At 47.6% G+C, this 57,671-nt stretch carries 43 protein-coding genes and 2 tRNA genes (2 of these 45 cut by a window edge); 24 read left to right on the top strand and 21 right to left on the bottom strand.

Going from position 1 to position 57,671, the window contains the following annotated elements; genetic code table 11:
- The 3 genes from IE117_RS20545 to IE117_RS20535 all read right to left on the bottom strand — a co-directional run.
- On the bottom strand, nucleotides 1-17 hold the beginning of the coding sequence (locus tag IE117_RS20545) for a glycoside hydrolase family 65 protein (RefSeq protein ID WP_189566631.1). The gene continues 2,311 nt to the left of window position 1, outside the view; only the first 17 of its 2,328 coding nucleotides appear in the window; it begins with the start codon at nucleotides 15-17; the stop codon falls past the left edge of the window.
- 63 nt (nucleotides 18-80) lie between these two features.
- Nucleotides 81-740, bottom strand: a complete 660-nt coding sequence (pgmB, locus tag IE117_RS20540; protein WP_189566629.1) for a beta-phosphoglucomutase — start codon at nucleotides 738-740, stop codon at nucleotides 81-83.
- Between the two features lie 132 nt (nucleotides 741-872).
- Complete coding sequence (locus tag IE117_RS20535) at nucleotides 873-2,711, bottom strand: glycoside hydrolase family 13 protein (protein ID WP_229581212.1); 1,839 nt, start codon at nucleotides 2,709-2,711, stop codon at nucleotides 873-875.
- Between the two features lie 392 nt (nucleotides 2,712-3,103).
- Between IE117_RS20535 and IE117_RS20530 the strand changes: the two genes are divergently transcribed.
- The 5 genes from IE117_RS20530 to IE117_RS20510 all read left to right on the top strand — a co-directional run bounded on the left by IE117_RS20530 (nucleotide 3,104) and on the right by IE117_RS20510 (nucleotide 10,772).
- Complete coding sequence (locus tag IE117_RS20530; RefSeq protein WP_189566624.1) at nucleotides 3,104-4,846, top strand: alpha-amylase family protein; 1,743 nt, start codon at nucleotides 3,104-3,106, stop codon at nucleotides 4,844-4,846.
- Between the two features lie 27 nt (nucleotides 4,847-4,873).
- A complete protein-coding gene (locus IE117_RS20525) occupies nucleotides 4,874-6,442 on the top strand; it encodes an MFS transporter (protein WP_189566622.1) in 1,569 nt (522 codons plus the stop codon).
- 124 nt (nucleotides 6,443-6,566) lie between these two features.
- On the top strand, nucleotides 6,567-8,789 hold the full coding sequence (locus tag IE117_RS20520) for a bifunctional alpha,alpha-trehalose-phosphate synthase (UDP-forming)/trehalose-phosphatase (protein ID WP_189566620.1): 2,223 nt from the start codon (nucleotides 6,567-6,569) through the stop codon (nucleotides 8,787-8,789).
- A gap of 186 nt (nucleotides 8,790-8,975) precedes the next feature.
- A complete protein-coding gene (locus IE117_RS20515) occupies nucleotides 8,976-9,668 on the top strand; it encodes an N-acetylmuramoyl-L-alanine amidase-like domain-containing protein (protein ID WP_189566618.1) in 693 nt (230 codons plus the stop codon).
- A gap of 69 nt (nucleotides 9,669-9,737) precedes the next feature.
- Nucleotides 9,738-10,772 (top strand): mechanosensitive ion channel family protein, encoded by a 1,035-nt coding sequence (locus IE117_RS20510; protein WP_189566617.1) that lies wholly within the window; start codon nucleotides 9,738-9,740, stop codon nucleotides 10,770-10,772.
- A 508-nt stretch (nucleotides 10,773-11,280) separates the two neighbouring features.
- On the opposite strand, the gene IE117_RS20505 is transcribed toward IE117_RS20510, so the two are convergent.
- From IE117_RS20505 to IE117_RS20495, 3 genes are all read right to left on the bottom strand, one after another.
- Nucleotides 11,281-12,660, bottom strand: a complete 1,380-nt coding sequence (locus IE117_RS20505) for a sensor histidine kinase (protein WP_189566615.1) — start codon at nucleotides 12,658-12,660, stop codon at nucleotides 11,281-11,283.
- On the bottom strand, nucleotides 12,657-13,334 hold the full coding sequence (locus IE117_RS20500; protein WP_189566613.1) for a response regulator: 678 nt from the start codon (nucleotides 13,332-13,334) through the stop codon (nucleotides 12,657-12,659). Before IE117_RS20500 ends, IE117_RS20505 begins: the two co-directional genes overlap by 4 nt.
- Before the next feature lie 204 nt (nucleotides 13,335-13,538).
- Entirely contained in the window at nucleotides 13,539-14,090 is a 552-nt protein-coding gene (locus IE117_RS20495; protein ID WP_189566611.1) for a DinB family protein, read from the bottom strand.
- Between the two features lie 166 nt (nucleotides 14,091-14,256).
- On the opposite strand from IE117_RS20495, the gene IE117_RS20490 reads away from it, so the two are divergent.
- Both IE117_RS20490 and IE117_RS20485 read left to right on the top strand, forming a co-directional pair.
- Nucleotides 14,257-17,493 carry a VPS10 domain-containing protein gene (locus IE117_RS20490; RefSeq protein ID WP_189566609.1) on the top strand — a complete coding sequence of 1,079 codons (3,237 nt, stop codon included), beginning with the start codon at nucleotides 14,257-14,259 and terminating at the stop codon, nucleotides 17,491-17,493.
- A gap of 144 nt (nucleotides 17,494-17,637) precedes the next feature.
- The gene (locus tag IE117_RS20485; RefSeq protein ID WP_189566607.1) at nucleotides 17,638-18,186 is read left to right on the top strand and encodes a DUF6580 family putative transport protein; all 549 of its coding nucleotides are present in this window, start codon (nucleotides 17,638-17,640) and stop codon (nucleotides 18,184-18,186) included.
- 13 nt (nucleotides 18,187-18,199) lie between these two features.
- Here IE117_RS20485 and IE117_RS20480 read toward each other — a convergent pair whose 3' ends face one another.
- From IE117_RS20480 to IE117_RS20470, 3 genes are all read right to left on the bottom strand, one after another.
- On the bottom strand, nucleotides 18,200-18,604 hold the full coding sequence (locus tag IE117_RS20480) for a PPC domain-containing DNA-binding protein (protein WP_189567009.1): 405 nt from the start codon (nucleotides 18,602-18,604) through the stop codon (nucleotides 18,200-18,202).
- A gap of 80 nt (nucleotides 18,605-18,684) precedes the next feature.
- Nucleotides 18,685-19,056, bottom strand: a complete 372-nt coding sequence (locus tag IE117_RS20475) for a hypothetical protein (protein ID WP_189566605.1) — start codon at nucleotides 19,054-19,056, stop codon at nucleotides 18,685-18,687.
- 62 nt (nucleotides 19,057-19,118) lie between these two features.
- The gene (locus IE117_RS20470) at nucleotides 19,119-20,021 is read right to left on the bottom strand and encodes a histone deacetylase family protein (RefSeq protein ID WP_189566603.1); all 903 of its coding nucleotides are present in this window, start codon (nucleotides 20,019-20,021) and stop codon (nucleotides 19,119-19,121) included.
- A 239-nt stretch (nucleotides 20,022-20,260) separates the two neighbouring features.
- Here IE117_RS20470 and IE117_RS20465 point away from each other — a divergent pair, with 239 nt between their 5' ends.
- From IE117_RS20465 to IE117_RS20455, 3 genes are read left to right on the top strand one after another with little or no spacing between them, the layout of a single operon-like run.
- On the top strand, nucleotides 20,261-20,890 hold the full coding sequence (locus tag IE117_RS20465; RefSeq protein WP_189566601.1) for a DUF4136 domain-containing protein: 630 nt from the start codon (nucleotides 20,261-20,263) through the stop codon (nucleotides 20,888-20,890).
- Between the two features lie 49 nt (nucleotides 20,891-20,939).
- Entirely contained in the window at nucleotides 20,940-21,596 is a 657-nt protein-coding gene (locus tag IE117_RS20460; RefSeq protein ID WP_189566599.1) for a porin family protein, read from the top strand.
- A gap of 24 nt (nucleotides 21,597-21,620) precedes the next feature.
- Entirely contained in the window at nucleotides 21,621-23,795 is a 2,175-nt protein-coding gene (locus IE117_RS20455; RefSeq protein ID WP_229581210.1) for a hypothetical protein, read from the top strand.
- Nucleotides 23,796-23,906: 111 nt separating this feature from the next.
- Here the strand turns inward: IE117_RS20455 and IE117_RS20450 are convergent, their stop codons facing one another.
- The 4 genes from IE117_RS20450 to IE117_RS20435 all read right to left on the bottom strand — a co-directional run bounded on the left by IE117_RS20450 (nucleotide 23,907) and on the right by IE117_RS20435 (nucleotide 29,292).
- Nucleotides 23,907-24,239 (bottom strand): hypothetical protein, encoded by a 333-nt coding sequence (locus IE117_RS20450; protein WP_189566597.1) that lies wholly within the window; start codon nucleotides 24,237-24,239, stop codon nucleotides 23,907-23,909.
- Between the two features lie 503 nt (nucleotides 24,240-24,742).
- Nucleotides 24,743-26,101 (bottom strand): DNA cytosine methyltransferase, encoded by a 1,359-nt coding sequence (locus tag IE117_RS20445; RefSeq protein ID WP_189566595.1) that lies wholly within the window; start codon nucleotides 26,099-26,101, stop codon nucleotides 24,743-24,745.
- Nucleotides 26,102-26,107: 6 nt separating this feature from the next.
- Complete coding sequence (locus tag IE117_RS20440) at nucleotides 26,108-28,573, bottom strand: ATP-binding protein (protein ID WP_189566593.1); 2,466 nt, start codon at nucleotides 28,571-28,573, stop codon at nucleotides 26,108-26,110.
- A 380-nt stretch (nucleotides 28,574-28,953) separates the two neighbouring features.
- Entirely contained in the window at nucleotides 28,954-29,292 is a 339-nt protein-coding gene (locus IE117_RS20435; RefSeq protein ID WP_189566591.1) for a hypothetical protein, read from the bottom strand.
- A gap of 48 nt (nucleotides 29,293-29,340) precedes the next feature.
- Here IE117_RS20435 and IE117_RS26280 point away from each other — a divergent pair, with 48 nt between their 5' ends.
- The gene (locus IE117_RS26280; RefSeq protein ID WP_229581207.1) at nucleotides 29,341-29,481 is read left to right on the top strand and encodes a hypothetical protein; all 141 of its coding nucleotides are present in this window, start codon (nucleotides 29,341-29,343) and stop codon (nucleotides 29,479-29,481) included.
- Nucleotides 29,482-29,697: 216 nt separating this feature from the next.
- On the opposite strand, the gene IE117_RS20430 is transcribed toward IE117_RS26280, so the two are convergent.
- Nucleotides 29,698-29,769, bottom strand: a tRNA-Glu gene (locus IE117_RS20430).
- 268 nt (nucleotides 29,770-30,037) lie between these two features.
- On the opposite strand from IE117_RS20430, the gene IE117_RS20425 reads away from it, so the two are divergent.
- Entirely contained in the window at nucleotides 30,038-32,536 is a 2,499-nt protein-coding gene (locus IE117_RS20425; protein ID WP_189566589.1) for a M14 family metallopeptidase, read from the top strand.
- An 80-nt stretch (nucleotides 32,537-32,616) separates the two neighbouring features.
- Here IE117_RS20425 and dapA read toward each other — a convergent pair whose 3' ends face one another.
- Together dapA and ligA are read right to left on the bottom strand one after the other, a co-directional pair.
- Nucleotides 32,617-33,498, bottom strand: a complete 882-nt coding sequence (dapA, locus tag IE117_RS20420) for a 4-hydroxy-tetrahydrodipicolinate synthase (protein ID WP_189566587.1) — start codon at nucleotides 33,496-33,498, stop codon at nucleotides 32,617-32,619.
- Nucleotides 33,499-33,585: 87 nt separating this feature from the next.
- Complete coding sequence (gene ligA / locus IE117_RS20415; RefSeq protein ID WP_189566585.1) at nucleotides 33,586-35,685, bottom strand: NAD-dependent DNA ligase LigA; 2,100 nt, start codon at nucleotides 35,683-35,685, stop codon at nucleotides 33,586-33,588.
- Nucleotides 35,686-35,786: 101 nt separating this feature from the next.
- On the opposite strand from ligA, the gene rpe reads away from it, so the two are divergent.
- The 3 genes from rpe (at nucleotide 35,787) to IE117_RS20400 (ending at nucleotide 41,309) form a co-directional block, all read left to right on the top strand.
- Nucleotides 35,787-36,443 carry a ribulose-phosphate 3-epimerase gene (rpe, locus tag IE117_RS20410; protein WP_189566583.1) on the top strand — a complete coding sequence of 219 codons (657 nt, stop codon included), beginning with the start codon at nucleotides 35,787-35,789 and terminating at the stop codon, nucleotides 36,441-36,443.
- Nucleotides 36,444-36,517: 74 nt separating this feature from the next.
- Nucleotides 36,518-39,097, top strand: a complete 2,580-nt coding sequence (locus tag IE117_RS20405) for a M14 family metallopeptidase (protein WP_189566581.1) — start codon at nucleotides 36,518-36,520, stop codon at nucleotides 39,095-39,097.
- A 160-nt stretch (nucleotides 39,098-39,257) separates the two neighbouring features.
- The gene (locus IE117_RS20400; RefSeq protein WP_189566579.1) at nucleotides 39,258-41,309 is read left to right on the top strand and encodes an OmpA family protein; all 2,052 of its coding nucleotides are present in this window, start codon (nucleotides 39,258-39,260) and stop codon (nucleotides 41,307-41,309) included.
- A 35-nt stretch (nucleotides 41,310-41,344) separates the two neighbouring features.
- Here IE117_RS20400 and IE117_RS20395 read toward each other — a convergent pair whose 3' ends face one another.
- From IE117_RS20395 to IE117_RS20385, 3 genes are all read right to left on the bottom strand, one after another.
- Nucleotides 41,345-43,465 (bottom strand): xanthine dehydrogenase family protein molybdopterin-binding subunit, encoded by a 2,121-nt coding sequence (locus IE117_RS20395; protein WP_189566578.1) that lies wholly within the window; start codon nucleotides 43,463-43,465, stop codon nucleotides 41,345-41,347.
- A 20-nt stretch (nucleotides 43,466-43,485) separates the two neighbouring features.
- Nucleotides 43,486-44,496, bottom strand: a complete 1,011-nt coding sequence (locus IE117_RS20390; protein WP_189566576.1) for an FAD binding domain-containing protein — start codon at nucleotides 44,494-44,496, stop codon at nucleotides 43,486-43,488.
- A 64-nt stretch (nucleotides 44,497-44,560) separates the two neighbouring features.
- Nucleotides 44,561-45,358 carry a 2Fe-2S iron-sulfur cluster-binding protein gene (locus IE117_RS20385; RefSeq protein WP_229581205.1) on the bottom strand — a complete coding sequence of 266 codons (798 nt, stop codon included), beginning with the start codon at nucleotides 45,356-45,358 and terminating at the stop codon, nucleotides 44,561-44,563.
- Nucleotides 45,359-45,581: 223 nt separating this feature from the next.
- Between IE117_RS20385 and IE117_RS20380 the strand changes: the two genes are divergently transcribed.
- The 9 genes from IE117_RS20380 (at nucleotide 45,582) to IE117_RS20340 (ending at nucleotide 57,295) form a co-directional block, all read left to right on the top strand.
- Nucleotides 45,582-46,415, top strand: a complete 834-nt coding sequence (locus IE117_RS20380) for a transketolase (RefSeq protein WP_189566574.1) — start codon at nucleotides 45,582-45,584, stop codon at nucleotides 46,413-46,415.
- Nucleotides 46,408-48,405, top strand: coding sequence for an NAD-dependent epimerase/dehydratase family protein (locus IE117_RS20375; RefSeq protein ID WP_189566572.1), 1,998 nt, complete (start codon nucleotides 46,408-46,410; stop codon nucleotides 48,403-48,405). The genes IE117_RS20380 and IE117_RS20375 overlap by 8 nt, the downstream gene beginning before the upstream one ends.
- Complete coding sequence (locus IE117_RS20370; protein WP_189566570.1) at nucleotides 48,402-49,322, top strand: transketolase family protein; 921 nt, start codon at nucleotides 48,402-48,404, stop codon at nucleotides 49,320-49,322. Before IE117_RS20375 ends, IE117_RS20370 begins: the two co-directional genes overlap by 4 nt.
- A complete protein-coding gene (locus IE117_RS20365; RefSeq protein WP_189566568.1) occupies nucleotides 49,319-51,013 on the top strand; it encodes a hypothetical protein in 1,695 nt (564 codons plus the stop codon). The genes IE117_RS20370 and IE117_RS20365 overlap by 4 nt, the downstream gene beginning before the upstream one ends.
- Complete coding sequence (locus tag IE117_RS20360; protein WP_229581203.1) at nucleotides 51,010-52,122, top strand: acyltransferase family protein; 1,113 nt, start codon at nucleotides 51,010-51,012, stop codon at nucleotides 52,120-52,122. The genes IE117_RS20365 and IE117_RS20360 overlap by 4 nt, the downstream gene beginning before the upstream one ends.
- 186 nt (nucleotides 52,123-52,308) lie before the next feature.
- Nucleotides 52,309-53,028: a glycosyltransferase family 2 protein gene (locus tag IE117_RS20355; RefSeq protein WP_189567001.1), complete on the top strand. Its 720-nt coding sequence runs from the start codon at nucleotides 52,309-52,311 to the stop codon at nucleotides 53,026-53,028.
- A gap of 33 nt (nucleotides 53,029-53,061) precedes the next feature.
- A complete protein-coding gene (locus IE117_RS20350; protein ID WP_229581201.1) occupies nucleotides 53,062-55,728 on the top strand; it encodes a hypothetical protein in 2,667 nt (888 codons plus the stop codon).
- Between the two features lie 3 nt (nucleotides 55,729-55,731).
- On the top strand, nucleotides 55,732-56,742 hold the full coding sequence (locus IE117_RS20345; RefSeq protein WP_189566566.1) for a hypothetical protein: 1,011 nt from the start codon (nucleotides 55,732-55,734) through the stop codon (nucleotides 56,740-56,742).
- A 52-nt stretch (nucleotides 56,743-56,794) separates the two neighbouring features.
- Nucleotides 56,795-57,295, top strand: coding sequence for a hypothetical protein (locus IE117_RS20340; protein WP_189566564.1), 501 nt, complete (start codon nucleotides 56,795-56,797; stop codon nucleotides 57,293-57,295).
- Nucleotides 57,296-57,337: 42 nt separating this feature from the next.
- Here IE117_RS20340 and IE117_RS20335 read toward each other — a convergent pair.
- Nucleotides 57,338-57,412 (bottom strand) — tRNA-Val (locus IE117_RS20335).
- Between the two features lie 19 nt (nucleotides 57,413-57,431).
- Nucleotides 57,432-57,671, bottom strand: the 3' portion of a protein-coding gene (locus tag IE117_RS20330; protein WP_262893116.1) for an MFS transporter. 1,077 nt of this gene lie beyond the right edge of the window; the window shows 240 of its 1,317 coding nt (coding positions 1,078-1,317); the start codon falls outside the window, past its right edge; its stop codon occupies nucleotides 57,432-57,434.

The raw sequence follows: 57,671 nt of genomic DNA, 5'->3' as shown, positions 1-57,671 counted from the left end.
GTAATGTATTGCTTCATTCAATATCATTTAAGAAAAACGGAGACGAGTGAGACTACCACTAAAACGCCACCATTTTCAAATTAAAACAAGTGTTTTATTGTGTTTACATCAATGTCCTGGAAGCCGGGAATGACCAAATCGGCATTGGCAGCATTGAGTTCAGCAGAACTACCTATACCTACCGCCACCATGCCCCCGGCCTTTGCTGCTTGAATCCCCGCCACAGCATCCTCGAAAACGATGCAATTCTGAGGATTTACATCCAGATCCTCCGCACCCAACAAAAAAGTCTCTGGATCTGGCTTTCCTTTGTTGATACGATTTCCGTCCACGATCGTTGCGAAGTAGTGCGTCAGGCCAATGTAGTCAAGAATCAGCCGCGCATTTTTGCTGGCCGAACCAAGCCCGATTTTTATTTTTTCCTGAATCAGGGAATCCAGAAAAACCTGCACACCTGGCAAAATATCATCAGGTGTCATTTTTTGGCAAAGTTCCAGGTAGCGGTCGTTTTTGGTGGCAGCCAGCTTTGCTTTGGTTTCGGGATCGAGGTTAACGTTGCCGATTTTGAGTATAATTTCCAATGACTCTACCCGACTGACGCCTTTCAATTTTTCATTCTGTTTTTCTGTCAGGTCGAATCCGAGTCCGTTGGCGAGTTCGCGCCAAGCGATGTAATGGAATTTTGCGGTGTCGACGATTACCCCGTCAAGATCAAAAAGGCAAGCATTTAACTCGGACATTTATTCGGCGTTTAAATATTATGGTTTATCTGTATACCCCGGACGGTCATTTGCTTCACAAGAAGATCTCTCCCTCCCTGATTCTCACATCTTGCCGAGTGCACCCGATCAGTTGACTATTCCAATGGAGAATCAGTTGCCCAATTCGAGCACATACGCAGTTCGGGCCTCAAGATTTATGGGTTTATCGAGTGGGTGGACAAGCCCGGAAAGTACGTCAACGGCCCTGGCAAAGGTACCAAGCCTTTCCTGAAAACGACCTGTTTCGAGGGAAAATGACTTATCATTGGAATTCATCACGACCATTATGGTCTTTTCTTCATCGTATCGGAAATAAACATACACTCCATCGGCCGGTACGAATTGCATGAGTTTTCCGCTGTGTAAGGCGGGGGTATTTTTCCGGTAGTTTGCCAGTTTTTTTACAAAGTCGAAGGCCTCATTCTCAGCGCCATTTCTACCTGTTTCTATAAATTTATTAACCTTATCGTCCGGAAAACCACCCGGAAAATCACGGCGTACTTCAGCATCTGAGGGATTTTTAAAATTCTTCATCAGAATTTCGGTCCCATAGTAGAGTTGAGGAATTCCCCGTGTGGTTAGCAGCCAGATCAATCCCATTCGGTAGTTGTTCATGTTCTCGCCTACCACCGATAGGAAGCGGTCCGTATCATGGTTGTCCAGAAAGACCACGTTTTTCATCGGGTCCCGATACAGGTAGTCTAGCCCAAGCGTTTGATAGATTCGGTTGACCCCTTCATCCCAGCCGAATTTCTGATTCAGCGCGTCATTGATAGCATAATACGTCTGAAAATCACAGGCACCCGGCAAATTACTTTTGAAGGGTACCTGTAGGTTGTTTTCCTGAAAATAGGCCTGATTGGGGACGCTTTTCGTCCAATTTTCACCAAAAATATGGAGGTCGGGATACTCTGCAAGCAGTGCTGAGTTGACCCGGTTCATATAGTCAAGGTCATTGTACATATACGTGTCAACCCGCCAGGCATCTATTCCGAAATACTCCACTGTCCAGAGTGCATGCTGCAACAGGTAGTTGGCCACGTAAGGATTTCCCTGATTCCAGTCGGGCAGGAAAGGCACAAACCAGCCATCAGACGTTACCTTACGGTCTAGGTCGGAGCCATGAGGGTCTGGAATAGGTTGTTCTTTGTACGATGTATTGGTGTACGTGGGCCATTGGTGTAGCCAGTTTTTGTCTGGCATATCCCGCAACAGCCAGTGGTTTATTCCAGCGTGGTTGTAAACCGCATCCTGAATGATTTTCAAACCATTGGCGTGCGCTGCATCCACTAATTTTTTGTATGCTTCATTTCCCCCGAGTCGTTTGTCGACCTGGTAATGGTCCGTGAATCCATACCCATGGTAAGCACTGCGTAACTCGCCGCCTTCGTCGGTGAGGGGCTGATCGTTTTCAATGACCGGGTTGAGCCAAAGGGCGGTAACTCCCAATTCTTTGAAATAATCAAGATGGTCAATGACCCCCTGCAGATCACCACCGTGCCGCAGAAAAGGGTTGGTACGATCGACCTTTGAATCAGCCAAGCCGACAAAGCGGTCGTTTGAAGGGTCACCGTTCGCAAAACGATCGGGCAGTAAAAGGTACACCAGATCAGAGGCGTCTGCACCTTGCGCTTTCACAAAGTCAGAGCGGGAACGGAGTTCGTAAGGAATAGCCTGCGAGAATTTTTTCAAACTACTACGGCGTCCATTTCCGGTGTTGGTTTCGCCACTCAAAGTAATATGGAAAGTACCCGCCCGGCATTCGGGCGAAATCTTCAGATCCAGAATGAGGTAGTTGGGATTCTCAACCTTATGAACATTCTCCAGTGCAATACCAGGGTATTCTATAGAAACATCTGCGGAGGCAATGTTCTCAGCGTGAACGATAACCTGCAGGCGAGGGTCTTTCATACCCACCCACCAGTTGAGTGGGGCAAGGTGTTTTATCACGAAAGGCTGAGCTGTGGAATTTTGACAAATTCCAATCAGAAGGAAAAGTAGAAGTGAAGTAGTTTTTGAAACTAATCTTGGCATTGTCCATCTATTCGTGATGGGCTAATTTAACATCTTTTGATTTTCTTTCCCCAATAATCCTCTTTTCAATTTTTCATAGCGCATTGTTTGTACGAGATTTCCTCGCCTTCGAAATTGGATATCAGAGCCACTAATTATGATGAACGCCAATCTTTAATTTGCCCAAATAAACATTTTTTCTAAAAATTATCCTGCTTAGATTTGGAAGGAAGCTATCCCTTCTCATATTGAGAAAGGGTGTAATTGCGTTTCTTCCAATTATTATCGCTTTTTTGTCGGTTTATTTAAGCAATTCCGCCAATCGATCCATGCAACTTTCAAATCCGAAACACGACAAACTGGTAGTTTACCAGATATTTACCCGGCTTTTTGGCAACCAGAATCTTACCAATAATTACTACGGCTCACTGAAGACAAACGGCGTTGGGAAATTCAACGATATAACGGCTGTTGCGCTGCAGGCACTCAAAGACTTTGGCATCTCACATGTCTGGTATACGGGAGTTATCGAACACGCCACGATGACCGATTATTCGGATTTTGGCATAAAACCTGACAATCCACTCATCGTTAAAGGAATGGCCGGGTCTCCTTACGCGATTAAAGATTATTACGACGTTGACCCGGATCTGGCTGTTGACGTCGACAAACGCATGGACGAGTTCGAGGCCTTACTGATTCGCACTCACGAAGCTAATTTAAAAGTCATTATCGATTTTGTCCCCAACCACGTTGCCAGGCAGTATTCTTCGGACGCCAAGCCAGCCGGTGTTCGTGATTTCGGGGAGGGGGATCGGACAGATGTGGTATTCGACCCACAAAATAATTTTTATTATCTGCCAAATGAGCCCTTCCACTCCCCGGAGGAAATTATCTCTCCCGTAGACTCTGAACATGTTTATAATGAAGTGCCAGCCAAGGCTACTGGCAACGATGTTTTTAATGCCAGGCCCAGCATCTACGATTGGTACGAAACCATTAAGCTAAATTACGGTGTGGACTACCTGAACGGTCACGCCAGGTACTTTGATCCCATACCAGCCACCTGGCTCCAGATGCGGGATATTTTGCTTTATTGGACTCAAAAAGGTGTAGACGGCTTTCGCTGCGATATGGCCGAAATGGTACCTGTTGAGTTTTGGGGCTGGGTGATCCCCGAAATTCAGGCGATGAATCCTGACATTATTTTTATTGCCGAAATCTATAATCCCAGCGAATACCACAATTATATTTTCAAAGGCAAATTCGACTACCTCTACGATAAGGTGGGGCTTTACAACTATCTGCGCCCCATTATGGAGGGCAACGGCACTGTCGAATACATAACCCGGTTATGGCAAAATGAGTCAGGCGATATTGCCCACCATATGCTACGTTTTTTGGAAAACCACGACGAACAGCGCATCGCCTCGCGCTTTTTTGCACACGATCCGTGGGTGGCCATTCCAGCCATGACGCTAAGCGCCACGCTACATACCGGGCCAATGATGATCTACTTTGGACAGGAAGTTGGCGTCAACCCAACCGAATCGGAGGGCTTTCAAGGGGATGACGGGCGCACGACAATTTTTGATTACTGGGGAGTTCCAGAGTTTCAGAGATGGGTGAACCAGGGCAAATTTGACGGTGGCAAATTAGATGAAAACCAGAAAAAGCTTCGTCAGTTTTATCATGATCTCAACCATTTCGCGGTAGAGAATGAGGCAATTCGAATAGGGGATTTTTATGATTTGCAGTACGTCAACATCGACGACCAAAGCCCTGAATATGACAAGACCCGAACCTACGCCTACCTTCGTTATACCTCAAACCAGCGCTTTGTATGCGTTTATAATTTTGACAAAATAAAAACTATAAGTACCCGGGTAAAAATCCCCTCGGACGTTCTATCCAATACCCTTAAAATCCGCGATGTCGAACCCTGTCATCTTGTAGAGGTTTTTCCGGGGAATAGCTTGGCATTGAACCTTGACGTGGCTGAAATTGAAAATTCAGGAATCCCTGTTTCACTCCGGCCGCTTTCCGTCATCATACTTGAAATTAAAAATTAGATTTTTCACATCTTATCCCTCCAAAAGATGGACGTTCCTGTACCCGCTGACCATCCGACTATACGGGCAAAGCCACGATTGAGCTTCTGGAGCATCTGGAATATGAGCTTTGGGTTTTTGGGTATCCAGTTCGGATTCGCCCTTCAGAATGCCAACGTCAGCCGCATTTTCGAGACCCTTGGCGCCAGTGTCGACGACATTCCTATTCTTTGGGTAGCCGCACCATTGACCGGACTTTTGATACAGCCGGTGGTAGGCTATTTCAGCGACCGCACCTGGACCAAGCTGGGCCGTCGGCGTCCTTACTTCCTCACCGGCGCAGTGCTGGCTTCCCTGGCGTTATTTGTTATGCCCAATTCGCCCACCCTGTGGTTTGCCGCGGGTATGCTTTGGATTATGGATGCATCCATAAACATCTCTATGGAGCCGTTTCGGGCCTTTGTGGGCGACAACCTGCCCGCAGACCAAACTACTTCAGGCTTTGCCATGCAGAGCTTTTTTATTGGGACCGGCGCCATTGTTGCCTCCTCCCTGCCCTATGTTCTCACCAATTGGTTTGATGTTCCTAATCAGGCGGCGGAGGGTATTATTCCCGATTCCGTAAAATGGTCTTTCTATCTGGGCGGAGCCGTGTTTTTGGCGGCGGTACTTTGGACGGTACTTCGCTCAAAGGAATATTCACCCAAGGAATTAATGTCATTTACTGAACCTGTCGGCGAGAAATCTTCGGAAGAGAAAGGGGTACTTGATGCTGTAATTTCGCAGAATAATGGGCAAAGCCAAGTGACCAGGGGCGTGGGTATCGCTATGATCGGCATGATCATGTCAGCATGGCTATACACCCAAGACTTAAATAAAGAACTGTACATATTTTCGATCGGCACCTTTTTGGTCGGAGTACTTTTCATGCTGTCGGGTCTGTTGCAGCGACGCGGTTCTTACGCCAATGGATTCGTGACCATTATGAATGATTTCGAGACCATGCCCCCGACCATGAAACAGCTGGCGATGGTGCAGTTTTTTTCGTGGTTCGCCCTCTTTGCCATGTGGATTTACATGACCCCCGCCGTAACTAGCCACCTGTATGGCACAACAGACACTACCTCCAAACTGTATAACGACGGCGCCGATTGGGTGGGGTTGTGTATGGGCGTGTATAATGGAATAGCGGCATTGGTGGCTTTTGGCATTCCTGTCGTAGCCAGATTTACAAACCGGCGCATCACCCACCTGCTCTGTCTGAGCGCGGGTGGATTGGCGCTGCTGAGTATTTATTTTATGGAGAACCCCGATTTTTTGATGGTGTCGATGGTGGGCATCGGCATTGCCTGGGCATCCATTCTTTCTGTTCCATACGCCATGCTGGCAGGATCCTTGCCGGCCTCCAAGATGGGTTACTACATGGGCGTTTTCAACTTTTTTATCGTAATACCACAGATTGTGGCCGCTGCCCTGTTGGGTTTTTTAGTAAAATCCATTTTTGGGGGTGAACCAATTTACGCTTTGGTCCTAGGCGGAGTTTCAATGATTCTGGCTGGACTCTTGTGTTTATTTGTAGATGACAGGGACTCTGGAAAGTCAATGGCTGTTGCTTGATAATTAACGTATATATTGCAGAATATCGAAACGTTATGGTGATTTTCGGGTTCTCTGGCACATTTTTTCTAAATTGTGGGTAGGCTGATTTCAAATTTTGCCCTAAACTTCCACAATAAGCATCATGAAGAACTTCACTACCAGAAAAAAAGGGCGACTTATAATTGTCGCTTATAGACTTCCTTTCAAAATAATTAAAAACGAAAGCGGCACTTCCCTCTTTCAAAATTCCGGTGGACTGGTATCCGCAGTGCTATCGCTGGCTCAGGGTAGTAATAACACGAGTTTCGAATTTGAAGACAAAATTCAGTGGATAGGGTACACGGACAATACCGCTGAAGAACTGGAAGGCGTGACGCTGGAAAATGATAATTTCAAGGCACATCCCGTTTTTATATCCCAAGAACTGAATGATAATTACTACGAAGGGTTTTGTAATGATCTGATCTGGCCGCTTTTCCATTACTTCCCCACCATCGCCAAATTCGAAACCAAGTTTTTCGAAGCCTATCAGGAAGCCAACCTACTTTTCTATGATGCAATGGTCGATGTCATTCAACCAGATGACGTCATCTGGATTCATGACTATCAATTGATGCTTTTGCCAGACTTGATCCGTCAAAAGTTTCCAAAGAACAAAATCGGCTTCTTTTTCCATATACCTTTTCCATCCTTCGAGATATTCCGGCTGTTACCCTCCATTTGGCGTGAAGCTATCATTGACGGCATCATGGGCGCCGATGTAGTAGGTTTTCATACCAACGACTACGTGGAGTACTTCCTGAAAGCCGTGCGTATGGTGATTGGTCAGGGCAATCGGATGCACTACGTCAACCTTAATAACCGATTGGTTAAGGTGGACGCATTCCCGATTAGCATAGACTACAAAAAATTCAACGATGCCTTTGACGACCCATTAGTGATCAAAGCCCGGCATGATGCCAGGACACCATTAATGGAAAAAGTTATTTTCTCAGTCGACCGACTGGATTATTCCAAAGGACTGCTTAATCGTCTGAAAGGATACGAGCGTTTCCTGGAACAATACGAAGAATGGCATGGTCGGGTGTCGTTTGTGATGATGGTAGTTCCTTCCCGGGATCAGATCGAGCAATACCAGCAAATGAAATCCGAAATCGACCAAACCGTCGGGCGAATCGGAGCACAGTATGGTAAAATAAACTGGCAGCCAATTATTTACCAGTATCGGTCCATGCCTTTTGAGGAATTGGTTGGACTGTATACGGCCAGCGATGTGGCTCTGATCACCCCGGTACGAGACGGTATGAACCTGGTGTGTAAAGAGTATGTAGCCAGCCGAAAGGATGAACAGGGCGTGCTGATTCTGAGCGAAATGGCTGGCGCTGCTGCTGAGTTGGGCGAAGCATTGATTATCAACCCAACGGACAGTCAGGATATTGCCGATGCTATCAATAAGGCTCTGGAAATGGAGCCTGAAGACCAAAGAAAGCGCATGGTGGCCATGCAGCAGCGCTTACGGGAATACGATGTTTTTGCATGGACAAACGACTTTTTTACCCAGATGATTATGATTGATCAGGAACACAAAAGACTTAAACTGGATTATTTGACCGAGGAAGATATTGTCAGCATGGACAAAGCTTACTCGCAAGCCAAAAACCGCTTGTTTTTCTTCGACTATGACGGTACTCTTGTGCCCATTGTGCGCGAACCCGAAGATGCCATTGTATCTGCTGAAACCAAAGCCATTGTAGCGGAACTGGCTGAGCGCGATACCGTAGTTGTTATCAGCGGCCGCGACCGCAAGTTTCTGTTGAGCGTGTTGGGCGATTTGCCCGTACACATTGTTGCCGAACACGGAGCGTTAATCCGCAAAAAAGGCGAATCTGAATTCGTGATGAATGCAGCCTACAAAGAGGATTGGAAAGACGATATTCGTCCTATTTTGGAACTGTACGTAAAACGCTGCCCTGGGGCATTTGTTGAAGAAAAAGAAACGTCACTGGCGTGGCATTACCGCACGGCTGACGACCATGAATACGCACTCCGACGGGCGCAGGAGTTGGCCTGGCAGCTGAAAAGCTTTATTCAACCGGAGCAAAGCCTGCAGATTATCGAGGGAAATATGGTAATCGAGGTTAAGAAAACGGCATTCAACAAAGGTACTTCCGCCAAATCGTTCGTTGAAGAAGGCGACTACGATTTCATTCTTGCGATGGGGGATGACACCACCGATGAGGATATGTTTGAAGCTTTGCCAGAATCAGCCTATACAGTCAAAGTTGGCGACGCGCTTTCAATAGCCAAAAAGCATATAAAAAATCAGTTTGCTGTCATGGAATTGCTGAATACTTTCAAGGAATAACCAAAGGGTTTTAATGGGTACTTTCAATTATCAGAATCAAAGTACGTGAGGATAATAAAATTAGCTGTTCTGTTTTTTGGCCTGATTCTGATTGGCTTCACTTTGAAATCAGATAATCCGGAACAAGTGTTTTTGGAGAAAATGAGCAAGACAAGTTCTGGACCACTTCCAGAACTTGTCTTGCGAATGGCCGAAACATTCCTGGGCACGCCTTATGTAGCGCATACGCTGGAAGGCAATGCTTCCGAGCAATTAGTCTGCCGGTTTGATGCACTGGATTGCACCACTTTGGTAGATGTCTCGGTGGCTTTGGCTCTAGCCAAAAAAGAAGAGCTCGATTATAACAATTTCCTGGACAAAATGGTCCAGCTCCGGTACGATGGAGGGAAAATTGACGGGTACTCTTCCCGGCAGCATTATTTCCTCTCGTGGCGAAATCAGGGCCAGCAAACCGGCTTATTGGAAGATATCACAAAGACATTAGGCGGAGTTCCATACAAGAAGGAAATTAACTTCATGTCTGCCCATGCTGACTTGTACAAAGGCATTGATTCAAAAGAGGTATTGGAAAAGATTAAAGTCAACGAGCGGAGAGTCAATGCTGAATCATATTATTTTGTCCCGAAAGAGAATGTCAAAAACGTAGAAGCAAATCTTCATGATGGAGACATTATAGGCATCACTTCCACCATTCCCGGATTGGACTGTAACCACCAGGGCATAGTCAAAATGACCAAGGGACGCGCTCACCTCGTTCACGCCTCCACCACTGCCAAAAAAGTCATCAGCAGCAATGTACCTTTAAGTGATTATTTGAATAGTGTGAAAAGGCATAGCGGAGTTATCGTGCTACGGTTAAAGGAGAAAGGAAATAATTGAAATTTCATTTTCTAAAAAATGGTTTCTTTTTAAACACTGCTCACTCATCCATTTCCCCTCCTCTTATTCATGAAAATCCAATATTGGCAACTCCTTGCGTTAGCGGCAGTGGCTGGCCTGATTACTGGCTGGCTGGCGATCAGAATCCTCAAATTCATTTCCCGTAAACAGGAAACGAAGACCTGGCAAACGGTTCACAGGAGCATCACGAATGTCTTTTATTTTTTTTTCCTGGTCCTGTTTGTCAATCTCGTGGCCAACAACCGCTACGCAACGCGGGAAGAGAGTTACCTGATCTTCAGCTCCAGCAAAGTCGCCCTGATTGCTGTCAGTACATGGCTGGCCATCCGTTTGGCGCTGCTGTTTGAAAAACTGATTCTCAACCAGCTAGATCTTAATAAGACCAATAATCTTCAAGAAAGAAGGGTATTTACCAAGGTCAAGTTTATCAAACGAATGATCGTTATCGCGATTCTCATAGTCGCCGTGGCGTTACTATTGCTCAGTTTTCAACGCGGGCGGGAGTTCGGACTTGGCCTATTGACTTCTGCCGGAATTGTGTCGGTTATCGTGGGTTTTGCGGCTCAAAAAACGATTGCCAATCTACTGGCTGGAATACAAATTGCCTTTACTCAGCCCATCAAAATCGAAGATGTGGTGATTGTGGAAGGAGAATGGGGTACCATTGAGGAAATCAACCTTACCTATGTCGTGGTCAGAATATGGGATCTGCGGCGGATGATTTTGCCAATCACCTATTTTGTGGAAAAGCCTTTTCAAAACTGGACGCGCAGCGATTCAAGTGTGATTGGTTCTGCGCTGTTTTATCTTGATTACCACACCCCCGTGACTCCCTTGCGGGAAAAGTTTCTGGCTCTCCTGACTGAGACACCGTTATGGGATGGAATTACTGCTGCCCTGCAAGTGACGGACACGAAGGACCAATATATAGTGTTGCGGGCAATTATGTCCGCCCGCTCCGCTCCGGATGCGTTTGATCTCCGTTGCTACATACGTGAGAATCTAATCGAATTCATTCGGGAAGAATATCCGGTATCGCTTCCTGTGCTGCCTATCCAGCCACTACACCACCAGGCAGACTAAATTAATCCTGATCCGCAAAGGCCTCCTGCTTGACTGGGCATACATCCAGGTAAGCAAAGACGAGATATGTTTGGGAAGATCGGCGATCATGTGATTAAATCCGCTTTGGAGTAGTTTAGGCTTTTAAAAAAGCGGACATGCTGACTCCGGCGCTTACTGGTATGTAGACTTTTATCCCTTAAAATTTTAAATTAAAATGCGGACAGGAGGTTATACACAGGTTTCCGTCGAGGACACAAAAAATCTTACTCAATCATATAGAAAAAGAGGCCCTGCAATTGCAGGGCCTCTTTAAGTATTATAAACACAACTCAACTAAATCATATCATTAGGTTACTAAGATTTCGAATTTAACAGGCCCCAGGGTTACGCATTGAAGTACCTGACTGGCTTTCAACTTTCAATACCAGCAAAATCTATTTTACCTGATTGTGGAACTGGCAGATGTCTGTTCCACAAATCTCTTTAACAGGCGTTAAAGAGAAATTAATGTCAGATTAAAAGGAGATTAAATTTCGAAAAGGCCGACATGGGAAAAAGCCACTACGAAGTCGCTTCCGACACCCGGCGTGGATATTACATCAATTTTCCCTTTATGGATGTCAATGATGCGCTTGGTCAACGCTAGTCCAATACCGTATCCCTGGCGGTTTTTGGTATTCTCACTGCGGTAAAACGTATCAAAAAGGAATGGAATATCCTCTGAATCAATACCTATGCCTTCATCGCGAAAATGTAGCGTGATGATACCGGCCTTAGAATCCAGGTGGACGGTCATCTTTTTGTTATCGGAGTATTTGCATCCATTCTCCATCAGGTTTGAGAAGGCAGTTCGCAGCAATGTTTCCTCCCCCAGAATGGCAATTTCATTTTCGCTCTTTGGGATTTTATCGTATTTGACGATAACCTCGTAATCCGGGTTTTTCTGCATTACCGATTCCTGGGCCTGCCACAGAACTTCATCCAGACGGACTTTCCGGTAGGATTTCAAAAGTACCCCTTCCTCAGTGCGGGCCAGTTCCAGCAACTGGTTTACCATCTGATTCATACTCCTGACCTCTTCCAATACACTTTGTAGCCCTACTTTGTATTCTTCCGAAGTACGTTCTTTCATCAACGTTACCTCCACATCCGCCATCATTACCGCGAGGGGTGTACGAAGCTCGTGGGAAGCATGAGACACAAAACTTTTCTGCGCTTTAAAGGCAAGCTCCAACCGATCCAACATAAGATTGAATGTCTGTGCAAGTTTCGCCAGTTCATCTCGCTCCCGGCCAACCCTCAGCCGGTCGTGCAAGTTGCCCGCCGAAATATTATTGACCTGGTAGTTGATCTCGGCGACGGGTTTGATAGCATCGCGGGCAAAAATCCATCCAGCTACCGCCACCAGGACCAAACTGAACAACCAGCCCATCGCCAATATATCACGCAATCGGTCAAGTTTGCTCAAGCCAATACTATCCACTGCTTCGGCCACAATGACCCAATGGCCGGTTTCATGGAAATGTCGCAGCATGATGATTTGGCGATCACCAGCCCGTTCCTGAACTTCTTTACCAGATCTGACGTCGGCTAATTCCTGCGCCGACACGGGCAGGATGGTTTTTCCACTATCATAAATAACCGAATCGCCCTCATCGTAAACAGTAATTTCTTCTTTGAATAATATGGTGTTGTTAGTCTCCTCAATTCGCTTGATTTCAGCCGTGGTAATACCGTCCACATCTTCCAGCAGCTGGGTTACGGTGAGTACACGTTCCTGCAAATACGTGCTGAACTGCTGCTCGCGGTACTGATCGTAAAAATAATAGACGGAAAAGCAGAAAAGCAGCAGGATTGAGGCTACCAATAATGTAAAAAGCAACGTAAGACGGGCCTTTATATTCATTCTTCTTTAAAGATATAACCCATGCCCACAACGGTATGTATCAGCTTTACAGGGTGATTCTTATCGACCTTCTTACGCAGAAAGTTAATGTATACATCAATGACATTGGTCCCGGTGTCGAAGCGCACATCCCACACTTTTTCAGCAATGTCCACCCGGGAGACTACCCTTCCCCGGTTTCGCATCAGATATTCCAACAATGCGAATTCCTTTGCGGTTAAGTCTATACGTTGCCCGGCCCTTCGTGCAATCTTCTCGTCAAAGTTCAGCTCCAAATTGGCTATCGTGAGGGAGTGTTGACTTCCCTCTACGCTATATTGTCGTTTGGAGAGTACTTTAATTCTGGCGATCAATTCCCTGAATTCAAAAGGCTTCACCAGATAGTCGTCGGCTCCTGAGTCAAAACCCTGTAACTTATCATCGACAGTACCTAGTGCAGTCAGCATCAGGATCGGGGTATTTACACCTTCCTGCCGTAATTGATGAGTCAGATCAAAGCCATTGATAGCGGGCAGGTTAACATCCATTACAATCACGTCAAAGGTGCTGCCCAGTGCCAAATATTTACCCATGCGTCCGTCAAATGCCACCTCAACCTCCCAAGATTGCTCCTCCAGCCCCTTTTTTATGAATCCAGCCAGTTTGGGTTCATCTTCCACAACAAGTATTTTCATTTATTTAAGGATTGGGTTGTGTATCTTTTTAGTAAAAAACGCAATTGGTAAGGTAACAAAAAAGCCATTCGAAATTTCGAATGGCTTTCCGACATATATCCACACCATTAAAAGCCCAGTCCAAATGGACTGCACTTTTTTCTTTGAGCCTACCCGGGAAATTTGAATGCCTCAGGTGACTTCATATTTAGAATATAAGTTGAATTAGTCGTAGTCTTCACCAAAAATAGCATTATCCTCTATATCATCCAAATTTTCTTCTTCAAAAGTTGTCTGACCTAATCCTTTTTTGATCAGGGCGATTTGTCCGACGTGGTACAAATCATGGTTGATGATGCCATGGAGAAGCGTGTAATAGGAGTAGTTGCGACCCGGCACTATTTTCTCCAGAAATTCGTCGTTTTCTTTTTTCTCGAGCTCACTCACCAGCTCTTCCTGTGAAAGACTCAATTCCATTTGCAACGTCTCCCACTCCAAATCGTCTACAATCTGAAATACCTTCCAGTTTTTTTCCTTGGTTTTAATGTCGAATTCTTTGTCTCCACGCAGCTTCCTGACTGTAAATATGCGCCAGGTGGTCATGTGGTACACTAATTCTGCAATTGTATGAGTGTTAGGCGCTAACCGCCGATCTGCCAGTTTCGGAGTGACGCTCCGCAAAATTTCTACAACCGATGAGCCATGCCAGGCTTCCTCACTTTCGTATGTGTCGTTTAAAAGATCTATTATCCGGAGCAGTTCTTCTTTTGTTTCCATTACAGGTGGTTTTGTACGCAAATATGATTTTTTGGGGTGATTTATCCAACACTAAGGCTTATACGTTGAGTATCATGAAGAAAAAAGGGTACCCTTGTTTGATTGTCATAGCATCTGTCCCTATTTTTAGCGTAAAATCAACTATTTAACCTAAGCTAATTTCTGTATGCAAAAATGGTACCTCCTAGGTAAAGCATATTGCTTACCATTTCTATTATTTGCCGCCCTACAGGCAGGCGTTTCACCAGCCTTCTCTCAAAAGAAATCCAAGAGTGCACCTGCTGCATCCAAAAGGGCTGAGTCGATTTATGGGAATGATTTATTAAAAGGATTGGAATGGCGGAATATAGGACCATTTCGCGGAGGGAGGTCTACAGCGGTTACCGGTGTCATTGGCGATCCTTATACCTATTATTTCGGCGCCTGCGGAGGAGGTGTCTGGAAAAGCACAAATGGAGGCAATGACTGGTTTGCGGTTTCCGACTCGACGTTCAAAGCAAGTTCGGTTGGCGCTATCGCTGTGGCACCTTCTAATGCTAATGTCGTATATGCCGGTACGGGCGAAACCGACATCCGGGGTAACATTTCTTACGGCGACGGAATGTATAAGTCCACCGATGCTGGTAAAACCTGGCGGCATATCGGATTGGAAAAAGGCAATGCCATCGCCAATATTCAGGTTCATCCCACCAATCCGGAACTCGTCTATGTGTCCGCAATGGGGAATATATTTGGTACCAACCCTGAACGTGGAGTCTATCGCTCCAAAGATGGCGGCGACACCTGGAAACTAGTGCTTGCCAGAAATGACAGTACCGGAGCAGTGGACGTGAAGATGGACCCAAACAACTCCAATGTGCTTTATGCTGCGCTGTGGCAGGCCTATCGCAATCACTTTTCCATGAGTAGTGGCGGGACGGGAAGCGGGCTATTCAAATCGGTGGATGGCGGCGACACCTGGAAGGAAATCACGAAAAACCCAGGTATGCCAAAAGGTATTTTAGGTAAAATCGGTCTGTCGGTCTCGCCCGTAAATTCCAACCGGATTTATGCAATGATTGAGAATAAGGAAAAGGGAGGATTATATCGTTCGGAAGATGCCGGAGCAACCTGGAAACTAATCAACGAAGATCCTGACCTGAAGCAGCGCCCTTGGTATTATATGAACGTTGCTGCCGATCCGAAAAACGAAAACGGGCTTATCGTTTTAAATGTCAACGCTTTTAAATCCATTGATGGTGGAAAAAGCTTCACTGAAATTGACGTGCATCATGGCGATACGCACGATGTATGGATCAACCCCGATAATCCTGAGAACTTCATCATCGGCGATGATGGCGGCGGCGAGGTGACTTTCAATGGCGGCGGCAATTTTACGGAGCTGGATATTCCGACGGCCCAGTTCTATCATGTCCATACCGACAATCAGTTCCCCTATAACATTTACGGCGCGCAGCAAGACAACAGCACTGTGCGTATTGCGAGTCGCTCCAACGGCTACACCATCGGCACGGATGATTGGTGGCCGGTGGCGGGGGGCGAATCAGGCTATGTGGTGGAAGATCCGCTGAACCCCGATATTACCTACGGAGGTAGTTACGACGGTTTTTTAAGTGTGGACAACCACAAGACCGGCGAACGGCGCCTGATCAATGTTTATCCGGAATTCTACATGGGGCATGGCTCCGATACCCGGGAGTACCGATTCCAGTGGACTTATCCGATCATGTTTTCTCCGCATGATCCCAACACAATGTACGTCACTTCGCAATACGTTCACAAATCCACCGACCGGGGACAAAGTTGGGAGAAGATCAGCCCAGACCTCACCCGCCACGACCCAGCCACCATGGGTGCCAGCGGCGGGCCTATCAGCAAGGATAACACCGGTGTGGAAACCTACGCCACCATATTTGCCTTTGAGGAGTCGACTCTGGAAAAAGGAGTCTTCTATGCGGCATCGGACGACGGCCTGCTGCACATCAGCAAAGATTCGGGCAAAAGCTGGGAGAATATCACACCGAAGTCCTCCCTTTTACCTGAGTTCGCCCTGATGAGTATCGTAGAGGTATCTCCACACGATCCCGCAACGGTGTATCTGGCGGCGACCCGGTATAAACTCAACGATTTTAAACCGTATCTGCTAAAATCGACGGACTATGGCAAATCCTGGAAGTTGATTACTGACGGCATACCCGCCGATCAGTTTACCAGAGTGATACGGGAGGACCCGAATAAAAAGGACTTCCTGTACGCAGGGACCGAACAAGGTATCTGGGCTTCATTCGATGGCGGCGATTCATGGCAGTCGCTGCAGCTCAATTTGCCAACTACGCCCATCCATGATTTGGTAATCCAGAAACGTGAAAAGGATATTGTGGTCGCTACGCACGGTCGCTCCTTCTGGATTCTGGACGATATTAGTCCCCTACACCAAATCACCAAAGAAATTGCTCAGTCCGACGCCCACTTATTCAAGCCATCCCACGCCTACCGAATGAGCGGGGGTAGTCGCAAGCAAGAAATCCCAACGGCGGGACAGAATCCCCCAAACGGAGCTGTAATCCGATGCTATATGAAGGAGGTGCCTAAGGAAGAATTGAGAATGCACTTTCTGACTGCCGGAGGAGACACGGTAAGTACTTATTCAAGTCTGAAAGACAAAAAGGGGGAACCGATCAAAATTTCGAAAGAGTTTTATACCGACGAGACGGTCACTCGACCCGGTACTTTGCCGACCCAGGCTGGCACTAATGTATTCGTCTGGGACATGCGCTACGCAGACGCCACCAAAGTAGAAGGTACCAATGTGATGTGGTCAGGTTCAATTATAGGAGCCAAAGCCGTGCCCGGTACTTACCAGGTACACCTTTATGCGGGGAATAAACTTATCGGAAAGGAGAATTTCGAAATATTGAAAGACCCGAGAATAAAAGCTACAGATGAGGATTTCAAAGCTCAGTTTGAATTGGCGCAGAAAATCAATGATAAACTCTCCATGACTCATGAGGGGATCAATAAAATACGCAGCGTGCGGAAGCAAATCGGCGATTACATGAAATCAGTGAAAGATTCCACTGTCACCAAACAGCTGAAAGAACTATCGAAGCCGATGCTGGATGAACTGGAAAAAATTGAAAACACGCTGATGCAACCAAAGTCGAAAGCGGGCCAGGATCCCTTGAATTTCCCCATTCAATTGAATGATAAGTTGGCTGGGGTGAAAACGGTGGTGATGTCGGGGGATAGCAAACCGACCAAATCAAGCTATGAGGCCTATGAGAATATAGCTCAAAAAATTGATACGCAGCTTGATAAACTTTCGGAAATACTGAATCGCGACATACCTACCTTCAATAATGCCGCAAGGCAAACAGAAATGAAAGCGATCATCGTCAATTAGAATAGTGGACGAAGGGTACTTTGACCTGAAAGCCAAACGGACAATCCTAAAGATTGTTCGTTTTTTTATTGTTTAAGCTTCAATTTTTGATGCCTTCCGGCCATTGCTGTATCTTTGTCGTTCGATCCGAAAACAAATTTTACCATGAAAATTAACAACATCCGCGTAGCGACGCTTGCTTCAATCGTTTTGGTAGCGGCCCTGACACGCCTTCTTCCTCACCCTTTCAACTTCACGCCTATTGGCGCAATAGCACTTTTCGGCGGGGCATATTTTTCTAAAAAATACCTCGCGTTTCTTATCCCACTATCGGCGATGCTCCTCAGCGATGCACTGCTGGGCTTTCACAACTCCATGTGGGCTGTGTATCTGTCTTTCGTCCTGATCGTGGCCATCGGCATGGGATTGCTTCAGAAAGTTACCGCAGGTCGGGTGTTTGGAAGTGCCTTGCTTTCTTCGGTATTGTTTTTTGTGGTCACCAATTTTGCCGTATGGTATGGTTCCGCAGGATTTTATCCTCAAACGCTTTCCGGCCTGGGAGCCTGCTACCTCGCCGGATTGCAATTCTACCAGCAGGATTTCTTCGGCAACCTGTTTTTTAACACAGTCCTGGGAGACCTTTTCTTTTCTAGCGTACTTTTCGGGGCCTTTGAAGCATTGAAAAGCCAGGTTCCCTCCCTGAAAGCAGCCTGACGAATTGAACTGGCTACTTTCTCTGCTTCCGATACACATTAAGCTCATTGTAGCCGCTCGCAGGCTCGGGTTCGCGTCGGTACACCGTGTCTGGTAGCGCGCCAATGACTATCTCGGCGGTCGTATAAACCGTACACCCTTCCAGCAAATGACCGCCAGTTGTCTGGCCAAAAGAATCGGAGATAGAGGCGTGCAGATGTGATCCATTTGTAGACAGCGTCCCTACAAGCGAGACAATTTCAAAATGTCCCTCATAGCTCTTGCCGACTTCCTGGTCTGCCAGACGTAGACTCGCCTGAGTTAAACTACCTACACAAGTCAGGATAAAGCCCGCTTCGATTTGATTTTTTTGAACATAATTTTCCAATTCTCTTTTTAAATCCTGGCCGGGCAGTAATCGAATCGTGTGGACTTGCATTTCGGAGATAGATTGTGATTTGTTGAAATAAAATTCTCGGGCGATGGCATTCGCGAGACTAAACAGATTAAAATCCGCCATCACCGGGCAAGCTGGGCGCCGGGCATACTACCACTCAATTTCGGCTGTGAGCATCCGCCTTTTTGTACTCTGAGGTTGTGGTCATAAAATTCGATAGCCCGCTGAATTTTATTGTTCTTAACGGCTGAAAAATAGGGCTTTTTGTTTTTCAAATCGACCAACCGTACGTCCAGCTTATAAATCGTTCCTTCGGGGAAGGCATTAATGGATTTTCGCTGGCATCGAATTTTCAGTTCGGCAGGTACGCGCTGCCCGGCCAACGTGCATAATGTTGGTCTTTTGGTCTTGGTATCCACGGACATTTTGGCGTAAATATCCAGGAAAAGACTCCGGTTGAATTCTGGAAAAAGTTCAACTAATGATAATTGCATCAGCACTCAAAATTTATCCTGCAAATTCCCGGATTTTTTCCAGATAATCAAGTGAAGTTTGCCTAAAAATATATTTTTTGCGCCTCACGAAACGTATTACAGTGTGCCTCCACAATGTCGGGCAGGCGAGGCGAATAGCCCCCGCCCATCAATACTGCAACCGGAATCCCCCTCCGCTTGCACTCCCTGAAAACAAATTCGTCGCGCTGGCGGCAACCTTCCCGACTAACAGACAAATGGCCCAATTTATCTGTTTCTAGGATATCTACCCCCGCCAAATAAAAGGCAAAGTCTGGTCGCTGCTGTTCAAATAATTGCGAAAGATTCTGGGTTAAATTTTCTAAATATATTTCGTCAGTTTCACCCGTTTTTAAAGGAATATCAAGATCAGACTTTTCCTTTTTGAGGGGATAATTATCCTTTCCGTGCATCGAAAATGTAAATACCCGTGGTTCATTCTGAAACATCACTGCCGTGCCGTTGCCTTGATGTACATCCAGGTCGATAATTAATATACGTTGTGCCAATTTCATATCCAGCAAATAGCCGGCCGCAATTCCTATGTCATTTAATAGGCAAAAACCTTCCCCTTTATCGGGGAAAGCATGATGGGTTCCTCCTGCCACATTCATCGCAATGCCATTGCTTTTAGCAAGGTTGCAACATTCTAATGTGCCACGGGCTATGATCATTTCCCGCATGACCAATTGGGGTGAAAGAGGGAAGCCAATCCGACGAATCATTCTGGGGTCGATGGAGCCATTTTTCAGCCCCATCCAATACGCCCCGTCATGTACATTTAAAACCCATTTTTCGTCGATAGGCTCAGGACAAAAAAAATTCTCTTTTGTGCAGGTACCCTCATAGATTAATTGTTCAGGAATGAGATCATATTTAATCATCGGAAAGCGATGTCCTTCGGGCAACGGATGGGAGTATATGGGGCAGTGAGCAATCTTAAGCATGCAACAATAGTGGGATCATTTACGAGGCACGGTATTTTTGATTTATCTACTCTAACTTATAAGATAAATATAGGCCATAATTCGCTCATAGACTGGCAAGTAGCTCGTTAAAGTAAATATTACGGATAATAAGAGCGACAATGTTATCTCAAACCACTTTTGTCGTGCCTATGTTTTGTCCAATAAAATGATTCGGTCACCAAATACGTTACTAAATCGACTTCAAATTAATTTAACCCATGAAAAATACTAAAATCCTAGGCCTATTGGCCTTAATCACCGTTTTTACCGCCTGTCAGAATGACCCGTTAAGTGATTTAACAGTGGAAGATTCCCAGGTTTTCATTACCAACCACGACGAATCAGTCAATTTTAAACAGTTCAAAACTTTTAGCATTGTAGACTCCGTGCTCATTATCGGGAACCAGGGCACCGGCACTACCTTAGGTGCCACGGACATCCAATTTTTGAATACCGTGGTTCAGCAAATGAAAAATCTGGGGTATCAGTACGTCAGTCCCAAGGAGGGTCCTGATGTCGGAATCAATGTTGCTCAGGTCAGAAATGCTTATGTCAATGTTGTATCACAACCCAACCCCTATTACGGCAACTACTGGGGCGGTGGCTTTGGTGGTGGTTATTTTCCTGGTTATGGGTATGGCTACCCATCTTCTTATTCTTACGTGCAGACCAGAGAAGCATACTGGTATCTGGAAATGCTGGATTTTAAAAACCCAGACGTCCAGAATGAACAGTATAATGTGATCTGGAATGCCCAAATCAGAGGAAATGGCTTGTTCGATGGTGTAGATTTCGATACGATGGTTCGCTCGGTTTTTGAGCAATCCAGCTATCTCAAGATCAATTGACAGCGTCGTTTCGCCTTTCTTTTTCTTGCCTTAAATTTAAAATACTAAAATGAATACCATAAAAATCCTGCTCTTGGGACTTGTCCTGAGCGCCCCTGCCCTCGCGCAACAGAATCCACAATTGTATAATCTCCCTTCACCATACGACCGCTACTCACACTACGTGGCCACGGTCCGCGGTGGTGCCGGAATTCCCATTGGTCCGTTTGCGAGTGGGTATGTCGACAAGCCTACGCTTAGGAACTATTCATTCTCGGTTGACTGGGTACTTCAAAAGCCCATCTCCATTGGGGTTGAGGTCGGGAAAACATTCTACTCTCAACGGCTTCCCCGCGCCATTTATCAGTCGGAGGAAGGTGAAATTTCGGCCGTACAAACCCGAACCATTGATTTGATGCCGATTCAGGGCGTAGTGAGCTACTACTTTGCCAAGCCAAATGCCATGATTCGTCCTTACGTGCAAGCTGCGGTCGGAGCCGATCTGTTAACTTACAGCCTTTATTATGGTAGTTTAGCCAATCAGCAGCAATCCGTCAAATTAACTTACGGGGGTGCTGCGGGTGCCAAATTTCTGTTCAAAAAGGATGGGTCCGTTGGGGCCGACATCCGGGTAAAGTACAATCAGACTTCTCTTAACTACGACTACATCGATAAGGGTGTGGGTCAAATCAACGCAACAGTGGGACTGTTTTACCGCTGGTGGTAGTAACAGTCCTTTTCTCAAATCCGAATGTCTGGCCGCGCCTTGTCTAAAAACACCATTATCCTCCTTGCCCTGGTGATCACGCTCGTGGCCGGATCGGTCACCTGGGCATGGAAAAGATTTGGGCCCACCGACACGGTGGCTTACACTATGCAAGCGGAAGATTTTCCGCTTGCAAAAACGATTGTTACCGGAGATGCCGCCTGCGACCTCTCGGTGCGCCATTACAAGCAGATAGGGCGTGAGTTGCAGTTCGAACTTTATGCCTCGGTGGGTGGGCTAGCTCCTTACAAAGTCGAAATCGCGCAGAAAAATCGTAAGTATAATTTTCCAAGTGCACCCCATCGTCCGGGTACCTGGTTTTCAATGGCTGACCTCGCCCTTTCGAACGGCCCGGCTACGATTCGAATCGAAAGCCTGGCACAGCCTGGCTGCAGTACCGTGGCTGAATTTGAATTCGATATTAGGAAAGCTAACGCAGCCCTGAGTGCCAACTCCTGGGTCCGGCACGGGAGCGAGGATATTATGCTGGACGTGCGGCCCCTACAAGCCAATGGCAAACTCTATCTTAAGGATTTTGCCAACTACAAAGATGGCCGGAATCGCTACTACCTGATTGATAACATCGTAGTGGATGGTCTCGAAAATGGCATTGAGATTAAGCCGGGCTATCTGTATTCCGTAACTGCCTGCTGGATCGATGCTCCTTACGGCGAGTGGTGGAACAAGCTGCGAAACCGTACCATGCGGCAGCAGAATATCTGGATCGCGCAAAATTCCGAAGCCCCTGCCAGCAACGCCACTGGGTTAACTCCCATCCCTATCCCGGGGTGGTTTGGATTATCCCGGGAAATGAATGTTCAGTTTGATACGAAATTTCCTGAGTTCGAACCCATTAAAGGGAAGTACGCCCTGCAATATCGGCTTAATGCCGAAGTACCCCCCGGCAATTATTTCAAACGAGGCGTCACGCATTTGCCCAAATGGGAACATGAACAGAAGGTACCTAACCAGAAACTTCACTGGACTGAGCCGCCCGGCTTTTTCAAGGATCGGGATGAGGCCTGGTTTTCCTCGCTCTCCCAAAAAGAGGTGGAAGCATTTGCCGACCAGGTGTACCCCACCGGAGTATACGCCTATGACTTCGAATTCTGGAACCGCAACTATACACCCGAAATAAAGAAACGGTTGCTGTGGTTTACCAAACGCCTTAAAAAGAAGCAGCCTGACATGGCTATATTCGATTACTGGGGCGGCCCTGCTTACCGCAACCGAAATTTCTGGAGCGACCAAAGCGATAAGATTGATCCTTCCTTTTTTAGCCGGGACTATTCCAACCCCTCCCCTTCCCACAACAATCTTACACCCGATGCGCAGGGAGAAAGCATGGCAAACTACTTTTCCATCAATATGGTGGATGTTTATCCGGTTTCATTTTTTTCCAACGACGCTGATGGTATCACGCCCAGCAACTACCTGATTCTTTCCGCCATTCATAGTTCGCGGATCAACCGACTCTTTCCGTATCAGAAAAACAACAAAACGATCTGGTTTGGCTGGAACCGCGATATGGCCCGTTACGACGACCCGGCGGTACCCTGGGTGGTTCATACCACCGCGCCCCGGGGAGAGATTATTTTCAATCAATTGGCTATGATGCCAGCCAGTCAGGCGCTCGGGCTTTCATTATTTTCTTTTGTGGAGGCCGAGGGCTATTACCTGTGGCACGACAACCAGCCGCTTGGACGGGGCGCCAACAACTACTTACTGAGCAAAGATGACTGGTATGGCTTTGAATGGTTTGCAGCGGATGGCCGAACCGATCATGCCCGGCTGCAAGGACGCCGCGACCGACCGCAATCGCCACGCTACTGGGACTACCCCACGGAGTTCTATGTGCTCGGCAACTGGATGGCCAAGCAGGTAGAGGATATTCTGGTTGGTGGCAAAAAAGTAGATCTGGACTACCAGCTGGATGGCCAATGGCGGAAAGCATCCGTGGACCAGGCCGTGCAATCTGCTGCTCGCCGGGAGCCTTTTGTGATGGCCGTAGTCAATCAAGGCAAGATCGCGGTTCTGGGAATCGACTCTTTTCAGAAACCCAATGAGTCACGAGAAGTAACGATTCGACTGCCCAATGGAAAAACCGAGCGCATACAACTCTATGGCAATTGGCCCGGGCTGTACCGGGGTACTTTGTGAAAGCTTTTCAAGAACGATTTTATATTTAATCGATCTCCTTTACAGGATATCTACGGTTCGATTCTGCTCGGTCATCGGGAGTTAGTATAGAGAGCCGTAAACCTGGCGTTGTTATTTGCCCCCCTCCTTCCGCCTGAAATGATAGTGGTACAGGTTCTGATTACTCACCGTGGTTGCAAACGAGTCTATGAATTCCCAGCCATTGGCTTCCATGTAGTTGATAGCGTCCACTAGGCTTTTGAACTCCCTTCTCTTGCCAGTGGCTGCATCGAGCAACAACGCGCTCTTCCCGCCCTGTTTAATCTCCTGGCCGTAGTCGATGATGGCCGTCACCTCAGAGGAGAACAACTTTACGGTCGCCACTAGTCGGCAGATCTTCACCTCCGGCATGTCGTTGATGTTCACATCGCCCATAATTACCTGGGCACTTGCGTAGGAGGACATGAAAACAGCAAGAATAAGAAAAACTGATCTCATAAAAAGTTATTTAAAATGAATAAAAACCAAAGTGAAATTCTGAAATTTCTACTTGGTTTTACTGCCAAACAGGTATTTATTCTCTCGTTGATTTTCTAGCTGGAAAACGTTGGCTGCATTCCTGCTGCAGGAAAACCAGATCTCGTGAAATATAGGATACCCTAATGCCCTCGAAGACAATTTTTGAGAAAATGAATGGGTTGGTGCAAGCCCTCATTCCTGAGCGGAAACTGAGGTAGTTTAGTTCCGCGATAATTGGTCCAATCTACTTCCGGAAACGAATCGAGTACTTGGCCTGAAAAACAGAAAGGCCCACTATTTCTAGTGGGCCTTTTGTGTCGGCAATAAGCCACTTGCGTGACCCATAGGGTATTCCTTAATTAATCATCTATTATTCTGTAAATCAGGAATTTTAATGTTTATTAAAATATACTCTCAGGAACAAATCAGGAACAAAATCGACCAAGATTCTATATAGCCATGTTCAATTGATTTTCAACTCCCGTATGTACTAGTTTTGCTGCTTTGCTAAGTTTTGTTAATGCTAATTTACATCGTTGATCTTTGTTATCAATTGCCGTTATCGGCAAGTTTATTCTCAAGATATCCTTTAGCACCTTGCCATGTTGTTCAGTAAACAATGGAGGAACAGCCTCACCAATCATTTCTCTGATATTTGAATGTCCGTATTTTTTGGGTGCATCTCCCCATTGAAATTCATCATCCATTGTTTGCAAATAAGCGCATTCCAATGTGCTCAATAATCGGTTTTCATATGGGTGAATTGTATTGTGGCTACCAGTATGGCTTGAAGCTGTTAAAATTGTGGATGAGGGCTTATTTGCATCTATTCGTTTGTAACTGGTACGAAACCCTTTTATTAATCGTGGAGTACCATTTTTCTCAAAAACAATAGGTTTTGGAAGCAATGATTTACACATCGAGCAAGTTACTGCTACTGTGTCAAGCTCTTCATGTTGACAATTCGGACATGTATTGTTTTGCCAAGCACTTTTACCGCTATAAGGCGGAATAGCTGCTACCATTTTATAGCGTTCTGTATTCCAAATTGGCACACTGTGCAAACCTTTTCCAGCCAGCTCAGCATTCGAAGCATCCAGACTTTTTAAACCAAATGATGTCAATGCCTCTACAATGGTCGTCGGAGGGCTCTCCCAAGGCTTAGGATAGGGGGCCAACCCAATCTTCTGCAATAATTTCAAAGCGGGCTGATCCTTTCTAACAAATGTCAGAAAACATCGTTTGCGAGTTTGGGGTATACCAAATTCGCACATATCAAGAACAATTGGAAATACCTCATAGGTTTCCTTTAACTTTTCGATGAGCAATAAGGAAGCGGTTACAGGCTCATTGGTATCAGGATGACGAACTTTCTTAGTTAAAAACTCTGTCACATTTTCAACCACGATCAATTTAGGCTCTAAGGCCATGGCAACTTCTGCGATCACGACGGCTAAAAGATTTCGTTTATCCTTTGAACCTGCATCAGCATCATCGTGAAAACCGCGTTGACCACGTGCACTACTCATTCCTTGGCAAGGAGGACAGGCTGCAAGCAGAGAAAGCGGGAAACTATGAGATCTTTTTTTGTACTCTTCTACTACTTGAGGCCACGTTTCCCTCAGATCTCCTTTTATACCTTTTGCTTTTGGGTGGTTTAAAAGACACACTTCCAAGCGTTTCTCTTGAAGTTCTGCCATAACCTCAAAACGAAAGCCAGCTCGACGGTATCCAAAATCTCCTGCTCCACAGTTTGAAAATAGGCTAACTGCGTATAATGGATCTTCACCGTCCTTTCCATGTTTCATAATGCTTTAATCAACGTTTAATTTCTTTCTAATTTTATTAATTATATTCTCAGGAGATTGAATCAAGTAAATGTTGGTTTCCTCGCTAAGTTGAACTAGTGGATAAGCTAATGTCCGAAGTGCCTCTATTACACTCCTGAATTCTGTTAATTCAATATTCATTTTTTTATAGCCGTAGTCAAGCCAAACTCCACGTATGGGAATCGCTACTCCTTCTGCGTTTTCATTTCCTTGAGATTCCCATATTTGATTCAATAATGTTACCGAGTCGATCTTCTCAAAGGGCTTACTTAAATTCTCGATCCGCTCTAACTTTCGTTTTGGCGTCTCAATCTCTGTAAAAACTGGTTTGATAGTGTCGAGCGAGTAAGCATGTTCCTTTACTGCGTAAAGCAGTTCGTTTAATGCTTCTACAGTCATGATCGATACGTTCCCCATGCTGCTACATTCCTGCAGTATAGCAGGATTTTCGTTATTCTCGAATCCGGCGAATTTGCGGGAGATAATTACTGCATGGTCCGCCCCAGCAGCAGTCCGGTGGGCATTGGCTCCACCTGTCTCAGCATCGTCGTTTTTCAAGGCTTTTGTCACACTGAGTGATGTCATGGCCTTTGCTTCGAAAATAAGCTTGTATGATTCGTCGCCACAATAAGCTTTAACAAATACATCTTTCTTGCCACTTGCACCGTCTCGTTCCGCATTGAATCCGATCTCCTTGAGCACTTCAACCAGTGCCGTTTCGAATGGTTCTCCTGATTTGTAAGAAGCATCCATCAGATTTTGAGTCAAAGTATATGGGTTTTTTTTATCTCTTTGCGACAATTTCCTGTACAAATCATCACGCCAGAGCATAATCCTGCGCACTTGCTGGTCAGATACACCCAAATCATATAAGTGGCCTTCAAACAAAAGCTCAGAAACGGCAATAATTTCGAACTCCCTAATTGCTTTGGCGCTTATTTTACCTGATCCCAATTCATGCTGAAGCTTTTGGTAATAGGGATGCAAAGAGTTAATTTTAAATCCATCCGAGACAGAAAACGTCGATACATGCTCTGATTTACTGATAGGCTGTGTATTGATTTTTGGATCTTTAAAGTCAAAACCCAGTTCCTCCTGTGCACCGTTTTTAACCCACAACGCAGCTAAGGGCTCCATGAATAAAGAAGGAGACATCACTGGGAAAATATAATCGAATTTGGCCTCCTGTTGTTTGGCATCATACAGCGAACGTTGGGCTTTATTAATCGCTTTGTAAACAGCATTTTGTAAGATTTCCAACTCGGCGACCTTAGGCGTTCCCTCAGTGATACGCTCTCGGTCAGCTAGCAAATCCTCATCTAGTCCATCTATATGAAGAATAAACTGGGCATTATAAAAAGTTAGAAAGGAGGGATCGCTACGTAAAAATAACTGCGCATCGTCGAGATTGACAAGCCGATCCCTAACAAAAATAAAGAAACCGTGGCTACGCCCTTCCTCTGATTTTTTGTAACCAAATAAAGAATCCTTGTATAAACGTAAATATCCCCAGACTTTACCTAGTTCAGGAAAACTGACATAATCTATGGCTTCGGACGGATTATCCTTATTAAGCCCAAATTCCGTTCCGTAAGTAATTGAGCCATCCACACTTCCTTCCTTTATCCCTTCCTTCCATTCTGAATCTAGATATTGTTTTATCTCTTCTTGCCCAAAATTCCAATTTAAGCTAATGCCTGTTTTCAACAACTTCGATACTACTTCCAAGTCGTCTACATACACTTTAAAATCTGGTTTCACGGGTAAAGCATTACCAATTACCCATCGAAGTCGACCTTGAGTAATGTCTTCTCGCTTGATCTTGTCAATCACGGCAAATGTCCATGATTCTTGAACAAAAAAGCTTTCAAAATCTAGGGGAAGATCGGAAAAGCACTGTATAATAGACGATTTTGCTTCTTCCTCACTTAGCTTCTGTATTGGTACGCTTTTTCTAGTCTGATCCGTATCTTTTTGATCCATCAGTAAATTGTAATCTACCGCAACCAAAAAATAGCCGTTTGTAGTTTTGCAATAATGTGTAATACTATCGCCAACTGTATAACTGGCAATTTTACCAATCCCGAATTTGCCGATAACTTTCCGGTGTACACCTTTTTTGTCTAATATCTCTCTGGATGTACCACTTTTTGGACTATCAGCAAGTTTCCAAAGCTTTTTGATTCCCTCTACATCCATCGACTCTCCGTCGTCCCACACGATGATTTTTTGGGTGTAAGCACCAGGCACATATACTCGTACCCAATCAGCACCGGCATCATACCCGTTAATAACTAGCTCCTCTATCGCCTTATTAGGGGAACTGTACAAGTGTTTGGAAAAGTGTTCAATGATATGATAATCAATATCTAGCGTAACTTGATCGACTTCCACTCCTACTTGCTCGACTGCTGCTTCTGCTAGCTCCTCTTCCTGTGTATTGGGTTCCATAACTGTTTTTGAGGGTTTGTAGAGAAAATTCGTGCCGCTTTCTGCGACAAGAAAGTGCAAAGTTAAATTCCGAAGAAATGATATTATTGTCCTAACGAATTTTTGTGTTTCTCTATCCTTATATCTCCAAAAAATTGATTTGCCTTATATAAAAATTACAGATGGATTGCAGAATCAAGAAGGAGTCAACAAATCATGATGTTATACACATTGGCTCGTGCCACCACTCGTACGAAGCCAGATAAAGATACCTGCAGTTCGATTCTGCTCGCTCATCGAGAATTGGTATATAGGGCTGTGAAAACCAGCTACACTGCTCCGGCGGCCACGTGCCTGTTAGGAAAGATGCGTTCGCTGGGTTATCGTTAAATCCAGCCTTCTTACTTCTCCCCCTCCTTCCGCCTGAAATGATAGCGGTATACGTTCACATCCATCGTGTTATCCTTATAAACAGCCGAATCCACATATTCCCAGCCATTGGCCTCCATATATTGGACTGCAGCTACGTGTGAATTGAACTCCCGTCTCTTTCTGGTAGCCTGGTCCAGTACGTACATGCCATCGTCGCCTCGTTTGGCTTCCTGACCGTAGTCGATGTTGATCATCACTTTGGGGGATAGGAATTTATGATCGATTATCATCTCACAAAACTTCACCTCCGGCATGTCGTTGATGTTCACATCGCCCACAATTACCTGGGCACTTGCGTAGGAGGACATGAAAACAGCAAGAATAAGGAAAACTGATCTCATAAAAAGTTATTTAAAATGAATAAAAACCAAAGTGAAATTCTGAAATTTCTACTTGGTTTTATTGCCAAACAGGTATTTATTCGCTCGTTGATTTTCCAGGTGGTAAACATGGGCTGCATTCCTGCTGCAGGAAAACCAGATCACGTGAAATATTGAATATTAAAATGCCCTCGAAGACAATTCCTCGAAGACAATTTTTGAGAAAATGAATGGGTTGGCGCAAGCCCTCATTCCTGAGCGGAAACTGAGGTAGTTTAGTTCCACGATAATTGGTCCAATCTACTTCCGGAAACGAATCGGGTACTTAGCCTGAAAAACAGAAAGGCCCACTATTTCTAGCGGGCCTTTTGTGTCGGCAATAAGCCACTTGCGTGACCCATAGGGGAATCGAACCCCTGTTTCAACCGTGAAAGGGTCGTGTCCTAACCGCTAGACGAATGGGCCGACTGGTCCCTTTTTTTCGTGTATGGAAAACACTTTCCTTTCGAATTCCGCTTTCATTTCCTGAAAACGTGGTGCAAAGATGGTAGGATGATTTTAAATATCCAAAACCTTCCCACAAAAAAAATTGAGGTATTTCAGAAAGCATTCATTTACAGCCCCTTTATTTTTAAAAATTTCAATATTTCAAGAGCAGATGTCTTCCCGACCAGCGAAAACGACATTTTTTGGTATTTTTGGAATCTCCTTTTTGCCATTCTAAATCGCCCCGATGAAAAAAATCGTATTCTCGCTGGTTCTGTTTGCTTCCTCCTGCCCCATATTTGCCCAAAACCCTACTCCTGAATCTTTCCTCGGCTACCCGCTTGGCAGCCGCTTCTCGTTCCACCATCGTATCGCCGACTATGTCAGGACGCTGGCCGAGAAAAACCCCGACCGGGTCAAGCTCATCCCTTATGGCTCCACTTACGAAGGCCGGCCATTGTTGGTAGCGGTGGTCGCTTCACCGGGAAATCTGGCGAGAATCGAGACCATACGAACCGATAATCTGAAAAGCATCGGGATGCTGCCGGGAAGCCCATCGGGCCCGGTACCGGCCATTGCGTGGCTGAGCTACAACGTTCATGGCAATGAGGCGGTGTCGTCGGAGTCGGTGATGAAGGTCATGTATGAACTACTCAACACAAACAACCCGACTACGCAGGAAATCCTTAAAAATACGGTTGTGTTGCTCGATCCCTGCATCAACCCGGATGGCCGCGACCGTTACGCGCAATGGTACAACCGTGTAATGGGCATGCCCAACAATCCGACGCCCTGGTCGTGGGAGCACAACGAGCCCTGGCCCGGCGGTCGGCCCAACCACTACCTTTTTGACCTTAACCGCGACTGGGCGTGGCAGGTCCAGAAGGAGTCGCAGGAGCGCATCAGGCTGTATAACCAGTGGATGCCGCACTTACACGCTGACTTCCACGAAATGGGTTCTGCTGCCTCCTACTACTTCCCGCCAGCCTCCAAGCCTTTTCACAAGGATATCACCAGCTGGCAGCGCGAATTCAATAACATTCTGGGGACGTACAGCCGCAAGTACTTTGATAAAAACAACTGGTTGTACTTCACCCGCAACAACTACGACCTATTCTACCCCAGTTACGGCGATACCTGGCCGACTTACAACGGCGCCATCGGTATGACCTACGAACAGGGCGGCGGCGGCCGGGCGGGTGTGGCCATCGCCCGCGAGGACGAAGGCGACACGCTTACGCTTTCCTCCCGCATCAACCATCACTTCGCCACCAGCATGTCGACGCTGGAGGCGATTTCGTCGCGGGCCGAGCAGACCGTGCAGGAGTTCAAAAAATATTATGACAAAGCCCAGAATGACCCTATTGGTACTTTTAAAACGTACGTGGTGAAGACCAAAGGCAACGAAGGACGGGTGCGCGCCTTGATCGAGTTGCTGGACAAGCAAGGCATCCGCTACGGCCAGGCCGGCAAGGATTTCACAGCCAAAGCCACCAATCTGGGGGATTTGAAAGAGGGAAATGGCAAATTCGGAACGGGCGATCTGCTCATCAGTGCCTATCAACCCAAATCATCCTTGCTCAAAATTCTGTTTGAAGCACGGCCGGAGTTGGAAGATTCGATTACTTATGACATCACCAGCTGGGGATTGGCGTACGCTTACGGTCTGGATGCCTTTGGCCTAAAAGAAAAGTTAACCCCCGACACCTATACTCCGCAAACCTTCAATAATCAGGTTCCGGCCCAGGCGCCTTACGCCTACCTGGCCCGCTGGAACTCTCTGGACGATTTGAAATTTCTGGCCAGAATTCTGGATAAAAAAATCCGCTTACGCACCTCCAATGTCCCCTTCGAGATCGACAATCAAAGTTTTGGGGAGGGTACTTTGGTGATTACGCGTAAGGGAAATGAAGCGATGGGTGCGGAATTTGACCGGCTATTGACACAAATTGCCAATGAGTGCCACGTTGTGCTGACGCCCGTGCAGACAGGTTTCGTGACTTCCGGATCCGATTTTGGCTCGAACACCGTATCGCCGCTGACGGCCCCCAAGGTGGCTGTGCTGGCCGGAGAGGGGGTTTCCTCACTGGCTTTCGGCGAGGTGTGGCATTACTTTGAACAGCAAATAAACTACCCGATCTCGGTGGTGGAGGTTGAAAACTTTTCCCGGATGCCGTGGAATGAGATCGACGTCCTGATTATGCCCTCTGGTAGTTACGGCAAAATCCTAAGCGAGACCGCCCTGAACCAGCTGAAAGAATGGATACGGAATGGGGGCAGGCTGATCGCCATGGAAAGGGCCGCGTCTGCATTTGTCGATAAGTCAGGTTTCGGCATCAAGACCAAAAAATCGGATGACAAAAAGGACAAGGAATCTCCCCTGAAAGTCTATGCCAATCGCGAGCGAGAATCGGCGAGTGACGACACACCGGGAAGTATCTTCCGGGTAAAGCTGGATGCTACGCACCCACTGGCATTTGGGTACTCGGGCGAGTATTACGGCTTAATACGCAGCACCTACGACTTTGAATACTTGCCGGAAGGATGGAATGTAGGGTACCTTGAAGACGATAGCTACCTGGCGGGATTTGCCGGGACGAATGCCAAAAAGAAATTGAAAAACACCCTCGTGTTTGGGGTACAGGAAATGGGAAGAGGTCAGGTGATTTACATGGCCGACAATCCGCTATTCCGCGGATTCTGGTACAATGGCAAATTGTTGTTTGGAAATGCCGTTTTCAGGTAGAAAGTACCATTAACTTCCGTGAAGAAATATGTGCGGAGATCGCTGGTCTACATTGCGATCTCCGCCTTAAATGACGAGCGTTATTCTATAAAACCTTCCCTTGCCATCGCCGTCCGGAGTTTTTCCGAAAGCCCGGAGGAAGCCTTCAGCAACGGCAAGCGAACCTCAGAACCGCAAACGCCCTTAATTGACAGACATTCCTTGATCCCGACCGGATTGGCTTCGGCATAGAGCAGCGTGTCAAAATCAATGAACGAGAATTGCAAGGCAGCCGCTTCGGCGAAGCGTCCTTCCAAGGCGTGCCAGGTCAGGTCGTGAAATTCCTTGGGAAAGGCGTTGGCGACGACAGAAATGACTCCGTGCCAACCCACACTTATCATGGGCACCACCAGATTGTCATCCCCCGAGAGCAGCAGAAAGTCTTTGGGGGCGTTCCAGGCAAGTTCCATGTATTGCTCAATGGTGGAACAGGCATCTTTCAGGCCGATTATGTTCGGGTGCCCGGCTAATTCCAAAACGGTCTCAGGCAGGATGTTGACCACCGTACGTCCCGGGACGTTGTAAAGTACCACCGGAACGGGTGAGGCATCGGCGATGGCGGTGAAATGCGCGATGATCCCCGCCTGAGTAGGTTTATTGTAATAAGGGCAAACCGAAAGAATCGCGTCCACCCCGTCGAAATCCGTGGCGGCTATATTTTTCAAGACCTGCCGGGTATCGTTCCCTCCCAATCCAAACATGATGGGCAGTTTTTTGGGATTATGCGCCTTTGTAAATTTGAGCAGTGCCTGTTTCTCCTCGAATGTCGTGGTCGGCGACTCGCCGGTAGTACCATTGACGACCAGATAATCGGTTCCGCCGTCGGAAACAAAATCGATGAGCCTTTTCAGTCCATCGAAGTCAATTTCTAAATTTTCATTGAAAGGGGTCACCAGGGCCACGCCCACGCCTTTGAAAAGCATCTTTTTAAATTTTTGAATGAGTATTTGGGAGAGTTGAGAAAGTTGGGTAGTGCAAATGAAAGCGAATTATTCAATCATTCTATCATTTCAGTTGGCAAAATTCTCGTTAAGCATAGCAACAAAATCATCTTCTGAGAGGATCGTCACCCCAAGTCGCTTCGCTTTTTCGAGCTTGGAGGGGCCCATGTTGTCGCCCGCGAGGAGGTAGTTTAGCTTGCCGGAAACGCCACTAAGTACCCGGCCTCCATTGGCTTCGACTTTGATTTTCAACTCATCCCTACCAAAGTTTTGAAAAACACCGGAAATGACAAAGGTTTTCCCGGCCAGAGCATTTCCCTCCATTTCGATTGGTTTGTCGTCCGTCTCGAATGTAAGGCCGGTCTTTTGCAGGCGTTCGATGAGTACCTGATTAGCAGGGTCGGCAAAGTACTCTTTCACGCTCTGGGCGATGCGCTCGCCTATCTCCGGCACATTGACCAACTCCTCCATCGTGGCGCTCATCAGGGCGTCCATCGTCCGGAAGTAGTTTGCCAGCTTCTCTCCCACCGTGGCGCCCACATACCGGATGCCCAGGCCGAACAGGAGGTTTTTGAATGGAGCCTTTTTCGAGCTTTCAATACCCTTCAAAATGTTTTCAACCGTCTTTTCCCGAAAACTTATCTTCTTGGTCTTTCCAGTTTCTTCATTGAAGATGTCTTTTTCCAGGCCGAATAAATCGTCGTAGGACAAATCATAAAGATCGGCTACCGTATGGATCAGCCCTTTATCGAACAATAGTTCAATTTTTCCCTCGCCGAGGCTATCGATATTCATAGCCCGCCGCTGGATGAAATGCTCGATCTTACCCCTGAGCTGCGGAGGGCAGCCCCGGTCATTGGGGCAATAGAACGCCACTTCCCCTTCATTGCGCACCAATTCGGTGCCGCATTCGGGGCAGTGTGTCGGAAAATGAATGGTTTCCGTTTCGAAAAGATTTCGCTGGGTATGATCGACGGCCGTAATCTTTGGGATGATTTCTCCGCTTTTCTCGACAAATACTGTATCGCCGATGCGGAGTTCAAGCCGTTCCAATTCGTTGGCATTGTGCAGGGTAGCGCGTTTTACCTGGGTACCTGACAAGTGTACACCTTTGACTTTATCGTACGGTTTGTTGCGTTCGTGTAGCCCCGACAAATTGGCCACGGGCGTGACGGCCCCCGTGCGCCCGACCTGATAGGATACGAAACGAAGCAGCGCGGGTTTGTTTTCAGCTTTGTATTTGAAAGCAATGGCCCAGCGCGGACTTTTGGAAGTACTGCCCAGCTCACGTTGCTGGGCGTAAGAATTGACTTTCAATACGATGCCGTCCGTCGCGAGGGGTAGTTCGAAGCGTTTTTCTTCCCAAACGTGGATGAATTCAAGTGCTTCATCGATAGTCTGGCATTTTTTCCAGCCCGGCGAGACATTGAAGCCCCAACTTTTCAGAGCCAGCAGGCTTTCTTCGTGGGACTGAAAAACGTCATCATCGCTCAGAAATGAGTAAACGTAACAATCCAGCCCGCGCCGGGCGGTTTCGGCAGAATCCTGCAATTTGAAGGCTCCGGAAGCGGCATTGCGCGGGTTAGCGTAAGGCGCATCGCCCGTGGCGTCAAGCTCGGCATTCAACCGCTCAAACGACCGCAAAGGCAAGAATCCCTCCCCACGAATTTCAAAGACGGAGGGGATATTTTCAGATTGTATACTCAACGGCAGCGAACGGATTGTTTTCACATTTTCGGTGATTTCGTCGCCCCGGCTGCCATCCCCCCGCGTCACGCCTTGTTTCAGTACCCCGTTTTCGTAGGAAAAGCTTAATGAGATCCCGTCGAATTTGAGCTCGCAGATGTATTCATACGCTTCCCCCGGAAGTAGTTTTCGCACCCTTTCATCAAAGTCCCGCAGTTCCTGCTCGTTGTAGGTGTTGTCCAACGATTGCATCGGGTAGCGGTGGTAGACCGTCGGAAATTCCTTGGTGATGGTACCGCCGACACGTTGCGTGGGCGAGTCGGCCTTTTTGAGTTCTGGAAATTCTTTCTCAATTTCCGCCAGCTCTTTTAACAGCAAGTCGAATTCCTGATCCGAAACTTCGGAAACATCGTCCTGATAATAGCGGCTGTTGTAGTAATTTAGCTTCTCGGTGAGTTCAGAAACTCGAACAACGGGGTTCATAAAAACCTATTTTTTTGATAATCAATCACTTTTCAACCACTTAGTCTAATCAATGCTGTTATCGCAGCAGAAATACCTATTTTCGTTCAAAACTAATAAAAATGCCCCTAATCGCCCCCTCTATCCTGGCCGCCGACTTCGCCAACCTGCAGCGCGACGTTGAAATGATCAACCACAGCGCGGCTGAATACATCCATGTCGACGTTATGGATGGCCGCTTTGTTCCCAATATTTCCTTCGGGATGCCCGTCTGCGCGGCAGTAAAACGGCACGCCCAAAAACCGCTCGACGTGCACCTGATGATCGTGGAGCCGGAGCGCTACCTGGAAGATTTCCGCAAGGCAGGTGCCGATATTATTACCGTGCACATTGAGGCATGTCCCAACCTTCACCGAACCTTACAGCACATCAAGGAATTGGGTGCCCAGGCAAGCGTGGCCATCAACCCCCACACGCCGGTTGCTTCTTTGTCCGAAATATTGGGGGAGGTATCTCAGGTTTTGATTATGTCGGTCAATCCGGGATTCGGCGGTCAGAGTTTTATCGAAAACACGTATCGGAAAGTACGGGAGCTGGTAGAGCTGCGGGCCGATGCCGGGGTGAATTTCGATATCGAGGTAGATGGAGGCGTGAATCTCGACAATGCCCCGCTCCTGGTGGATGCGGGAGTGGATGTGCTGGTAGCGGGAAGCTTTGTTTTCAAATCGAACGATCCGGTGGCTACGATTCAGGCCTTGAAGGGTGTCGAAACGGACTAGTTTCCAGTATAAAACCGCCGTTCGAGGTATCCGGGTACGGTCCTGTCAGTTTCCTTAAAACGTTACGATTGCATATGAAAAAAATCTCCTCCTCGCTCCTGCTGCTCCTTTTTTCCTTATCCAGCCTGCTGGCTCAGAACGACTATTTTTTTCCTGGTAAGAAATTCAACCCCAATATTCTCACTCCTGATGCTTTTCTGGGCTATTCCATTGGGTCACAGCACACCCGCTACGATCGACTGGTATCCTACTTTGAGTATTTGAGTCAGGCATCTGACCGCGTTAAGTTTCAGACCACAGGGCGCACCTACGAGTATCGATCTCAGCTCATGGTGGCATTCAGCAGTCCGGAAAACCTGAAAAATCTGGAAAATATCCGAAAGCAGCATCTAACCCTGGTTGACCCGACTTCCAAAGTACCGGATGTAAAGACAATGCCCGTGGTGATGCAACTTGGCTACAATGTCCACGGCAACGAAGCGTCAGGGGGAGAAGCATCGATCCTTACCGCGTATTATTTGGCTGCCTGCGAAGATTTTGAAGTTCAAACTACCTTGAAAGAAGCGGTGATTTTCATAGAACCCGTCATCAATCCGGATGGTCGGGACCGGTTCGTCAACTGGGTCAATATGCACAAGGGAATGCCTCCTGTCTCGGACCCCAATGACCGCGAACACAACGAAGTCTGGCCAAGCGGCAGGGTGAATCACTATTGGTTCGACCTGAATCGGGACTGGTTCCTGGCGGTTCACCGGGAAAGTCGCAACCGCCTTAACTTCTACCACCAATGGTACCCCAATGTCGTCACGGACCATCACGAAATGGGCACCAATTCGACGCATTTTTTTGAGCCTTCCAAGCAGAGTGCCGAAAACCCGCTGGTTCCCAGCTACGTTTACCGAAACTTGAACGACTCTTTTGCTAAGTACTTTGAAGAAGCCATGAATCAGATCGGTTCTCTTTACTATACAAAGGAATCATTCGATAATTTGTATCCCGGTTATGGGTCAAGTTACCCCGACATCCAAGGGGGCATTGGTTTTCTGTTCGAGCAGGGTAGTTCGCGTGGGCATGTGCAGGATAGTCAGCACGGGGTGCTGACATTCGCTTTTGCGGTTCGCAACCACTTAGTGAATGCCATCGCCACGATTAAGGGAGGAGTAGCGCAGCGTGAGGACTTGCTCAGATTTCAGCGCGAGTTCTTCGAAACGGCGATTTCATCGGCAAATAAAAGTGCAGTAAAGGGATATGTGGTGGGTTCAGAAACGGATCCCGCGCGCAACCGCGCTTTATTGAATACGTTGCTTTCGCACCGTATCGAGGTGTACCCCTTGAATTCGGAATTCAAACAGAATGGCAAAACGTTCAAACCGGACCAGGCGTACTATGTTCCGGTTACTCAGCCTCAGTATCGGATGGTGCAGTCCATTTTTGAGAAACCCGTCACTTTTGCCGATAGCATTTTCTACGATGCATCGGCCTGGAACCTGCCGCTGGCGTACGGACTCCCCCACGCCGAAGTCAAGTCAGGGTCGGTACCGGTGGGCAACAAACTGACATTTGACGCCCTTGCATTTCAACCAAAATCCGTCACCCAGAGTAGGTACGCCTACCTGCTCGCGGCGGAAGACTTTAACACCCACAAGGCTTTGTACCAATTGCTAGTGGAGGGGTACTTTGTAAAGGTCGGTCAAAAACCTTTTCGCATCACCACCGACCAGGGCGAAAGGTCTTTCGGATATGGTACTTTGATCATTCCGGTGCAAGCCCAGAAGAAATCGAGTGATGCCCTTTTTGCCAAACTGAAAGACATTTCCACCAACACGGGAGTAAATTTCTATTCGGTAAATACCGGATACAGTTCCGAGGGCGTGGATTTGGGCAGTAATAATTTTGGCACGGTCAAAACCCCCAAAGTCCTGATGCCGATTGGCTCAGGAACCAGCCAATACGAGGCGGGAGAAGTGTGGTACATGCTGGACAACTACGTAGGAATGCCAATCACCAAAGTGGATATGGACCAAATGGGCCGTGTCAACCTCAGCGATTATGATGTCATGGTCATGGTCAACGGCCAGTATCCCACTGATGCCAAATTTCTGGGCAAAGTGACGACATGGGTAGAGGCGGGCGGTACTCTCATAACCTTCAAGTCAGCTTCGGAATGGGTGATCAAAAACCAAATCGCCAAGGGCAAAATCCGGGAACTGAAAGAGAAAGACAGTACCGCCACCAAAGTCCGTATTGACTACGAAAAAGCCTCCGACAACGAAGGGTCGCGGTATACGGGCGGGGCCATTTTTTCAGCCGACCTGGACAATACCAACCCGCTCGGCTTTGGATATACCGAGCGTACTATCGCCCTCTATCGCAATAGCAATACCCTACTGGAGGTGTCTGAAAGCCCCTACAATACGGTTATAAAGTACGATGCGAATCCGCTGCTGAATGGATATGTCCACCCGGGTACTTTAAAGAAGATTTCCAGCTCGGCAGGATTATTAGTCAGCAGCCGGGGGCGGGGCAACGTTATCATGTTTTCCGACAACCCGAATTTTCGCGGAACCTGGTTGGGGACCTCAAAGCTATTCTTCAACGCGTTATTCTACGGAAATAAAATAGCCACCCCCGCTCCAGGCAATCAGGAGAAGTAATTTAGCCTGACAATCGGCCGCAAAAAGGTGATTTTTGGCTTGATTTTGGCTTGATTTTACCTTATTTTTCATCATCCACTTTTGATAGTTGATCAGGTGCGAGGACGTATGGAATCACAAGCGGGGTTCGTTAAATCAAAATACATTGGACACCATATTCATGAACAGTGCTAGCCTGTGGAGGCTCGTTTTCAAGAGGCCTTATTCTTACCTGCTTTTGGTTTTATTGTACTCTAACGGGATTCAAGCGCAGGAACAATGGGCTTCCAAAATATTGGGGTACTCCTCAGAGTACCGACCGGGCCCATACGGCAAGGAGTACCGCGCTATTCAGATTCTGGGGCATCCCAACAAACTGCCAAGCGTAGGAAATAGCCCCTGCGCGTGGTCGCCGGCGCAGGTCAATTCGGTAGAAGAAGAATGGATAAAGGTCGGTTTCGAGAAAACGATCCCGTTGCGGCAGGTGGCGATTGCCGAGAATTTCAATGCCGGGGCTATCGTGAAGGTATTTGCTTATGACGAGAAGTCCGGCGAACACCTTCTGGTGGAAAACTCTATCTCTCCTTCAAAAGAATTGGGCCGGATGACCTACATCTTCCCATCAGATTCCTCCCTGAATGTCAATGCCATCAAGGTAGTTTTGCAACCTTCCAGGGTGCTAGGTTTCAATCAGATCGATGCAATCGGCATTTCAAGTACCACTACCCCCATGCGTGGAACCATCAACCTGACTGCAGATACACCCAAGGATTTGCAGAAGGAGAATCTAGGGAAGGCCGTCAACAGCAAAGGGCAGGAAGTAGCCCCGGTGATATCGCCGGATGGTCGCCTGCTGTTTTTTACCCGGGGAAAGTACGATGGTAACATCGGGGACCCCAATAACCAGGATGTATGGGTATCCAGCATGGGAACCGACAATGTGTGGGGTGAGGCCACCAACCTTAAGGCTCCAATTAATAATACCGGCGACAACGCGATCACAGGGATTTCGCCTGACGGAAAGACCGTTTATTTACTGAATGTCTACCGTCCCGATGGCAGCATGATCGAAGGGCTGTCCAAGTCGACCCGAACCCGGGATGGATGGAGTTTCCCAAAAGAATGCCGGATCAGAAACCACTACAACGAACACGAGAAAAAGTACACTGAGTTTGCAATTTCCTCCAAAGGGAAGGTGATGGTACTTTCGGTGCAGCGACGAGACACCGAAGGAAACAAAGACCTTTACGTCAGTTTTCTGCAACCCGATGATACTTGGTCGGAGCCCAAGCACATGGGGACGGTGATCAATACTCCGGATTATGAGGGATCACCCTTCATCGCTTCCGATGACAAAACACTGTACTTTACCTCTGCCGGATTCAGTGGTTTTGGCAATGGTGACATCTACCTCAGCCGCCGGCTCGACGACACCTGGACCAACTGGTCGGAACCCGAAAACCTCGGCCCGGCGATCAACACGCCGCAGTGGGATGGCTACTTCAACATTCCCGCCTCAGCCGATTACGCCTACCTGAGCTCCATGGAAAATTCCATGGGCGAGGAGGACATCTTCCGCGTTCGACTCTTTCCAGCAATCAAGCCGGAACCTGTGGCGATTATTTCGGGAAATGTAGTGGATGCCGAAACCAGGCAACTGATGAGCGCCGACGTGGTTGCCGACATCAAGAAAACCAACGAGGAATTTGCGCGGGCTTCTTTCGAGCCTGAAACCGGGGAATATAAAATGATACTGCCATTGAAGGAGTTGTATCGTATCACGGCTAACCAGAAAGGGTACTTTCCCGTAACGGAAGAAGTCAACTTGACGAACGAATCTAATTTCCGGACTATCCGAAAAAATATCCTTTTGATTCCGATCAAAGAGGGGCAAAAAATCCGACTAAGCCAGATAATGTTTTCTCAAAGCAGCGCGGATGTGGAGAAGCCTTCAATTCCGGAAATGGAGCGCATCGTTAAAATGATGACTGAATACCCGAATATGGATATTTTACTGGAAGGTCACACCGACAATGTGGGTGACTGGCAGAAAAACGTGAAGCTTTCAGAAGATCGGGTTCTGGCGGTAAAAAAATTCCTGAATAGTCGGGGAATTAGTTTGCAGCGGATTCAGACAAAAGCCTGGGGGCCCGCAAACCCGATTACGTCAAATCTTACAGAAGAAACCCGACAATGGAATCGTCGGGTGGAATTCACTATTCTGAAGATGTGACAGTTTTCGGCCAGCAAATGCCTATCAAATCATCACTAAATCAATTTATCGGGCGTTATAGGCAGTTCCCTGACGCGCTTTCCGGTAGCATTGAATACCGCATTGGCCACAGCAGCAGCCACTCCGACGATCCCTACCTCACCGATTCCTTTTACGCCTAATTTGTTGGAAGCCGTATCATCTTCGCGAATGAAAATCACTTCCATTTCGCCGATATCCAGATTGGCCGGTATGTGGTAATCAGCCAGAGAGCGGGAGACAAAATTACCCCAACGCGGGTCCATGGCAGATTCTTCAGTGAGCGCCATACCAATCCCCCACACATTGCCGCCAATGATCTGGGAGCGGGCCGTTTTAGGGTTCAGGATTCGACCTGCTCCGGTTACAGCCAAAAAACGATTGACCCGCACCATTCCCGTAAACTTATGAACCCAAACCTCGGCAAAATTGGCATTGAAACTATGGGAAGAGTATTCTTCCGCACTTGCCGGGGCTTCTGATTGAACGCTGGACTGAAAGTTTTCGATTTTTTCTGAAACCATCAGTTGTGCGGCCGTTGGACGGGCAAAAAACTGCTTTCCCGATTTGGCGATCAACTCCTCCGTGGCTTTCTGGCACACATCGTTCACTACATTGGCGTAGCTCATGGCACCCACCGAACCTACCGACCCGGCGGCAGGTGGCAAATCAGAGTCGCCGATTTTGACGACAATTTTATCAACTGGAATCCCCAAAGCATCGGCGGCAGTTTGGGCTAAAATAGTGTAAGTACCCGTCCCAAGATCCGCAGCGGCAAGTTCAACGGTGGCCTGCACTACGCTGCCTTCGCGCTTCAGCAGTACATTGGCTGAACTCGGCCTTTGATGTGCCGGATAAGTACCGCAGGCCACACCATGCCCTACCCAATAATCGCCTTGCTCATTTTGGCGCGGTTGTGCTTTTCTTTTTTCCCAGCCAAAGGCCTTGGCACCCTCTTTCAAACATTGCGCCGTTGCCCGCGTCGACCAGGGCTTACCATTGGACGGATCACGCGCCGGCTCGTTTCTGAGCCTGAATTCAATCGGATCGATGTTAAGCTTATGCGCCAGTTCATCCATCCCGGATTCCAAAGCGAAACTACCCGTGGATTTGCCGGGGCCTCGGGTGTAAGTAGGCAGGATGACGTTCATCGGAACGACCCGGTAGCTAATCAGCGAATTCGGTGTGTCATACATCAGCTTTGAACAATCACCGCAGGGCTCCACGAATTCTTCGTCGATAGCCGAGTGGGTCGTCGTTTCGTGAGCCAGGGCCATCAGCTTGCCGTCGGCAGTGGCGGCGAGACTGATTTTTTGTTGATTCCGCTGCCGGAGTCCAACAGAGTTAACCATTTGGTGACGCGTCAGGGCCAGCTTTACCGGACGCATTGCCACCTTGGCGGCTACCGCGGTCAGCACCAGGTTGGCCCATTGCCCGCCTTTGGAGCCGAATCCACCACCGATATAAGGCGTGACGATCCGGACATTTTCCGGTTTGATATTGAGCGTTTTTGCGGCAGAGTTTTGCGCTCCGTTCACAATTTGGGCACTGCTGTATAGCGTTAGTCGATCACCTTCCCACTCGGCAATGGCTGCGTGGGGCTCCATGGGATGATGGTGTTCAATGGGGGTACTGTAAACTTCCTCAATTTTTAGGCTGGCTTGATTGAGTGCAGCCCTTGCATCCCCGCGCTTTTCATCTTCACGGTCTTTGGAGGGCATGGCTTTGGATGCAAGGCTCTCAAAATTAACCTGGGGAGAGGCTTCCTGGTATTGGAACTCGACCAGACTTGCTGCGTAGATTGCCTGTTCAAAGGTTTCGGCCACTACCATTCCGATAGTTTGACCGAAAAATTTTATTTCAGGACTTTGCAGCAAAGCACCTCCCCTTATACCGCCTTTTTCGTTAAGCTTTGGCGAATTTTGGTGAGAAATGACCGCAAGTACCCCCGGTGTTTTTTCAGCCTGGGCCGAGTTGACCTCCCTGATTTTCCCCGCAGCAATTGTGCTTTTAACAAGCACAGCATACGCTACATTATCGATCGGGTGATCCAACGAATAGTCTGCTTTGCCGGTGACCTTCAATATCCCGTCAATACGGCTGAGCGGCGAACCGACCATTTTTTTTACATCTTCCATAAAATCTTAGGTGATAATGTTCAGGACTTCCCTCCCCGCACCGCCATTTCCAGGGCGTGGACAATACTCCGCTTTCCCAACTCAACCTTAAAGCGGTTGTGTTCCAATGGGCGGGCCTCAGCCATTTCGGCGGCGGCGGCCAACTGGAAATTCTCAGCCGACGTTTCTTTTCCTATTAGATAGTCTTCAGCTTTGCGTGCCCGCCACGGTTTGTGAGCCACGCCCCCCATCGCAATTCTGACCTGTTTTATACGTGAGCCTTCCAACTCCAAAGCCGCCCCAACCGAAACCAGCGCAAATGCATATGAAGCCCGATCACGTACTTTTAAGTAGTAAGAATGTTTTGCGAAATTACTTTTTGGCAACTCGATGGCTACGATCAATTCTCCGGTCTCGAGGTTTGTCTCTTTTTCCGGAGTATCACCGGGTAAACGGTGAAAATCGGCAAATGAAATATCGCGCTCACGGCCATCAGGAGTGCTGACTTTAATGATTGCATCCAGGGCAGATAACGCAATGGCCATATCCGACGGATATACGGCCACACATTTCTCGGACCAGCCAAAAATGGCGTGATTCCGGTTGACGCCTTCCCGCGCTCCGCAACCCGACGCCCCTTCGTACCGGCCCGGCTCGCGCTTGTTACAAGGCATGGACACTTCGTAGAAATAGGGACAACGGGTCCGTTGCAACATGTTCCCCCCGTTCGTCGCCATGTTTCTTATCTGCCCGGAGGCTCCGGCCAGAATGGCCTGAGTCAATAAGGGGTAGTTTTGCCGGACAAGAGGATGATTGGCAGCATCCGTATTTCTGCCTAGTGCTCCCAACGAAAGTCCGCCCGAAGGCAGCGCTTTGATTTGAGAAAGGGTCAGATTCGTCAGATCAATCAATTCATCTGGACGCTCAACGTCCTCTTTCATCAGATCGATCAGATTGGTGCCACCCGCCAAAAATTTGGCATTGGGGTTTTCAGCAGCTATCCGGGTGGCCGAAGCAGCATCTGTGGCCCGGGTGTATTTGAATGGTTTCATATTCTCGGTTACGCTCAAATCGATATCCTGGCCAGGCTCAGAATAGTAAATGGTGAAAATAATGTCAGCCAACCATCTGCCAGCTTTGCTCAACAGATTTACCACTGTAAACTTCCTGAATGGCGGCAACGATGTTGGGATAGGCGCCACACCGGCACAGGTTGCCCGACATCCGCTCCTTGATTTCCTCTTCCGAAAGCTGTATAGGTTTGACCGGGCGCTGAACATTTTCCGTCACGTAGCTTAAATCGCCTTTTCTGGCTTCGTCCAGCAACGCTACCGCGGAGCAAATCTGACCGGGAGTACAGAAGCCGCACTGAAAACCATCATCTTTTATAAATGCCGTTTGCACCGGATGAAGCTGATTGCCATTTGCTACGCCTTCAATTGTTTTGACCGTCCGGCCTTCACAACTTGCCGCCAACGTAAGACATGACAAGACACGCCGACCGTCCAATATCACCGTACACGCGCCGCACTGACCATGATCACAGCCTTTTTTTGTTCCTGTCAGATGCAGCCTTTCCCGCAGCGTATCCAGCAAAGTCATCCGTGAATCTACCTCGACCTTTCTGGCGCTGCCATTCACATTGAAGGCTACCTCGACTCCATTTTCAATGGATGTCAGTGAAAAATCCTGCGACGCTGTGCTTAACGGTCGGGCAAGTACCTGCTCGGCAGCGGCGGACTGGTACGCCAGCACCCCACCACCTGTCAGCGCCATCAATTTCAGGAAATGCCGTCTATTGACCCCGGTGTCAAGAATCTCTTTTAAATCCTCGGGCATAAGATCCTTGAAAAGTTGTTTCTCATCCTCGGTCAACTGCTGCGAATTGTTTTCGTCCATTATTTCAGAAATCATGAAATAGGTTTAACTAAAACTACCTATCAGGGAGCGGAGTAGGTACTTTTGGGAAAGTAATTTAGTAATAACGAAGCACTAAATCTTAATGTTTTCTATTTTAAATGAATTGCTCGCCTGCTCGTGCCAATTAAGATTTACTACCATTTCTGTCCCTATCAACCAAAAAGAACCGTACTTTTGCGGCTGATTAGCCATCCGCGACCTGCGTCCACGAAACGATATGACACACCCCGTTCATCCGGAAACCTCCGACCCCGCTTTGCTCAGCGGACAGCTCAGGCTGAAAATTCTGAGCCTGTACAACCAGGCCCACGCTGGCCACATAGGTTGCTCGCTTAGCTGCATCGATCTGATGATCGGAGTCCTTATTTTAAATAAAAAACCTTCCGATACTTTTCTACTCTCAAAAGGCCATGCTGCCGCATCGCTGTATGCCTGTCTCAATCATTTGGGTGAAATCAGCAACGAAGATCTCGAAACATATTACAAAGATGGTACTTCGCTGCCTGCCCATCCGGCACCCGGCCAATATCCTGGCATTCCATTCGCCACAGGATCGCTTGGGCATGGTCTTCCCATTGCCGCAGGCATAGCCCATGCCGCCAAGCTGTTGGGGGAAGATAGCTACGCCTACGCGCTGTTGTCCGATGGGGAGACAAACGAGGGAACTACCTGGGAAGCGGCCCACTTTGCCTTGCAGCACAAACTGGACAACCTGTTTATGTACGTGGATAAGAACGGCTTGCAGGGCTTTGGCACGACTGCCGAAGTGCTGGGCGACACCGCTGATCCGGCCAAGTGGCGGGCTATCGGGTTTGAGACCATCGAAATCGACGGCCACGACATCGCCGAAATCGACCGTACTTTGAATGAGTTGAAAACCCATAAAAACGGCCTGCCCAAGGCTATAATCGCCCACACTGTAAAGGGCAAGGGCGTTTCGTATATGGAAGATAAGTTGGAATGGCACTACCTGCCGATGAACCCGGAACAATACGAAATGGCCACAAGGGAGATCAGCGATAAGTACCTTAGCCCCGCAATTCATGCCTGAGCAGCCGCTAACGCTTTCCGAAAAAATTCTGCAGCTTAAAGGTCCGATTTTCGTTTTCGGGGCCAGCGGATTCATAGGCGTCAATCTTTTTCACGAAATTTTCAAGTTGCGGAAGGATTGCTACGCGCTCACGCATGATGCCACGCGTGCCTGGCGGTTAAAAACACTTGACGTTCCTTTTGAAAACGTCGTCCACTGCGATGTTCTATCCAAGAATTCGGTCAAGGAGGTATTTGAAAAGTACCAGCCCCGCACCATATTCAACCTGGCTGCCTACGGCGCCTATAGTAAGCAGAACAATATCAATCTGACGTATGAAACCAACGTCGTCGGCACGGTAAATTTGCTGGAAAATTGTATGACCGAATCCGTGTACATACACGCCGGCAGCAGTTCGGAATATGGTTTTAATTGCACTGCTCCAACGGAGGAGGATCGGGTGGAGCCAAACAGTCATTACGCTGTATCAAAAGTCTCTGCCGCCTACCTGCTCGAATTTTACGCCAAAACCAAAGGGTTGAATACCTTGAATTTGCGGTTGTATTCGATATATGGATACTGGGAAGAGCCTGACCGTTTGATTCCCCGGCTCATTGAAAAAGCCCGGCATGGGCAATTGCCATCGTTCGTTTCACCGGACATCAGCCGCGATTTCGTTTTTATTGACGACTGCCTGGACGCTTTCGTTATGTCGGCGCTGGGCGTAGGTGCCAGCAACCGAGGCAAATCGTACAACGTGGCGACAGGGCAAAAAACCACCATCGGTGAATTAGTCGAAGTAACCCGGGGGCTGTTCAATTTACAGATTCAGCCGGAATGGGGTAGTATGACCAACCGCAAATGGGATCTGGCCGATTGGTATGGCGACCCTGCCAATATCCAGGCCGATTTGGGGTGGCAGGCCACGACCCCGCTGGCAGAAGGCTTGACCAAAACACGAGACTGGCAGGAAAGCACAGGATATGAAAACCGGATCATTCCTGCTTTCGAAAATCCCTATCTGAATCCGGTCATTACCGCAATCATCGCTTGCTACAAGGATGCCCAGGCAATTCCTTTCATGTATGAGCGATTGGTAAAGATGTTTAACGACCTGAAAGTCAGATACGAGATTATTTTTGTAAATGACAATTCGCCTGACAATCAGGAAGAGGTAATCGATGCGCTTTGCGATCAGGACCCCAACGTAGTCGGTATCAGCCATTCGCGAAATTTCGGTTCACAGTCGGCTTTTTTAAGCGGCATGGAGATCGCCACCGGCGACGCCGTGGTGCTGATGGACGGCGACTTGCAGGACCCGCCCGAAATCATCCCTGCATTCTATGAAAAATGGAATGAAGGCTTCGATGTCGTGTACGGCGTCAGAACGCAGCGGGAAATGAAGCCTCAGGTTCATTTTTTCTACAAGCTTTTCTATAAAATATTTCAGAATCTCAGCTATATCACGATCCCACGGGACGCGGGTGACTTCTCGCTGATCGACCGAAAGGTGGTTAAAGAATTGGTGGATTTGCCGGAAACTGAACAGTTTCTTCGCGGACTGCGAGCATGGGTAGGTTTCAAGCAGACTGGCGTCCCTTATGTTCGGCCCGAACGAATGTTTGGCGTGTCAACCAATAACTGGCGGAAAAATATCTGGTGGGCCAAAAAGGCTATCTTCTCTTTTAGCTTCGCACCGCTGGAACTGATGAGTTATGCAGGCTTCTTCCTGACAGGACTGTCCTTCCTTGGGATCATCTGGCAAATTGCAGCCCGTCTAATGGATTTTGACCCTCGCACACCTTACGGCATTTCCACCGTTATAATCCTGGTAGTTTTTTTTGGCGGCCTGACCATTCTGGGCATTTCCTTTCTGGGGGAATATATTGCCAAGATATTTGAGGAGACTAAAAAACGCCCTAAATTCATTCGTACCCGCATCCGACGAGGACCTAAGGCGTACAAATCGGCCGATGAAATCCGGGCATTGGTCAAACAACTGAACAAATGAGAGTAGAATTTTCGCAATCCATAGAAAAGTTGGCAGCCGAGGACGAGTCCATTGTTTTCATTACCGGCGACCTGGGATACAATGCCTTCGAAAACCTTCGTGAAACGCTGGGCAAGCGTTTTATCAACGCAGGCGTGGCCGAACAAAATATGGTAGGTGTGGCGGCTGGAATGGCTTATAAGGGCTATAAAGTCTTCTGTTACAGTATTGCCCCATTTATCGTTTATCGCTGTCTCGAACAATTCCGCAACGATGTCTGCTTTCATAATTTGCCCGTATTTCTGGTTGCCAATGGCGGTGGATACGGTTATGGGATCATGGGCAGCAGCCACCATACTCTGGAAGATTTGGCCTGCCTCAGCGGATTGCAGAATGTCACATCCTACGTCCCTGCATTTTCTGATGAAATTGACACGATAGTAAAAAATATATCGTCTACTGCTCGTCCGGCCTACCTGCGACTTGGAGCCGGAAAACTGACACCGGAAAACAGCCACCAATCGGGCTCATTCAATATCGTTCATCATTCGGAGGGGGCAGAGACTGCGGTGGTCACCCTTGGCCCCATCACTAATAATGCTCTGATGGCGGTAACGGGCAATGAGGATTTGAGCAGACATGTCACAGTATTGGCTGCCAACACTTTCCCACTTACCATGCCTGAGGACGTGCGGAAAATCCTTCACAACTGCTCCCAAATTGTTATTGCCGAAGAGCACGTCAGTACGGGTGGATTGGCCCAGCAACTCTCAGTGCAGTTGCTAGAGAACGGTATCCGGCCCGAAACGTTTGTCAGCTTACGGGCAGAAGGGTACCCTGACCACAAATACGGCAGCCAGCAGTTCCACCAAAAAAACGCGCACCTCGATGCCGAAAGCATCGAGACTGTTCTTCTCAACTTACCACAGCGTGTATGAGCCAGCGGGCTTCCCAATTTCTCGTTAGCCTGACGTTGCTCATCCCGGTTGGAATTTTTTTCTGGGTATGGGAGTACTATGCGATCAACATTCCGAAATGGGATGACCATGCCTTAAAAGCATTTCTGCTCGAATACCTGCAGGCCCCTGATTTTTCAGGTAAGGTGCAGGCTCTTTTCCGTCAGCATAACGAACACCGCATTACAATTACTCGCTTTATCGCCCTGCTGGATTTTGAGATCTTCGGCGCTCTTAACTTCAAGCGGTTAATGCTTTACGGCAACATCATTCTGGTGGGAATGATCGCGCTTTGGTGGGTAGTTTTAAAAAACAACAATAAGCCATTTTATACGCTGATCCCCATTCCGTTCATCTGGCTTACGCTTTCCCATTACGAGAATATGTATTGGGGTATGGCAGCAGTCCAGAATTTCGGGGTAGTTGTGTTTTCAGTCTGGGCTCTGTATTGCAGCATTTCGAGGCGGCGGGGACCATTCCTACTTTCCCTGGTACTGGCCGCCCTGGCCTGCCTCACGAGCGGTAACGGCCTTTTGGTCCTCCCTATCGGTTCTGTTTTACTCTTGTTGGCCCCGCGTTGGCGGCGCCTTGTCGTTTGGCTGGCCGTGAGCGCAGGCTATGTGACAGTCTATTTTTTTAACTTTCAACGGTCGCCAGCTAATCCGGATACCCATTTCGGCGTTGGGTCATTCGTCAAGGGGTACTTGTATTTTCTCGGCTCATTTGCCGAAGCATTTCCAGTGCAAAATCATCCGCAAGCGTGCTTGATTTTGGGAGCGATCCTGTTCCTGGTTGCCGTTTCCATAGGATTTGCGACAGTTTTTAGCCTGGTCCGAAACCGCTACGAATATGATTTTGCTAAAATCACCGATCTTTTTTGCCTGGGTGTCATCCTTTTTGTATTAGGCACCGCGTTGATCGTCGTTTATTCGCGGGTTGGATTTGGTCTGGAGGGTTTGCTCACCAGCCGGTACAAAATTTACTCTTTCCTGCTCTTATTGGTCGCCTATCTTTATGTGGTCATTCCTATTCGCGGTAGTTTCCTCTCGCCATACGTTTCTGGAATAGTATTCCTGAATGCCCTTTATTCCATTTTCAGCTATCATTATCATCTGGTGGATGCTTACAATCTCCGCAAGTACCAAACTACCCAACGCTTTAACTGGACTTTTCCGGATCGCACGCTCTCGGCGCCCGCAGACACGACGCTGGCTGGAAAATTGGTGGAGAATGCCCCTGTCTTTTATGATGATTTATTACCCTTGATTAGCACCGCTTCCCGCCAATCCTTTGCGGGCAGCACAGCCGGACTGACGGGCTTGGCTCAATCCACTACCATTGAGCCAACCTCACAGGCTATCGAAATAAGCAATTCCAACTATTCCAGCCAGCGTCTACAGGATAGCGGAGTATATTTTGTGCTTAGCTCGTCAGAAAGGTATTACCTCTACCCTGCCCTGCGCCGCCGAAATACAAACCGTAAACAACTCTTCCTGCACCAGACCTATTTCTCACCCGGCTTTTTCGCCGAAATACCTTTCTCGGAAGTAGCCAAGGGCCGCTACGCACTTGGCTTACTATGGAAGCAAGGTGAGCGCGTCGGGATTCTGATGGGAAAAGATTCTGTCACCACCCTGCAGGTTGAGGGAAAAAGTATTCAAACAAACTGGTGAAAACGCGCGCAACTAACACAGGATACCTCATTCAGCTGGACGGCCTTCGCTTTGTTGCAGTCGCGCTGGTTCTGGTGGACCATTGGCTGGCGGAGTTTAATGTGGTACCCTATGGGCCACTGGGCGTAACGTTGTTTTTTGTCCTGAGCGGCTTTCTGATCACCAGAATTTTGATGGTAAGCCGTGAGAAGAACGAAGGACAGGAGGGCGGCATGGGAAAGTACCTCCGCAAGTTTTTCATTCGGCGGACGCTCCGCATTTTTCCAATCTACTACCTTACAGTCGCCGTACTTTTCGCGCTGGACGTACCTCCGGTTCGGGACACCATTGGCTGGTGTTTGCTGTACGCCACCAATATCTATATTGCATTCAACCAGCATTGGATGGGTGTCATTGACCACTTCTGGTCGTTGGCGGTGGAAGAACAATTCTATATTTTCTTTCCGTTTTTAATATTTCTGGTTCCACGAAAATGGTTATTGACCAGTCTGGTCACCATGGTTATCCTGAGCGTGGCCTTACGCCTGTATTTCTATCTGGCTGGTTACGAATGGATGGTCAATTACGTGTCAATGCCCATGTGCCTTGATTCTTTCGGGCTGGGAGGCCTGATGGCCTGGGCGCAATTGAGGCGTCCGGAACTCTTCACCAGAATATTCATCAATCCGATTTGGATTGTGGTCGGATTGGCCGCCTGGATTCTGGTGGTCTTTTGGTCAAAATCTCAGGTCGAACTCCATAACATAGCCAACGACGTCGTCGACCGTTTTGTAAGTTCCGTATTCTGTGCCTTCCTGATCGGAAAGGCAGTGTTGGGGTTCGGAGGATTCATGAAGTGGTTTCTGGAAAATCCGGTAAGCAATTATCTGGGCAAGATCAGTTACGGAATGTACCTGTATCACAACTTTGTCTATAATCATTTTCACACTCAGCCAGGGCACCCTACCCTGCGGTTGCTGAATAAATTTCAACAATGGATACCGGCTGTGGCAGATACTCTGGCCTTCCAAATGGCCTTTTTCTTTTTGCTTACCGCATTGCTGGCTGCCCTATCCTGGCAGTTTGTTGAAAAACCCATCAATAACCTGAAAGACCGTTACGCACGCTAAGGATGCGGGAACCTGAATCTATTTCCCTAATTTTGCAGAGCTATTATAAAAGCACAAAGCTGAGGCACTTTTTCACTAGTGAGTTTCCAGTAAACAGACTATGAATCGTAGAAGGAAACGCTCCGTCTCATCTCAAAAAACTTACCAACTAAACAAACCACCAATACCTTGTTACTAAGCATTGTAATGCCCGCCTACAACGAAGCCGACTGCATCGAGAAAGTCGTGGCAAACTGGACGGATTTCCTGAAAAATAAATTTCCGAACGATGAGACGACCCTGATCGTCATTAACGACGGCTCCAAGGACAGCACTGGAGAACTCCTGACCAAGATGGCAGTAAGCAATACAAGGCTTACAGTCGTTAATCAACCCAATGGGGGGCACGGCAATGCCGTGGTCAATGGATATAAGAAAGCGGTGGCGCTGAACTCCCAACATGTCTTCCAGACGGATAGCGATGATCAGTTCATTACCGACGATTTTGACAAGCTCTGGGAAAAACGGAATGAGTCCAGGTTCATTCTGGGTTACCGTGAAATCCGCCACGACGCTACGGTCCGGCTGTTCATCACGAGAGTACTTCGCGGAACGATTTCCACTGTGTACGGCACCTACATTCTGGACAGTAACATTCCATTCCGATTGATCGAGGGTAATTTCCTGAAAAAATTATTACAGCAACTACCCGACCCTGAGCCTTTTGCCCCTAATATTTTCCTGGCGGTGATGGCTAAGAAATCCGGCGAGAAGCTGTATGATATACCCATCACGCACAAAGATCGTGAAACGGGTGAGGTCTCGATCGTAAAATGGAATCTTTGGAAAGTCTGCGTGCGAAGTTTTCGTGAACTTCTCCGCTTTCGTATTGAATTAAACGATAAGGTAAAAGCGCTTCGGCACTAACTAAGCTACATTATTCAGAATACCTTATAAACTTTGCCTCTGAAAAAACTTGCGATCCCGGTTTTAATAGTCGCCATTCTGGCGGTGGCTACCTATTTTTTAATGAGGGACGGGCGTTCGCTGGCCGCATGGAAATATATTCCGGCCAATGCTTCGGCCGTGATCACCAGCAACCGTCTGCAGGATTCTACTTTCCTGGTCACCGAATCAGCCATCAACGTCAAACAGTTCCCTTTGGTCAACGAGGCTGGGGGGAGTCTATCCCTTCTGCTTTGGATAACGCCCGATGAGCGGGTTTTCGAACGGACCCTTCGAAAAAAAAACCTTACCTATTCGTACCATCCCCGAACATCCTCGGGGTTTGGCTTGATACTGTATGTTCCGCTGGCAAACGAGATGGAGGTGAACTGGTGGTCCAAGCCAAATCGCCAGGATGTCAGGGTACTTCGACATTCGTATCAGGGAGAAAGCATTACCGATATTAACGACCTTAACTCCAAGCCCGTCTGCTCTTACATAATCAAGGACAACTACCTGATAGTAAGTCAGTACGGCGATTTGATCGAGGATGTAGTTCGGCGGACGAGTGAATCCGTAAGCCAGTTTCCGCTTGAAGCGGAATTTCAAAAAGCGGACGATTCCGGTTATGGAATGAATCTATACCTGAAAAGTACAATCTGGAAAAATTTGCTTTCCAACTCCCTCTCGTCCCAGCCCGCCATCTCTGAATACTATAAACTACTTCCGGCATTACAGGATTTTCACTTGGTCGAGAACAATGATTCCAGAGCCATATTCGAATCAGGAGGAGGAAAAACAGGAACTAGTTACCTTAATGAAATATTGAACGGGCAGAAAGGAAAGGCTTTTCGGAGCCATCGGTTTATCTCTCAGAAAACTTCCATGTTCTATCGGATAGCGAGCGGAGATAGTCTGGATTTCAAGGAAAACTTTGAAGACTGGCACGACGATCAATCCTCACCTGCCTGGGATAAATTAAAATATCATATTGGTAACGAGCGGCAGGTACTTGTCAATAACGTGGGTTCCGAACTGATACTTTGTCAGATTGAGGGCAATAATAGCATTACGGACGGGAAAATTGCCCTGATTGAATACAGTAATTATGAAAAGTTGAAGGGGGTACTTACCAAATTAGCCAGGCTCTCTACCAACGAATCGAACGTGTCGCTTGACAAATACCAGGGTTATGACCTTTTCTCCGTTCCGATCGCGGAACTTCCGGCGGCGCTTTACGGCCCGATGTTCGGCGGATTCCCGAGATCCTACATAACCTACGTGGCGCCTTACCTTGTGCTGAGCAATAGCTCGCAGGGGCTACGGAATTACATTTCTGACTTCGAGAATCGTATCACCTGGCAGCAATCTCCTGAACTCGATAGCATTTTTATATCCCGGCAGCTACCAGCTCAGGTTTCGATGGTAGCTAGTTTACGTAAGATGGGGACCACGTCCAACGCCGGAGGTATATTTTCCGACAATGTCGAAAGTATCCTTTTTGAGAGTGTGCTCGACGGGCGGATCGTCGTTCCAAAAATATCAATTTTACCCAAAAAACGACGCACGTCCGGCAAGGTACTTAACCGGACTTTTCTGGCCGGAGAGATTGAGTGGGCAGAAGGGAATCAAGGCCTGATAGCCATATCACAGAACCAGGACGCGGGTGCATCTCAATTATTATTGACCGATGAGAAACATCAGTTGCTTCGTCCCAATCCGGGATATGATAAAACGCTCCCGATCACCCTGCTGGATGGGCCTTTGGTCGATGCCCCACTGAGAGTGGACTTCCTGAATATCGGGCGTCAACAACTCATTCTGGCCACGGCTAACAGTCTGTACGCGATTGACGAAGATGATAATGGCTTAGTGACACCGATACGAATTGGAATACCCTCCGGGCAGGACATCAGTAGGTTGATTCGAATTGAAGGGGGTAGTGAGGGCAGCAGCCGGTTTGTGGTAATCGATGCCGCGGAGAATATTTTCTTGTGGGAAAGTGCCGGTAAAGTACCCATCAAGATCAATAGATTCAAGAGTTTTTCGGGTTTGAAACTACCCCTCGTATCGTTGAATCAGTTGGGTAGCCGGTCGCTGATTGTTACCCAGGACAATGGTCTGATTTATTTGATCAAAGAAGACGGCTCCATACGTCCCGGGTTTCCTGTGGATATGCTTACCCGGATATCCAGTGCCTTCTCCTGGTCGCAAAATGCCGCCACCGGCCAACCTGAGTTGGTAGGTGTAAGCACTCTTGGGGAGTTGCTCCGGGCCGACCTTGGGGGGAAAGTACTTGAACGCCGGCAACTATACCGGCCAGAATCCTCCTCACGGTTTAGCACCCTGTTTGATCAAAACTCCCTGGATTGGCTTTTATTGCGAATATCAAATACCAAGGCAGCTATTCTGGACCAGAACGGAAGCGAATTATTCGAAATTGAAAACATCGCGCCTAATTCAGTCTTACAATACCATTATTTTGGGGTCGACAATCGCTTTATCTCCATCAGCTCGGGCGGTTACACCTCCATATTTGATCTGACGGGACGCCGTCTGGGCGACAAACCTATCCCCTCCGATCTGCCAGTCAGAATATCCTACCAGCCTTCCTATTACAAAATATTTATCTTCGCCCGGGAAGCCGGGAAATACAAGGCCTGGACCATTAAAATACGTTGATAGATGAAAATTCTTCGCGTCATAGTTTTGCTGATTTTCGGGCTGATCTGGCTGGCCGGATGCAGCAATGAAATACTTTTCACACTTTACAAGAATGAAATCATCCCCGACGACTATCGGTATGGGGATTTGTATCGCCTTTCCAACTTAGCAGAATTCAGGGATCCGAAGCAGGAGTGTCCGGGGATTACACTCCCGGAGCCAAGGCAAAAAATTGCCTTTTACCTTATTGGCGATAGTTTTACAGAAAGGCAGAGAGTTGACTCTTCTGATTTTGCAGTTACCCGATATTATTGGGCGCATTGGGGCGAAAACCTGCATTTCAAACTTGACACGGCTTTCACCAATATCATTTTGCTCGAATCGGTTGAACGAAATGTCCGTCCGCATTTTGGTACGCCCATTTCCAACCTCATTCCTGATTCGTCGACTTTTATCCAACTACCAGGTGATGAACGTTTTATGCACCGGCTCGACCGCATGTTTGCATCCGATGGCGTGGAAGATCGGTTGAACACTATTCTATTCCAGTTTGACCCAATACTTAGGTTCAAAGAGTTAAAAAGCTGGATTAACCAAAGGTTTTTTGATCGTACCGATCCTAAGGTAACCCTCTCAGGCGATGGCAGTACTTTGGCCTACTATGAGGACACCGACAGCACGCTGATCAATTCTTCTTACAATACGGTGCCTGACTCAGAGGTCGACTCTTTGGTGGTTGTCATCAATTATGATGAAATGCTATTAAAAAACATGGGTTTCGACCAGGTTTGGTTCTCAGTTATTCCCAACAAAGCAACCGTACTTATGCCCAACTACGGCGCCTATAACCACATCATTGAAAGAATCAGTCAGCACCCTGAACTTGACGTGCCATCAGTTCAGATTCTCCATGAATTCATGAATGTGGGTTCAGGCGCTTACCTGACTGGTGACTCGCACTGGTCCTGTTCTGGGCAGCGATTATGGCTCGAAAAAGTTAATCAGCAGGTTCTGGGAATTGGCGGAATTTAGATTTCCCGGTAGCTAACCCTGCCGATCTTCAACACACACTAAAAGAGGATTAATGAGAAATTGCTACCTGATAATACTGGGGATTATTGGTATGAATTCCTGGGCGTATAGTCAAAAATCATTGTTGTTCGTAAAAAATGACTCCCGATACGCGACCTATCGAAGTGGAGACGACGTTTCTTTCAACATTAATGGTAGCAAACAGCCTATCACCCAGCGAATACAGGGGTTTGAGGACAGCCTGATCGTATTCCCCACCTGGAAATTGCCAGTGAATGATATTTCTGCCCTTCTGGTAGACGATAAAACAAAAAGGTGGTACCCCCTACGGTATAAATACGAGCAGATCCTACCCATTGCGGGTGCGGAGTATCTGGTAGCTGATCTTGTGAATACGGGCAAATTCAGGACCAATACGCTTTTGATTAGCGGATTGCTTGCGGGTGGAGGACTGCTTGCCAGAAAGTTGATCGGCGATAGAATCACGGTGAAAAACAAACGACGGTTGGTCATTTCGGGTCATGAGGCTGGCCGGTTGGGAAGTTATAAATAAAAAATCCCGCAGACTTAGCGTCTTCGGGATTCTTAACTTCAGTAGGACGTAGCGGGCTCGAACCGCTGACCTCCGCCCTGTCAAGGCGGCGCTCTGAACCAACTGAGCTAACATCCTTCGATTGGGTGCAAAGATACTAATTTGCCGGATTCTGCAAGCGGAAGCGATAGACTTTTTGGGATGGAATGCGGGAAAGTAGCAACAATCCGCCAATAAAGATGATCATCAGGGCCAACACGCTGTTGCGCATACTGCCTGTTATCTGTTCTACAAATCCATACACGAGGGTTCCGATCACAACGGATGATTTCTCGGTAACGTCATAGAAGCTGAAATAGGAGGCGGTATCCTCAGTGTCTTCCGGGATCAGCTTGGA

Origin of the sequence: Persicitalea jodogahamensis, assembly GCF_014651615.1 — a bacterium.
GTDB lineage: Bacteria > Bacteroidota > Bacteroidia > Cytophagales > Spirosomataceae > Persicitalea > Persicitalea jodogahamensis.
Note: the sequence above shows the minus strand (reverse complement) of the source record. Positions and strands in the feature narration are given on the sequence as shown.

Bases quoted from the DNA above. Each gene is read 5' to 3' on its own strand.
- pgmB (WP_189566629.1), bottom strand. From the start codon at position 740: ATGTCCGAGTTAAATGCTTGCCTTTTTGATCTTGACGGGGTAATCGTC.
- IE117_RS20530 (WP_189566624.1), top strand. From the start codon at position 3,104: ATGCAACTTTCAAATCCGAAACACGACAAACTGGTAGTTTACCAGATA.
- IE117_RS20525 (WP_189566622.1), top strand. From the start codon at position 4,874: ATGGACGTTCCTGTACCCGCTGACCATCCGACTATACGGGCAAAGCCA.
- IE117_RS20520 (WP_189566620.1), top strand. From the start codon at position 6,567: ATGAAGAACTTCACTACCAGAAAAAAAGGGCGACTTATAATTGTCGCT.
- IE117_RS20515 (WP_189566618.1), top strand. From the start codon at position 8,976: ATGGCCGAAACATTCCTGGGCACGCCTTATGTAGCGCATACGCTGGAA.
- IE117_RS20510 (WP_189566617.1), top strand. From the start codon at position 9,738: ATGAAAATCCAATATTGGCAACTCCTTGCGTTAGCGGCAGTGGCTGGC.
- IE117_RS20505 (WP_189566615.1), bottom strand. From the start codon at position 12,660: ATGAATATAAAGGCCCGTCTTACGTTGCTTTTTACATTATTGGTAGCC.
- IE117_RS20500 (WP_189566613.1), bottom strand. From the start codon at position 13,334: ATGAAAATACTTGTTGTGGAAGATGAACCCAAACTGGCTGGATTCATA.
- IE117_RS20495 (WP_189566611.1), bottom strand. From the start codon at position 14,090: ATGGAAACAAAAGAAGAACTGCTCCGGATAATAGATCTTTTAAACGAC.
- IE117_RS20490 (WP_189566609.1), top strand. From the start codon at position 14,257: ATGCAAAAATGGTACCTCCTAGGTAAAGCATATTGCTTACCATTTCTA.
- IE117_RS20485 (WP_189566607.1), top strand. From the start codon at position 17,638: ATGAAAATTAACAACATCCGCGTAGCGACGCTTGCTTCAATCGTTTTG.
- IE117_RS20480 (WP_189567009.1), bottom strand. From the start codon at position 18,604: ATGCAAGTCCACACGATTCGATTACTGCCCGGCCAGGATTTAAAAAGA.
- IE117_RS20475 (WP_189566605.1), bottom strand. From the start codon at position 19,056: ATGCAATTATCATTAGTTGAACTTTTTCCAGAATTCAACCGGAGTCTT.
- IE117_RS20470 (WP_189566603.1), bottom strand. From the start codon at position 20,021: ATGCTTAAGATTGCTCACTGCCCCATATACTCCCATCCGTTGCCCGAA.
- IE117_RS20465 (WP_189566601.1), top strand. From the start codon at position 20,261: ATGAAAAATACTAAAATCCTAGGCCTATTGGCCTTAATCACCGTTTTT.
- IE117_RS20460 (WP_189566599.1), top strand. From the start codon at position 20,940: ATGAATACCATAAAAATCCTGCTCTTGGGACTTGTCCTGAGCGCCCCT.
- IE117_RS20455 (WP_229581210.1), top strand. From the start codon at position 21,621: ATGTCTGGCCGCGCCTTGTCTAAAAACACCATTATCCTCCTTGCCCTG.
- IE117_RS20450 (WP_189566597.1), bottom strand. From the start codon at position 24,239: ATGTCCTCCTACGCAAGTGCCCAGGTAATTATGGGCGATGTGAACATC.
- IE117_RS20445 (WP_189566595.1), bottom strand. From the start codon at position 26,101: ATGAAACATGGAAAGGACGGTGAAGATCCATTATACGCAGTTAGCCTA.
- IE117_RS20440 (WP_189566593.1), bottom strand. From the start codon at position 28,573: ATGGAACCCAATACACAGGAAGAGGAGCTAGCAGAAGCAGCAGTCGAG.
- IE117_RS20435 (WP_189566591.1), bottom strand. From the start codon at position 29,292: ATGTCCTCCTACGCAAGTGCCCAGGTAATTGTGGGCGATGTGAACATC.
- IE117_RS26280 (WP_229581207.1), top strand. From the start codon at position 29,341: ATGAATAAAAACCAAAGTGAAATTCTGAAATTTCTACTTGGTTTTATT.
- IE117_RS20425 (WP_189566589.1), top strand. From the start codon at position 30,038: ATGAAAAAAATCGTATTCTCGCTGGTTCTGTTTGCTTCCTCCTGCCCC.
- dapA (WP_189566587.1), bottom strand. From the start codon at position 33,498: ATGCTTTTCAAAGGCGTGGGCGTGGCCCTGGTGACCCCTTTCAATGAA.
- ligA (WP_189566585.1), bottom strand. From the start codon at position 35,685: ATGAACCCCGTTGTTCGAGTTTCTGAACTCACCGAGAAGCTAAATTAC.
- rpe (WP_189566583.1), top strand. From the start codon at position 35,787: ATGCCCCTAATCGCCCCCTCTATCCTGGCCGCCGACTTCGCCAACCTG.
- IE117_RS20405 (WP_189566581.1), top strand. From the start codon at position 36,518: ATGAAAAAAATCTCCTCCTCGCTCCTGCTGCTCCTTTTTTCCTTATCC.
- IE117_RS20400 (WP_189566579.1), top strand. From the start codon at position 39,258: ATGAACAGTGCTAGCCTGTGGAGGCTCGTTTTCAAGAGGCCTTATTCT.
- IE117_RS20395 (WP_189566578.1), bottom strand. From the start codon at position 43,465: ATGGAAGATGTAAAAAAAATGGTCGGTTCGCCGCTCAGCCGTATTGAC.
- IE117_RS20390 (WP_189566576.1), bottom strand. From the start codon at position 44,496: ATGAAACCATTCAAATACACCCGGGCCACAGATGCTGCTTCGGCCACC.
- IE117_RS20385 (WP_229581205.1), bottom strand. From the start codon at position 45,358: ATGATTTCTGAAATAATGGACGAAAACAATTCGCAGCAGTTGACCGAG.
- IE117_RS20380 (WP_189566574.1), top strand. From the start codon at position 45,582: ATGACACACCCCGTTCATCCGGAAACCTCCGACCCCGCTTTGCTCAGC.
- IE117_RS20375 (WP_189566572.1), top strand. From the start codon at position 46,408: ATGCCTGAGCAGCCGCTAACGCTTTCCGAAAAAATTCTGCAGCTTAAA.
- IE117_RS20370 (WP_189566570.1), top strand. From the start codon at position 48,402: ATGAGAGTAGAATTTTCGCAATCCATAGAAAAGTTGGCAGCCGAGGAC.
- IE117_RS20365 (WP_189566568.1), top strand. From the start codon at position 49,319: ATGAGCCAGCGGGCTTCCCAATTTCTCGTTAGCCTGACGTTGCTCATC.
- IE117_RS20355 (WP_189567001.1), top strand. From the start codon at position 52,309: ATGCCCGCCTACAACGAAGCCGACTGCATCGAGAAAGTCGTGGCAAAC.
- IE117_RS20345 (WP_189566566.1), top strand. From the start codon at position 55,732: ATGAAAATTCTTCGCGTCATAGTTTTGCTGATTTTCGGGCTGATCTGG.
- IE117_RS20340 (WP_189566564.1), top strand. From the start codon at position 56,795: ATGAGAAATTGCTACCTGATAATACTGGGGATTATTGGTATGAATTCC.